The sequence below is a fragment of the Paenibacillus aurantius genome (assembly GCF_032268605.1).
GTDB lineage: Bacteria > Bacillota > Bacilli > Paenibacillales > NBRC-103111 > Paenibacillus_AO > Paenibacillus_AO aurantius.
The window spans coordinates 4,547,696-4,605,366 of sequence record NZ_CP130318.1 but is presented as its reverse complement, the minus strand read 5'-3'; the positions used below and the strand labels follow the sequence as shown (position 1 = coordinate 4,605,366).

Annotated in this window: 42 protein-coding genes (2 of these 42 running past the window's edge); 33 read left to right on the top strand and 9 right to left on the bottom strand. The window is 58.3% G+C overall.

Features of this window, described 5'->3' with window-relative positions:
• The 4 genes from MJA45_RS20905 to MJA45_RS20890 all read right to left on the bottom strand — a co-directional run.
• Positions 1 to 17 carry the start of a hypothetical protein gene (locus MJA45_RS20905; protein WP_315603835.1) on the bottom strand. 160 nt of this gene lie to the left of the window's left edge, so the window shows 17 of its 177 coding nt (coding positions 1-17); its start codon is at positions 15 to 17; its stop codon lies beyond the left edge, outside the window.
• Between the two features lie 268 nt (positions 18 to 285).
• A complete protein-coding gene (locus MJA45_RS20900; RefSeq protein WP_315603834.1) occupies positions 286 to 1,059 on the bottom strand; it encodes a Cof-type HAD-IIB family hydrolase in 774 nt (257 codons plus the stop codon).
• Positions 1,060 to 1,361: 302 nt separating this feature from the next.
• Positions 1,362 to 1,655, bottom strand: coding sequence for a hypothetical protein (locus MJA45_RS20895; protein ID WP_315603833.1), 294 nt, complete (start codon positions 1,653 to 1,655; stop codon positions 1,362 to 1,364).
• Between the two features lie 241 nt (positions 1,656 to 1,896).
• The gene (locus tag MJA45_RS20890) at positions 1,897 to 2,598 is read right to left on the bottom strand and encodes a FadR/GntR family transcriptional regulator (RefSeq protein WP_315603832.1); all 702 of its coding nucleotides are present in this window, start codon (positions 2,596 to 2,598) and stop codon (positions 1,897 to 1,899) included.
• Between the two features lie 102 nt (positions 2,599 to 2,700).
• On the opposite strand from MJA45_RS20890, the gene MJA45_RS20885 reads away from it, so the two are divergent.
• The 5 genes from MJA45_RS20885 (at position 2,701) to MJA45_RS20865 (ending at position 13,883) form a co-directional block, all read left to right on the top strand.
• The gene (locus tag MJA45_RS20885) at positions 2,701 to 4,116 is read left to right on the top strand and encodes an FAD-binding oxidoreductase (RefSeq protein ID WP_315603831.1); all 1,416 of its coding nucleotides are present in this window, start codon (positions 2,701 to 2,703) and stop codon (positions 4,114 to 4,116) included.
• Entirely contained in the window at positions 4,113 to 5,570 is a 1,458-nt protein-coding gene (locus MJA45_RS20880) for a (Fe-S)-binding protein (protein ID WP_407083063.1), read from the top strand. The genes MJA45_RS20885 and MJA45_RS20880 overlap by 4 nt, the downstream gene beginning before the upstream one ends.
• Before the next feature lie 279 nt (positions 5,571 to 5,849).
• On the top strand, positions 5,850 to 8,897 hold the full coding sequence (locus MJA45_RS20875; protein WP_315603830.1) for a hybrid sensor histidine kinase/response regulator: 3,048 nt from the start codon (positions 5,850 to 5,852) through the stop codon (positions 8,895 to 8,897).
• Positions 8,890 to 9,990 (top strand): response regulator, encoded by a 1,101-nt coding sequence (locus MJA45_RS20870; RefSeq protein ID WP_315603829.1) that lies wholly within the window; start codon positions 8,890 to 8,892, stop codon positions 9,988 to 9,990. The genes MJA45_RS20875 and MJA45_RS20870 overlap by 8 nt, the downstream gene beginning before the upstream one ends.
• 245 nt (positions 9,991 to 10,235) lie before the next feature.
• Entirely contained in the window at positions 10,236 to 13,883 is a 3,648-nt protein-coding gene (locus MJA45_RS20865) for an S-layer homology domain-containing protein (RefSeq protein WP_315603828.1), read from the top strand.
• A 319-nt stretch (positions 13,884 to 14,202) separates the two neighbouring features.
• Here MJA45_RS20865 and MJA45_RS20860 read toward each other — a convergent pair whose 3' ends face one another.
• Positions 14,203 to 14,841: a C40 family peptidase gene (locus MJA45_RS20860; RefSeq protein WP_315603827.1), complete on the bottom strand. Its 639-nt coding sequence runs from the start codon at positions 14,839 to 14,841 to the stop codon at positions 14,203 to 14,205.
• 510 nt (positions 14,842 to 15,351) lie between these two features.
• On the opposite strand from MJA45_RS20860, the gene MJA45_RS20855 reads away from it, so the two are divergent.
• Positions 15,352 to 22,905, top strand: coding sequence for a fibronectin type III domain-containing protein (locus MJA45_RS20855; RefSeq protein WP_315603826.1), 7,554 nt, complete (start codon positions 15,352 to 15,354; stop codon positions 22,903 to 22,905).
• Between the two features lie 184 nt (positions 22,906 to 23,089).
• A complete protein-coding gene (locus MJA45_RS20850) occupies positions 23,090 to 24,310 on the top strand; it encodes a DHH family phosphoesterase (RefSeq protein WP_315603825.1) in 1,221 nt (406 codons plus the stop codon).
• A gap of 55 nt (positions 24,311 to 24,365) precedes the next feature.
• Here the strand turns inward: MJA45_RS20850 and MJA45_RS20845 are convergent, their stop codons facing one another.
• Positions 24,366 to 25,838 carry a DHA2 family efflux MFS transporter permease subunit gene (locus MJA45_RS20845; RefSeq protein WP_315603824.1) on the bottom strand — a complete coding sequence of 491 codons (1,473 nt, stop codon included), beginning with the start codon at positions 25,836 to 25,838 and terminating at the stop codon, positions 24,366 to 24,368.
• Between the two features lie 225 nt (positions 25,839 to 26,063).
• On the opposite strand from MJA45_RS20845, the gene MJA45_RS20840 reads away from it, so the two are divergent.
• A complete protein-coding gene (locus MJA45_RS20840) occupies positions 26,064 to 26,711 on the top strand; it encodes a TetR/AcrR family transcriptional regulator (RefSeq protein ID WP_315603823.1) in 648 nt (215 codons plus the stop codon).
• A gap of 99 nt (positions 26,712 to 26,810) precedes the next feature.
• A complete protein-coding gene (gene trxB, locus MJA45_RS20835; protein WP_315603822.1) occupies positions 26,811 to 27,761 on the top strand; it encodes a thioredoxin-disulfide reductase in 951 nt (316 codons plus the stop codon).
• Here the strand turns inward: trxB and MJA45_RS20830 are convergent.
• The gene (locus MJA45_RS20830; RefSeq protein ID WP_315603821.1) at positions 27,758 to 28,342 is read right to left on the bottom strand and encodes an HD domain-containing protein; all 585 of its coding nucleotides are present in this window, start codon (positions 28,340 to 28,342) and stop codon (positions 27,758 to 27,760) included. The genes trxB and MJA45_RS20830 overlap by 4 nt on opposite strands.
• A gap of 169 nt (positions 28,343 to 28,511) precedes the next feature.
• On the opposite strand from MJA45_RS20830, the gene MJA45_RS20825 reads away from it, so the two are divergent.
• The 5 genes from MJA45_RS20825 to MJA45_RS20805 all read left to right on the top strand — a co-directional run bounded on the left by MJA45_RS20825 (position 28,512) and on the right by MJA45_RS20805 (position 31,940).
• Entirely contained in the window at positions 28,512 to 28,859 is a 348-nt protein-coding gene (locus MJA45_RS20825) for a helix-turn-helix domain-containing protein (protein WP_315603820.1), read from the top strand.
• 29 nt (positions 28,860 to 28,888) lie between these two features.
• The gene (locus MJA45_RS20820) at positions 28,889 to 29,503 is read left to right on the top strand and encodes an ImmA/IrrE family metallo-endopeptidase (protein ID WP_315603819.1); all 615 of its coding nucleotides are present in this window, start codon (positions 28,889 to 28,891) and stop codon (positions 29,501 to 29,503) included.
• An 89-nt stretch (positions 29,504 to 29,592) separates the two neighbouring features.
• On the top strand, positions 29,593 to 30,984 hold the full coding sequence (locus tag MJA45_RS20815) for a PolC-type DNA polymerase III family protein (protein ID WP_315603818.1): 1,392 nt from the start codon (positions 29,593 to 29,595) through the stop codon (positions 30,982 to 30,984).
• A 40-nt stretch (positions 30,985 to 31,024) separates the two neighbouring features.
• Positions 31,025 to 31,504 carry an NUDIX domain-containing protein gene (locus MJA45_RS20810; RefSeq protein WP_315603817.1) on the top strand — a complete coding sequence of 160 codons (480 nt, stop codon included), beginning with the start codon at positions 31,025 to 31,027 and terminating at the stop codon, positions 31,502 to 31,504.
• Between the two features lie 22 nt (positions 31,505 to 31,526).
• Positions 31,527 to 31,940, top strand: coding sequence for a VOC family protein (locus tag MJA45_RS20805; RefSeq protein WP_315603816.1), 414 nt, complete (start codon positions 31,527 to 31,529; stop codon positions 31,938 to 31,940).
• 109 nt (positions 31,941 to 32,049) lie between these two features.
• Here MJA45_RS20805 and MJA45_RS20800 read toward each other — a convergent pair whose 3' ends face one another.
• Positions 32,050 to 33,828, bottom strand: coding sequence for a glycoside hydrolase family 2 protein (locus tag MJA45_RS20800; RefSeq protein ID WP_315603815.1), 1,779 nt, complete (start codon positions 33,826 to 33,828; stop codon positions 32,050 to 32,052).
• Between the two features lie 136 nt (positions 33,829 to 33,964).
• Here MJA45_RS20800 and MJA45_RS20795 point away from each other — a divergent pair, with 136 nt between their 5' ends.
• The 11 genes from MJA45_RS20795 to MJA45_RS20745 all read left to right on the top strand — a co-directional run bounded on the left by MJA45_RS20795 (position 33,965) and on the right by MJA45_RS20745 (position 47,621).
• Positions 33,965 to 34,861, top strand: coding sequence for an ArsR/SmtB family transcription factor (locus MJA45_RS20795; RefSeq protein ID WP_315603814.1), 897 nt, complete (start codon positions 33,965 to 33,967; stop codon positions 34,859 to 34,861).
• Between the two features lie 327 nt (positions 34,862 to 35,188).
• Positions 35,189 to 38,272, top strand: coding sequence for a PAS domain S-box protein (locus MJA45_RS20790; RefSeq protein ID WP_315603813.1), 3,084 nt, complete (start codon positions 35,189 to 35,191; stop codon positions 38,270 to 38,272).
• A 174-nt stretch (positions 38,273 to 38,446) separates the two neighbouring features.
• Positions 38,447 to 39,559, top strand: a complete 1,113-nt coding sequence (locus MJA45_RS20785) for a GntR family transcriptional regulator (protein ID WP_315603812.1) — start codon at positions 38,447 to 38,449, stop codon at positions 39,557 to 39,559.
• A 101-nt stretch (positions 39,560 to 39,660) separates the two neighbouring features.
• Complete coding sequence (gene araD / locus MJA45_RS20780; protein WP_315603811.1) at positions 39,661 to 40,356, top strand: L-ribulose-5-phosphate 4-epimerase; 696 nt, start codon at positions 39,661 to 39,663, stop codon at positions 40,354 to 40,356.
• An 85-nt stretch (positions 40,357 to 40,441) separates the two neighbouring features.
• Positions 40,442 to 42,115, top strand: coding sequence for a ribulokinase (locus MJA45_RS20775; protein WP_315603810.1), 1,674 nt, complete (start codon positions 40,442 to 40,444; stop codon positions 42,113 to 42,115).
• A 29-nt stretch (positions 42,116 to 42,144) separates the two neighbouring features.
• Entirely contained in the window at positions 42,145 to 43,635 is a 1,491-nt protein-coding gene (gene araA, locus MJA45_RS20770; protein ID WP_315603809.1) for an L-arabinose isomerase, read from the top strand.
• A 214-nt stretch (positions 43,636 to 43,849) separates the two neighbouring features.
• Entirely contained in the window at positions 43,850 to 44,263 is a 414-nt protein-coding gene (locus MJA45_RS20765) for a BlaI/MecI/CopY family transcriptional regulator (protein WP_315603808.1), read from the top strand.
• Positions 44,264 to 44,265: 2 nt separating this feature from the next.
• Positions 44,266 to 45,111: a M56 family metallopeptidase gene (locus MJA45_RS20760; RefSeq protein WP_315603807.1), complete on the top strand. Its 846-nt coding sequence runs from the start codon at positions 44,266 to 44,268 to the stop codon at positions 45,109 to 45,111.
• Positions 45,112 to 45,219: 108 nt separating this feature from the next.
• Positions 45,220 to 45,624, top strand: coding sequence for a DoxX family protein (locus tag MJA45_RS20755; RefSeq protein ID WP_315603806.1), 405 nt, complete (start codon positions 45,220 to 45,222; stop codon positions 45,622 to 45,624).
• A 139-nt stretch (positions 45,625 to 45,763) separates the two neighbouring features.
• On the top strand, positions 45,764 to 47,251 hold the full coding sequence (locus tag MJA45_RS20750; RefSeq protein WP_315603805.1) for a potassium/proton antiporter: 1,488 nt from the start codon (positions 45,764 to 45,766) through the stop codon (positions 47,249 to 47,251).
• A 67-nt stretch (positions 47,252 to 47,318) separates the two neighbouring features.
• Complete coding sequence (locus MJA45_RS20745; RefSeq protein WP_315603804.1) at positions 47,319 to 47,621, top strand: Dabb family protein; 303 nt, start codon at positions 47,319 to 47,321, stop codon at positions 47,619 to 47,621.
• Between the two features lie 178 nt (positions 47,622 to 47,799).
• On the opposite strand, the gene MJA45_RS20740 is transcribed toward MJA45_RS20745, so the two are convergent.
• Positions 47,800 to 49,320, bottom strand: coding sequence for a phytoene desaturase family protein (locus MJA45_RS20740; protein ID WP_315603803.1), 1,521 nt, complete (start codon positions 49,318 to 49,320; stop codon positions 47,800 to 47,802).
• 116 nt (positions 49,321 to 49,436) lie between these two features.
• Here MJA45_RS20740 and MJA45_RS20735 point away from each other — a divergent pair, with 116 nt between their 5' ends.
• From MJA45_RS20735 to MJA45_RS20700, 8 genes are all read left to right on the top strand, one after another.
• Positions 49,437 to 50,906, top strand: coding sequence for an aldehyde dehydrogenase family protein (locus MJA45_RS20735; RefSeq protein ID WP_315603802.1), 1,470 nt, complete (start codon positions 49,437 to 49,439; stop codon positions 50,904 to 50,906).
• Between the two features lie 22 nt (positions 50,907 to 50,928).
• Positions 50,929 to 52,059: a glycosyltransferase family 2 protein gene (locus MJA45_RS20730; RefSeq protein WP_315603801.1), complete on the top strand. Its 1,131-nt coding sequence runs from the start codon at positions 50,929 to 50,931 to the stop codon at positions 52,057 to 52,059.
• Positions 52,056 to 52,601 carry a glycosyl-4,4'-diaponeurosporenoate acyltransferase CrtO family protein gene (locus MJA45_RS20725; protein ID WP_315603800.1) on the top strand — a complete coding sequence of 182 codons (546 nt, stop codon included), beginning with the start codon at positions 52,056 to 52,058 and terminating at the stop codon, positions 52,599 to 52,601. Before MJA45_RS20730 ends, MJA45_RS20725 begins: the two co-directional genes overlap by 4 nt.
• The gene (locus tag MJA45_RS20720; RefSeq protein ID WP_315603799.1) at positions 52,547 to 53,434 is read left to right on the top strand and encodes a MerR family transcriptional regulator; all 888 of its coding nucleotides are present in this window, start codon (positions 52,547 to 52,549) and stop codon (positions 53,432 to 53,434) included. Before MJA45_RS20725 ends, MJA45_RS20720 begins: the two co-directional genes overlap by 55 nt.
• Before the next feature lie 167 nt (positions 53,435 to 53,601).
• The gene (locus MJA45_RS20715; protein WP_315603798.1) at positions 53,602 to 55,158 is read left to right on the top strand and encodes a phytoene desaturase family protein; all 1,557 of its coding nucleotides are present in this window, start codon (positions 53,602 to 53,604) and stop codon (positions 55,156 to 55,158) included.
• Positions 55,149 to 56,639, top strand: coding sequence for a phytoene desaturase family protein (locus MJA45_RS20710; protein WP_315603797.1), 1,491 nt, complete (start codon positions 55,149 to 55,151; stop codon positions 56,637 to 56,639). The genes MJA45_RS20715 and MJA45_RS20710 overlap by 10 nt, the downstream gene beginning before the upstream one ends.
• Positions 56,600 to 57,472 carry a phytoene/squalene synthase family protein gene (locus tag MJA45_RS20705; RefSeq protein WP_315603796.1) on the top strand — a complete coding sequence of 291 codons (873 nt, stop codon included), beginning with the start codon at positions 56,600 to 56,602 and terminating at the stop codon, positions 57,470 to 57,472. Before MJA45_RS20710 ends, MJA45_RS20705 begins: the two co-directional genes overlap by 40 nt.
• Before the next feature lie 89 nt (positions 57,473 to 57,561).
• Positions 57,562 to 57,671 carry the beginning of a carotenoid biosynthesis protein gene (locus tag MJA45_RS20700; protein WP_315603795.1) on the top strand. Its footprint extends 736 nt past the window's final position, so 110 of the gene's 846 nt are visible here — the first part of the coding sequence; its start codon is at positions 57,562 to 57,564; the stop codon falls past the right edge of the window.

Here is a 57,671-nt window from a genome sequence, read left to right as displayed (position 1 = left end):
GGCAGTTCATTCTCCATCTTAAACATTCCTCCCCGGGCCGCTTTCACCCAATCTGTATTATTACAGGAAATCTTGATGCTTACATTGTATTACATTGCTATTATTTATACAACAGGACAAAAGTCATTGTTATTGTATTATTACAGAGAAAACGACAAAAAGACCTCCTTCCGAAGAAGGAGGACAAGATTCCGAATGAGGAGAGGATGCCTCCATCTCCAAGCGGCTGTATGGCTTCAGGCAGACAAATAAGAAGGCCAGCCTATTCCGGCCGGCCTTCTGCTGCTATAGTAATCCTACCTGCTTAAGTCCGTGCCATATCCCGTCATCGTCAACGGCGCGTGTGACCACCTTGGCGATTTTTTTGACGGAATCGAGGGCATTGCCCATGGCCACTCCCGTACCCGCAAATTGCAGCATTTCCAAATCATTCAGATGGTCTCCGAAGGCATAGACGTCGCTGCGGTCGATGCCAAGCTTCTCGATCATCTTCTCGATGCCCTTTGCCTTGGAGCCGCCGGCTGGGAGGATGTCCATCGAGAACTGATGCCAACGGATGAAATCCAGCTCTCCGAACGTATCCTTGTAAGCCTGCTCCTCCCCGATCGTACAGAACAGCAGGCACTGATAAATTTCCCGGCCGAGGTGATACTTCGGGTCGAAGGAAGGCTGGGCCACCTTCAAGGTGCCGATGCTTTCCTCCACATAGGCATGATATTCCGTGTTGGACCGCATCGTATCGTGGTCCATATATACGATGGGATGATTATGCCGGACGGCATACTCCGTTACCGAATCGAGAAGCTCGGGCCGGATGGGATTCGTGTAAAGGGGCTTTCCCTGCCAGACCACGTACTGTCCGTTATAGCTTACATAGGAGTCGATCCCGAGCTCTTCCCGGAGCTCCTTGTACATAAAGGGCCCCCGCCCGGTGGCGATGGCCACGGAGTGTCCCTTCTCCTTAAGCTCGCGCACCGCCTGCCGGGTGGAATCCGGAAGCCGTTTGTCATGATCGAGCAGCGTACCGTCAATGTCGAAAAAAATCATCTTGCCTTTCATCTGGATCACCTGGTTTCTCTATTTGTCATTAGCTTGCTTCAGTTTACCAAAAGTTTCGAAGTTCGCCAAAGCACAATTCATCTTCAACGCCCGCCATGATTATACTTGCGCCGCCGCATCCTTCCGTTTGGGGAAGGTCCCCGTGCATAATCCCCAAAAGAAAGAGCCGCGCAGGCTCTCCAGACGTCGGCCCCCGGGTCGGAACATGCCAAAAACGGGCGGCTCGCGCGAACCGTCCGTTCGTATGGGCCGGCCGGTGCCAGGCCCTTTCAGGCTGGCGCCGCACCGTTCAGCAGACAAGATTACGCTTGTCCGCTAGGATTTTTAAGGGCCGCGTTAAGCGCGGAGCGGTTCTCCCACATGAAGGAAACGACACTGCTGCGCTCCTCAAAAAACATCTCATCTTCGTCATGGTAGTCTTCCCCGAGGCCGTGTATGCTGAAGCGGTCCTCGCCGTCCTTCATCAAGGTCCACTGGCCCCCGCGCTTACGGTCGGCAAAAACAAAATAATGCTTTTCCCCATCGGAATCCCAATGGGCCACGGTGTTGAATCGGTCGATCACGAATTCGGCGTCGGCTTTCTTCTTGATTTGCATGGGTATTCATCCTTTCCGAGGAATTGAGGGACGAGCCGCCTTCGGCGGACACTCCCTTAAGCATTAACGCATGAACGAGACAAGACTATAGTAGGGGATAAGCTTTGAAAAAGGTGTCGAACCGTCTGGTCGAGTAAACGGAAAATTTGTCGAATGGCAAGTGTGTGCGGTCCGTCGGAGCCCTTCCCGCAGCAGGCTGAGAGGAGTTCCGCCGGGAACCCGTTTCGTTTCAGAACCCGCGTCACCGGTTCCATCGAAGCACGGAGTCGGCCTTACGGAGATGGCTGGCCATCCGGGCGGCCGCGGCTTCCCCGTCCCCGTCGCGAATCGCCTCATAGATCGTCCGGTGCTCCTCCAAAAGCCGCTCGGCCGATGAACGCTCCGCGAAAAACCAGAGCCGCCGGGATTCCTTCATGCTCTCATGAAGCCTTCCCGTCAGCGTCTCCATCAGCTGAATCAGGAGCTTGTTATGGCTAGCTGCGGCGATCTGGCGGTGAAAGCCGACGTCGGCCCGCTCACTCTCCTCCTCATCGCCCAGCACCCTCTCCATATGGGCGAGGATGTCCTCCAGCCGGGCGAGATCCTCTTCCGTTCTTCTCGAAGCGGCGAGGGTGACGCTGCCCGTTTCGACGAAGCGTCTGACCTCCAGAACCTCCTGCAGCGATTCCGCCGAATCGATAAGCTCCGGTTCCGGCGGTTCCTCCGCGGGAAGCTCCTTGCTGACGAATGTGCCGCCGCCGTGCCGGATCTCGATCCAGCCCATCGCCTTCAAGCCGCTTAACGCTTCCCGGATGGTGGAACGGCCGACCTCGAAGCTGTCCGCCAGGCTTACGACGGTTGGCAGCCGCGAGCCCGGCGGATAGTGGCCCGAGGAGATCTCCCGCTTGAGATGCTCGCGGACGATGTCCGAGCCTTTCTGGGGCTTTACTTGATTAGGGGACATGAGCTTCCTCCGAGAAAAAATCAATATACACTCATTCAAGCATACGCTATACTAAAAGAAAAGTCATCAGATCACCTGATCTTTAAACAACGGAGGGTTCCCATGCTGGACGACAACATACGCCGCGAGCTGCGCGGCATTGTGGGCGAGGCCCATTTCAAGGACGATATGGAGGCGCGCGTCACCCATTCCTATGACGCTACGCCGATGCTGCAGACACTGCCGGACGGCGTGGTTTATCCCGGCTCGAAGGAAGAAGTGGCGGCTGTTCTGAAGCTGGCCAACGCCAACCGGATTCCCATTGTGGGCCGAGGCGCCGGAAGCAACCTATGCGGAGGAACGGTTCCGCTCGAAGGCGGCCTCGTCATGGTCATGAACCGCATGAACCGGCTGCTGGAGATTGACACGGACAACCTGACTGCCACGTTCCAGCCCGGCTTGAACACGAAGGAGTTTCATCTCGCGGTGGAGCGGCTAGGCCTGTTCTATCCGCCGGATCCGAGCAGCATGGTCATCTCCACGCTCGGCGGCAACATCATGGAATGCGCCGGAGGCCTTCGCGGCCTGAAGTATGGAACGACCAAGGACTACGTGATCGGCCTAGAGTTCGTGCTGCCGAACGGCGATATCGTCCGAACGGGCGGGAAGCTGTACAAGGATGTGGCAGGGTACGACCTGACGAAGCTGCTCGTCGGCTCGGAAGGTACGCTGGCCATTATCACGGAGGCGACCGTCAAGCTGCTGCCCGCTCCGACGCATAAGAAGACGATGCTCGCGATGTACCGGGACATCGAAGCGGCCGCGCGCACCGTATCGAGCATCGTTGGCTCGCGAATCATTCCGGCTACGCTCGAGTTCATCGACAACCCGACGCTTCGGGTCGTGGAGGAATTCAACAAGATCGGCCTGCCGCTCGACATGGAGGCGGTGCTTCTGATCGAGCAGGACGGGTTCGACGAGGCTTCCATCGACGCGGACATCGAAGCGATCCGCCGCATCTGCCTCGAGGAGAACGCCGCCGAGGTGAAGCTCGCCGGAAGCGCCGAGGAGGCGGAGGGGCTCATGAAGGCAAGGCGGAGCGCCCTGTCGACGCTCGCGCGGATCAGCCCGACCACCATCCTCGAGGATGCGACCGTGCCGAGGTCGAAGATCGCCGAGATGGTGCAGGAAATCAACCGGATCGCGCTTAAGTACGGAGTGCACATCTGCACCTTCGGCCATGCGGGAGACGGCAACCTGCACCCGACGTGCACGACCGACGCCCGCAACCCGGAGGAGATTCACCGGGTGGAGCAGGCGTTCGAGGAGATTTTTGAGGCGGCGATCCGGCTCGGGGGCACCATTACCGGCGAGCACGGCGTGGGCTCCGTGAAATCTCCCTTCCTCGAGTGGAAGGTCGGGGCGGAGGGAATCGCCATTATGAAAGCCGTGAAGCAGGCTTTTGACCCGAACAACATCATGAACCCGGGCAAAATTTTTGCCAAGGAATCCCGCAAAAGGGTGGTGCTGCAGCGATGAGCGGAAATACGTCCATCAAGCCCCTGATCGTGAAGGAGAGCGGAAGCCCGCTCGCCGAGCGCATGAAGCTGACACTGAATTACGACGAGCTGACCAACTGCATGAGGTGCGGGTTCTGCCAGCCGTCCTGCCCGACCTTCAAGGAAACGGGGCTCGAGGCGGCTTCCCCGAGGGGGAGGATCGCGCTGATGAAAGCGGTCGTCGACGGGGTGATGGAGCCGGATGACTCGTTCAGCCGGCAAATGGACCTCTGCCTCGGCTGCCGGGCATGCGAACCGGTCTGTCCGGCCGATGTGAAGTACGGCCAGCTGCTTGAGCAGACAAGAGACGCCATCGAGGACCACGCCGAGCACTCCTGGTGGGTCAAGGGGCTGCGAAGCCTGACCTTCCGGCACATGTTCCCGCACCAGAAGCGGATGCGGCTCCTGGGTTCCGGACTCCGGCTGTACCAGAGGTCGGGAGCGGCGAAGCTCGTCCGTTCGGCGGGCGTGATGAAGCTCTTCCCGGAGACGATGCGCCAGATGGAGCGGATCCTCCCCGAAGCCTCCGGCGACGGAGTGGTGGACCGGCTAGGGACGTTCTACCCGGCCAAGGGCACAGCCGTGGCGAAGGTAGGGCTGTTCCGCGGCTGCATCATGGATGTGCTCTTCACGGAAACGAACGTCAACACCGCCAAGCTGCTTGCGGAAGCGGGCTTTGATGTGGTCATTCCCGACACGCAGAACTGCTGCGGCGCTCTTCATGCCCACAGCGGGGAGCTCGACCAGGCGAGAGACCTCGCCCGCCGCAACATACGCGCTTTCCGCGAGGCCGGTGTGGATTACATCATCTCGAATGCCGGAGGCTGCGGCGCCCTGCTCGTGGAATATCATCATCTGCTGCATGAAGATCCCGTAATGGCCGAGGAGGCCCGTTGGTTTGCCGAGCGGGTGAAGGACATAACCCAGGTCATTCTCGAGCGCGGCCATGTTCCCGCCTTGACGGAGAGGCTGCGCGAAGGCAGGCCTTCCGGAGACCAAACAGAGACGGTCATCACGTACCAGGACTCGTGCCACCTGCGCAATGTCATGAAAGCGGGCAATGCGCCCCGCAACCTGATGAGCCGCATCCCGGGCGTCCGTTTCCGCGAGCTCCAGGGGGCCGACCGCTGCTGCGGATCGGCGGGCATCTACAACCTCGTGCAGCCGGAGATGTCCATGCAGGTGCTCGATCATAAGATGGAGCACGTGAAAGAAACGGAAGCACAGTACTTGCTGACGAGCAATCCGGGCTGTCTGCTGCAGATGAAGCTCGGCATCGAGAGAGAGGGATTGGCGGGACGGATGGAAGCCGTCCATTTGGTCGATTTCCTCTATGAGCGGATGAAGCCGCAGCCGGTTGGAGAAACAGAAGCAGCGCTGCCCGGGCCCGGATCGACGAGCGCCGGACAGACGGCTCCCCGATCGGAAAAATAATTCAACAGACGCTCCTTATCCGCTGCCCGGCAGCCGATAAGGAGCTTTTTATTGGATTCCCGTGCCTTATCCGCCAATAAAGTTGGCTTCCCTTATGATCTTCGTGCGCATCCAGTGGGTTTTCTAAGCCAACAAAGTTACCGGATAAGGCACCCGAACCGAATCCTGCCGTCTTTTCGACAACCTTCGCAAAAAGAGGCCGAGCCTAACCGCCCTTGTGCTATAATGGGAAAAACTTCAAGGAACCAAGCCAAGGTTCCACTTTAAAGGCAGGGACCGATGAACAGACAGCGGGCGATCACGATAAGCGTGGTCAGTATTTTTGTTATTTTTTGGGGTTGGATTATGCTGCGCTGGCTGGACCCGGTCCAGCATTATCCGGAAGCGCACGACGGGCGGCTCGATGCGCGCGCGTGGGACTTCGCCCAGCAAGGGGTTCTCCCGCTTCGGGGAGAGTGGGAGTTCTACGAGGGGCGGCTTCTGCGGCCGGAGGATTTCCGGGATACGCCAAGTCTGGCGGCTGGACACCGAACGATTCAAGTCCCGGGAGCCTGGGACGGGCTGGTGTCGTCCGGAGGAGAGAAAGGATACGGGGCCGGCACGTACCGCCTGGTCATCGAGACCGGGAAGAAGGAGCTGTACAGCCTTCGGGCCAAAAAAGTACGGCTCTCGAGCCATTTTTTCCTGAATGGAACCGATCTCGGGGGCAACGGGCGTCCCTCTGCGGACCGGTTGGATTTCGTCCCGAGCAACCTGCCGTACTTCGGAACGGTCGAGGCGGGGACCGGCCGGGTCGAGATCCTCATCCAGGTGGCGAGCTTTGATTTCAAGAGCAGCGGTCTGGTGCAGGCTCCCGAATTCGGCCCTCATCTGATGATGCTGGAACGGAGGGATCACTCCCGGCTGGCCGATATGATTCTCATTACGGTTATGCTCGTTCTCGGACTGTATTTTATCGGAATGTTCCGGCGGTGGCGCAAGGAGCCGCATGCGATGTACCTGAGCTTTTTTTCTTTGTCGCTCGGCTTCTTCTTCAGCATCGACAATGAGATTCTCTTCTCCGAGCTCTTTCCGGACTTTCCTTTTCCGTGGCTCCAGAAGATGCTGCTGTTCTGGCCGTTTCTCGCCTTTCTGACTTTCGGGCTTTATATTTTCCGTTTTCTCGGTGAACGGGATTCCCGGCTGTTCCGCTGGCTGAAACTGGTGGCGTGGACGTATATCCTCGTTATGCTGCTCGTTCCAAATGCCGTTCTGTCCCAAATCTTTCTTACGAATATCGCGCTGCAGTCCCTAATGTTCGTGGCCATTCTACAGGTGCTTGTCCGCAGCAGGCGAAAGGGCGTTCCAGGGACCGCCTATCTGGCGCTCGGGGTCTTCTTTCTGCTCGTTTCCTGGCTGACCGCCCATTTCCGTTACGAGCTTGCGCTCGATAATCCTTACTATATGATCGTCACGCCTCTTCTTCTTGTGTTTTCTCAGGCTTTTCTCGCTTCTTCCCGGCAGCAGCAGGCTTACGAGCAGAACGAGAAGCTTTCGCGGAAGCTGCTGGAATATGACCGGAACAAGGACGAATTCCTTGCCAAAACGTCGCATGAGCTCCGCACGCCCCTTCACGGAATCATCAATTTGTCGCAGCTGCTGCTGGACGATCCGGAAGCGGCCCTACACCCCCGCCACCGGGAAAACGTACGCCTGCTCAATCAGGTGGGGCGTCGGCTTGCGAGCCTAGTACACGATATTCTCGACCTGTCCAAAATGAAGCAGGGCGTTCTGCGGATCGACAAGACCGCGGTGGATGTGGCGGTCAGCGTCGATGTCGTGCTGGACATGCTGTCCATCACCCCGAGGAAAGAACGGGTTTCGATCCAAAAGGAGCTGCCGGAGGAGCTTCCCCTGGTATGGGCCGATGAAAGCCGGCTCCGGCAAATTTTGTTCAATCTGCTGGAAAACGGCTTGAAATACACAAGCGAGGGGACGGTCCGCATTCTGGCGGAGGAGAAGAACGGGCGGCTGGCGGTTACCGTGGCCGACACCGGCTTCGGCATTCCGGATTCCGTGAAGGCCCGGATCTTTGAGCCCTACGAGCAGTATGCGGCGGAGACGGGGAATGTCCCCGTCAGGGGAGGCATCGGCCTCGGCCTAAGCATCACCAGGCAGCTGGTGGAGCTGCAGGGAGGCGCCCTGGAGGTGGAATCCGAGCTCGGGAAGGGCTCCCGGTTTACGTTCACCCTGCCGATCGCGGAAGAACCGGAAGGACAGACCCGTAAGCCGGCTCCGGATGAACCGGCTGCGGAGGAACCTTCGGTTTCCCTCAGCTGGGCGGGGGAAGGAACGGCTTCCGCCGTTCTATGGATGATTGACGACGAGCTGTCGAACATCAAAATTTTAACGGATACCGCGTCCTCCCTCGGCTGCCGTTACCAAGCGTTCCTCGGGGGAGAGGAGGCGCTCCGTCAGCTCGATATGTCGCCCCCGCCTGACCTCGTGCTCCTCGATCTCATGATGCCGGGCGTCTCCGGCCTCGAGGTATGCCGGCGGATCCGCGCCGTCTACAGCCTGGCGGAACTCCCCGTGCTGATGCTTACGGCGTCGGGGCAAATGGCGGATTCCGTGATGTCGCTTGAGGCCGGAGCGAACGACATCCTCCAGAAGCCGTTCGAGCTGGTGGAGCTGAAGGCACGCGTGCAGTCCCTGCTGGCGATGAAGAGATCAACGGAGCAGGCGGTCCGCCGGGAAATCGACTCCCTGCAGGCGCAGATTACGCCCCATTTTCTCTATAACAGCCTCAATGCCATGGTGGCTCTGAGCTACATGGATACGGGAAAGCTCCGGGAAACGATCTATGACCTCACGACCTATTTGCGGGCGAAATTTACGTTTCCTTCTAAGGGCGAGCTCGTTCCGTTCGAATGGGAGCTGGAGCTGGTGCGGGCGTATCTCGCTATCGAGCAGCTTCGATTCGGCGAACGGCTGCAGGTACATTACGAGGTGGAGGAGGGCTTCGCCTGCTTGCTCCCTCCGCTTACCCTTCAGCCGTTAGTGGAGAACGCGGTGCGTCACGGCATCGCTCCCCGGGATCAGGGAGGAACGGTCACCGTGAAGGCATTCCGCCGGGAGAAGGAAGCGGTGCTGGAAGTGGAGGACAACGGAACCGGGATGTCCGCCGACCAGCTGGATGCTCTGGCGTCGGACCGGACGCGGGGCGTCGGGGTGCCGAATGTGAACCGACGGCTCGAGATGATTTACGGAACGCGCCTGGAGATCGCAAGCGGCTTGGACCGGGGAACGAGGATACAGGTTACGATACCGGAGGAGGCCTATGATTAGAACCGTTTTGATCGATGATGAAGCCATGGCCCTGCAGCTGATGGATATCCTGCTGAAAGAACTGGGAGGGGTATCGGTGCTGGGCCGGTTCCAGCATGTCAAGGAGGGGCTGGACTTTATGGCCCGTCACAAGGCCGACCTGGTCTTCCTTGATATTGAAATGCCGGGAGAGAACGGCCTGACAGCCGCCGAGCGGATCCAAGCCCTATATCCGGAGGCCAAAATCGTATTTGTCACGGCCTATCAGGAATACGCCGTAAAGGCCTTCGAGGTCGAGGCGCTCGATTATTTGCTGAAGCCCGTTTCGAAAGAACGGCTCGCGAAAGCGCTGGACCGGTACCGGAGCCAGGTTCTCCAGCCCGGCTCATCCGGTACGGAGCGCACCGCCGATCCTCAAAACGAAGGGCTGTACCTGCGGACGCTGGGTGCCTTGGAGCTGTGTGCGGACGGCCGTCCGGTTGCGTGGAGGACCAAGAAGACGAAGGAGCTGTTCGCATACCTGTGGCATGCGGAGGGAACGCCGGTATCCCGGGACCGGATCCTGGACGAGCTGTGGCCGGATCTCACGGTCGACCGGGCCCAGGCGCTGCTCCACACCACGATGTATCACCTGAGGAGCGGGCTCCGGGCGGCGGGGCATCCCGAGGGAATCACTTTCCGCGAGGAACGCTACCGGATGGCGGAGGGGATCGTAAAGAGCGATATCGAGGCGCTGGAGGCAGGGTGGAGAGAAGAGCATGTGCCTGTACTTCCGGAGATGCTGTCGCTCTATCGAGGGGATTACTTCGAAGCCGAGTCGTATGAATGGGCGGAGCCGAAGCGGGTTTCTCTTCGTTCCCGATTCCTTCAGTGGCTGGAGGGCCGGCTGGATCACACTGAAGGGCAGGAGAGGGAAGCCGTCCTGCGTAAAATGATCGGGCTGGAGCCCTACTCCGAGACTCTGGTCTGCCGGCTGGCTTCCTATCTGGTCGAGAGGGGGAACAAGCCCGAAGCCCGGCAGCAGTACCGGGAGCTGGAGAACCGGCTGAAGAAAGAGCTGGGCGTGAAGCTCTCTCCGGAAACCCTTGCGGTGAAAAGCAAGCTGGGCTTGTAAGAATTCGACATTATTCTATATTTTTTAGAACCCAAGACCTACTGGTTTTGGGTTTTTCGACATTTTGTTCAGAAAATGTTTAGAGTCAGTTGGTACAATATGGAACATGGCAAGGGAAGTGATTTGCCGATGGGGGAGGTCCGGAAGGCGAGACAAAAGAAAACACCAAGAGAGACAAGCCGTTCTGAACAACCGCTGCACGCCGGAATGGGAAACGAAGAATTTTAATAAGAGGTGAATCATCGATGTTATTTTTTAGAAAACAGGCAGCTCAAGCAAGAAAGCTGACGGCCGCCGTATTGGTGGTCCTGCTGCTGCTCGGCAGTGTTCCGTCTATCTCGTTCGCCGAGCCCTATCAGCCGGATACGGGGTGGAAGCCGTTGGGTGGGGGGAGTGCTTTAAATGGGGATACCGGTCAAAATGCGGACACCCCCGAAACGACAGTCTGGAACGGCCAGCTCTATGCGATCTGGAAGGAAGATGTCCAACCGCCCAATTCGTTCGGCAGCAGCTACGGGCAGATAAGGGTCAAGGCTTGGAATGGACAAGTATGGACATCCGCTGACGGCGGGGCCGCACTAAATGATGAGAATACCTCGGCCTCGGCTCCTAACTTAGCCGTATATGATGGTGAACTCTATGCCATCTGGGCGGAAACGGTTCCTGATTTCAACGGCTCTAACACGGACTACATTCGGGTCAAGAAATACGATGGCCAAAACTGGTCATGGGCAGACGGGGGTACGTCCTTCGCTATAACCGGTCAAACCAGCATGATGCCCGTTCTTATGGCTTACCATGACGAGTTGTACGCCGCATGGCTAAACCAAGGCGGGGGAGCCCGAACCCTGATCGTTAAGAAATATAACGGGCAGACCTGGACGGATGAAGTCTCTGGACTGACCCTCACACCCGGTGGAAGTCCCTTTAGACCGGAATTTGAAATCTTCAATGACAAGCTTTACTTGACGTGGGATGAAAATGGAGCAACCAGTGGAAGCTACATGCCCGTTTTCGAAAAGAACGGAAATTCACCCTGGACGAATATTTCCGGAATTAACGGAATAACCGGTGGCAACGTTCCTTCGGCTGCCGCAACGATTAAAGCCTACAACGGCCACTTGTATGGCGTTTGGCGTGACTGGGGCACGAATAGCTTCAAAATCCGAAAATACGATGGGAATGGGTGGACGTTAGTAGGAGATGGAAATATCCCCACCACTCCCAACAGAAGCGCCCAGGACCCTAACTTCACAGTCCTTAACGATAAAATGTATTTTTCATGGGTAGAAAGCAGCTCTTCGGGTTTTGGTATGGAGTGTCGTGTTATGCAGTTTGACGGCACCAACTGGTCTCCTGCCGATAACGGGTTTCCTGTTGCGATGGGGCCGTACGAGAACACAATCCAAGCTACTGGGGACAAGCTTTATCTTCTTTGGTCCGATAGCGGCCAGCTCCACGCAGCCATCTACAGCCCCTCCCTTCCGGCTCCAGCCGGTCTGCAGGCGTCGCCTGAAGATGGGGCCGTAACGGTAAACTGGAACCCGGGCGGTTCCGCGGTCACGTCTTACGCCGTCTATATGGGAACCGTGAGCGGGGAGTACGGAGCGCAGCCCGTGGGTATTGTCGATGGCAGCATCTTCAGCTATAAGGTAGGGAATTTGACAAACGGGACGACGTATTATTTTGCCGTCAAAGCGATCGGGCCCGATGGGGAAAGTGACTATTCACAGGAGGTCTCGGCCGCGGCGGGGATAGTGACAGCTGTTTCGCCAATGGCAGGATGTGTCTACTCCTGGACGGATAATCCGGATGAGGCTCAGGTGATTTGCGGGATCGATACCCTGAATGTCGGAGTAAATGCAGGTGACCCGACTACAGGAGGGAGCCGCAACCTGACGTCCGTGCTTTCCTTTCTCCTTCCGCCGGATGCAGGCTCGGTTGCTTCCGCCAAGTTGAAGGTGTTCGTCACCCAGAAACATGTCACGAGCGGTGCGCCGGATCTCACGATGACCATTCATAAAGGAAGCGCGGCCTGGCAGCCACCTTCCCTGGAGAACGGACCCATCGCAGCCGTTCCTTCTACGACAAGTGTAACAACCGGGACCTATTCCATTGATGGAGCCCCTAAGTGGTATTCGTTCGATGTGACTTCCTTGGTCCGGGACAGCTGGGAGCGCAGCGAGCCCTTCTTGACCATGGTTCTTAAAGGACCGGCTGCGGCCCATTCTTCCGATGTCTCCTTCTTAAATTTTCTATACAGCATCCCCGGTTATGTTCCGGACCTGGAGCTGACCATGGGGCCACGGCCGCAGCCCGAGCCGCAGCCTGCTCCTGAGCTTACGGAGTTGAGCTGGTCACCGGGTCTGCTTCCGGGAACGACCCGGCTGACCGGGGCGTCCGGCGAGCCTGTTCTTAGGTATGCGGTCGGCGGGGCGAATGCTTTTCCCCGTCCTAATATAGGGGAACCCGCTTCTCTGTCGGGATATGTCCAACCGCTGGTCCTGAACCAGGACGTGCCCGTGTCGAGCGGCCAGCATCTCTATATAGCGGCGATCGATTCGGAAGGGCGGATCACCGCATGGACGGATGTGGCCGTATCGGATGCGAACATTGCTACCCTGCCGAACCCGATTCCAACACCGACTCCGACGCCAACTCCGGAGCCGACGCCGACGCCAGAACCGTCTGCAACACCAACGCCGGAACCAACACCGCCGGTTTGGACCGGACCTATTATCGATGCAACACCGACGCCAACGCCGACCCCGAGCGCGACGCCGGCCCCTACTCCGGCCCCTACTCCGGCCCCTACTCCTGTAATTGGCAAGGATGGGACAACAACATACACAACGGTGCAACAGCCATCTGACATTCCAGGACTTTTAAGCGATCTTAAAAAGAACGGAATGCACGCCGACAAGGTAGTTATAAAAGGCGGCATCAACAACGAATTCAAAGTTTCACCGGCTGTGCTTGCGGAACTGCGCGCTAGCCAAATGGCTTTGAGTCTCGCTACAAATTCGGGCGAGTTTACGGTGCCGCATGGAGAACTGGCGAAAATCACGGGCGACTTGGTTCTCGTTCCGCAGAATGTGCCGGCCGCGCCAAGTAACCTGCAGCCCTTAACTCCACTGCTTACGGTTAAAGCTGCAGGGAAAAACGACCTTACTCTCGTGGCTAAGCTGCCTGGAAAAACCGCGGACGAACTGCGGCGGGCTAATGCTTATGTCATCGGCATGGACGGTCAGCCCCACATCCTGCCAAGCCGGAACGTGGATGGGCAAAAGGTCTTGACGGTGCAAGAAGGCCAACAAGTTTATCTCGGATTCCGGACCCAGCGCTTCAGCGACATGCCTGGTTCCTGGTCCGAAAATGCCGTCAATTTCTTAGCGGACAAGGAGATTCTCGATGGCTATCCGGATTCCCGCTTCCAACCTACCGGGTTGGTAACTCGCGCGGAGTTCACCAAAATGATCACTGCAGCGGTATTTGCCCGCGGTCAGCGCGATGAACAGCTTCCTTTCGCGGATATTTCCACCGACAACTGGCATTATCAAGCCGTTGCGGCGGGCTGGGATGCTGGTTTCGTCACGGGGGATGATCAAGGGAATTTCCACCCGGAGCGGCAAATCACCCGGGAAGAGATGGTTGCTATTCTTACCCGGGTATTCACCAAATATGGCACCCCGGCTTCTGGAAGTTCTGCCGCTTTGAATTCTTATGCTGACGGCGCAACTGTGAGCAGTTGGTTCCAGGGTGAATTTACCACGGCCTTGGCTAACGGGCTGATTAGCGGCTATGGGGACCATTCCTTGCAACCGCAGCGCCAAGGAACACGGGCGGAAGCTGCGACAATGATCTACAACTTGTTAGATAAACTGCCATTCTAATTACCCGAAGCGGCCGTCCGGCTCGGCATAATGGAAGGCAGCCAGAACCAACTAAGACTGCAGGACTCGATTACCCGGGCGGAAACCGCCGTGATCCTGCAGCGTCTGCTTCGACAGGCGGGGCTCATTTACCCCCATTGATGCAAGACGTCCGGCCCTCCAGTCATCTCCTGGAGGGCCGGTTCTTGTTGGTCCGACTTTGGCACATTGGATGATTTGAATCTTGCGGTTCCCGTCAAAAGGCCTGCTAACCGGAATCCGGCAGCAGGCCTTTTGGTCGTTCCCTGTCCTTTTTTAGTGGGATAGGATTAGTTGGGCTTTAACGGATGACCCGGGTTCCTTTGACGAAACGGTCCTTCCAGTAGCCGGTGTTCAAGTCGCTGATGACGACATCATCCGTCGGATTCACGTTGTGGATGAACTTGCCGCCTCCAATGTAAATGCCGACATGACCGATCCTGGTGCTGTTCTTGCTGAAGCTCATCATGACAAGGTCGCCCATTTGCAGGGAGGACTTGTACTTGATCGTGGTGCCGTATTTCGTCTGGGCGTTGGCTCCCCACGGAATGTAGATGCCCTGCTTCTTGTAAACATATTGGGTGAAGGAGGAGCAGTCGAACAGCAGACGGGCCTCATCACGCGCGGCATACTTATAGTTAACGCGGCCTTGCAGGGATTTGGCGTAACTTACCACATTAGAACGCAGAGTGGATACGCTTGGCAGGCTGTAGGTGGAATATTTCGGGAGCGACGACATGTAGCCGGTGCGTCCCTCTTTCGTTTGAATTTTGATCCAGCCTGGCTTTTCCAGGTGAATGACGTGTACATATTCATTTACTTTTAGACTGCGGTATACCTTGGAGGACAAATTTGGCTGGGAACGAAAGTTAACGCCGCGTTCGATCTTGGTTTCGTATCGGGTGGCGGCGAAGACGGACGGACTAAAGGCAAACAGCATGACGACAGCGAGCAGCAGGGCAATTCGTTTCTTGATGGTTCTTCACTCCTTATGTATAGATAAGAGGACGGCACGGAAGCGCCATCCGCTTTGAGGTAAAGTTACCAAGAAAACGTTCTCTATGGTAGGCAAAAATGTTGGAAGCCGGGGAATAAGTTTCCATCGGGAGAGCCGCCAGCCCTACTTCCGTCCTTTGTCCATTCGATGCCTCGTATCTTTTAATCATCTAAAAACGACTGAGGATAGAAATGACTAAGAAGAAGATAATTCAATCTAATGGCGAACGAGCGCGGTCTATGTCAATCTGAGAGGGAAGCGAAAGGGCCCAGCAGATCAGACAGCGCACGTGAAAGCGCTTCATATTCGATAGACGCCAGTGGAAAGGAGGAAGGAGTTCAGGAACTGCGGATGACACAAGTTGCAAGCAGATGCAACGCCGGCACCTAATTAGGAGAGGAAGTGTCAAAATTGGTTTTGCCTCTTGTAAAAAAGTCGGGAATAACGATGCTCATGACCACCGTACTTTCCACGCAGCTTCTGTTTACGGCTGCTCCAGTGGCTTTCGCGGCCGCTGAGGCCAACGTAGCCTTGGGCCACGCGAAGGTAACCACCAACGGCATCGTGAACAACGCCGTATCGCTTGACCGGTTGATCGACGGCGACCGCCAGTCGAGCAGCTACGCCCTGATCAATGCCTCCACAGGACCTAAGTGGGTACAGTACGACTTAGGGGAATCGCATGCCATTACCCGCATTAATGTGCTGAATGATTATAACCCGCAGGCGACGAGAACCGGTCGAGATATCATTGTTCAGCTCTCCAACGATCCTGCCTTCTCCACTGGCGTAACGACTGTATTCAACAATGATTCCGACAATACGGCGGGACAGGGAGCGGGTTCTGATCCGACTTACCTGGAACCGGTCGACGGCAGCGGCCGAACGATCACCCTTAGCACACCGGTTGGCGCCCGTTATGTCCGCTCTTGGGCGAATGGCCACACCCGTACTTCCGACGGCTCGATTCAGACGGTGAACACCCCGGTCGAGCTGGAAGTCTACTCCGAAATTCCGACGGTCAATGCCTCACTGCCAAGCTCGGTCAGCCTATCGGCCGGCAGTCCTACCGTAAACAGCGCTGTCCTTACCTGGAACAGCCCGGGCAGCTCGATAGCCGGCTACGACATCCGGTATTCGACCACGCCGATCACCAGTGCCAACTGGGATAACGGAGCGGTCGTGAAACGGATCACAGGCGAGCCGCTCCCCGCTTCTTCGGGTTCGCAATCGTTTACGGTGAAGGGATTGCCGTCCGGGAAAACGGTATACTTTGCCATGAAAACGGTCGGATCGAACGGGGATGTCTCCAATCTCTCGAATGTTGCAACCGCTTCCATTTTTCCGGTGGCGAATGTGGCGCTCGGAAAATCGGTCACGACGAATGCGGGCAGTGTTACCAACCGGCCGATCTCCGAGCTGACGGACGGCGTCGTAACGCGCGATAGGTATGCCCTCTACAGCGTAGCGGACGGCCCGAAGTGGGCCCAGATCGATCTGGGCCAGGCTTATGACATCTCCCGGATCAATCTCCGCAACGATTGGGGCTCGGATAGCTCCGCATACCGGTATGCCAAGGATATCGTCGTGCAAGTATCGAACGACTCCACGTTCACAAGCGGCGTAACGACCGTGTTCAACAACGACAATGACAACAGCTCAGGACTCGGGGCTGGAACCGATGCGGAGTATATGGAGCTGGCAGACGGCAGCGGGAAGGATATCAACCTGACCGACACCGTGAATGCCCGTTATGTCCGATACTGGGCCAACGGTCATGTTAGGGTTAACGGTCAAACCAATACCGTGAACACGCCCGTCGAAGTGGAGGTCTATGCGGATCCGCAAGACTACTCGCCGCCGGCGGCGGTCACGAATCTTTCCAGCGTCTACACGAGTTGGAAAGCGGTTCAGCTGAGCTGGACGGCCCCTGGGGACAACGGGACAACCGGCACAGCCACTTCCTATGATATCCGCTACTCGACCTCGCCGATCACTTCTGCGAACTGGGCGAACGCGACAAGCGCCGTAGGCGAGCCGGCTCCTCAGTTGGCGGGAACAACCCAGACGTTTACGCTCGAAGGGCTTACGCCGAATACGACTTATTACATGGCGATGAAGACGAAGGATATCGTGAATGAATCGCCGCTGTCGAACGTCCTGACGGTCACGACGCCGATGTCCGATACCCAGGCGCCTGCGGCAATAGCCGATCTGCAGGTTACGCAGGCGATGTTCAAGTCGGCGAAGCTGACCTGGACGGCACCGGGCAACGACGGCAATACCGGCAATGCCGCATTTTATGACGTCCGTTACTCGACCTCCCCAATTACAGCGGCAAACTGGGCTTTGGCTGCGCAGGCGGTCGACGAGCTTCCTCAGCCTCCGGTCGGATCAACAGCCAATTTCAAGGTCAAAGAATTATCGCCGGGCACGACCTACTACTTTGCCGTCCGCACTTTAGACGAAGTAGGCAACTTGTCGGATTTGTCCAACGTGGTGAGCGCAACCATCGCTGCGCCGACGCCGGACTCCGTTACGGTCCATTCGATCGGCGCCCTCCAGACGGCCATTGACAGCGCACCTGCCAACGGACGTGTCATCACCTTGGCGGCCGGAACTTACACCCAATCGACCCCGATCAACATCACCGGCAAGAACAACATCACGATTCAGGGCGCGACGGCTAACTTTAATGACACGGTGGTCAAAGGGCAGGGCATCGACGTCAGCTCGATGGACATCAACTTCAAGGTTAACAATTCCGACTACGTCACGATCAAGAATATGACGATTCAGGACTCGTACTACCACGCCATCCAGGTCAATGAGGGCTCCAACTATTTCCACGCCGACCATGTGAAAACGTGGGATAACGGGGAAGGCGGCTTCAAGACGACTTTCAACCTGAACTCCGGCAACGGTTACAACGACTTCGGACTCATTGAGAATTCCCTGATCGGCTATACCGTAAGCGGTAAACGGGGCGTCGTGGAAGGGATCGACCTCATTGCCTCCCGTGGCTGGGTCATCCGCGGCAACACCGTGGAGAACGCCAAGAGGGCCGACGGCGGCACCGCTTATGGGATTTTTGCCAAGGCAAACTCGATCGACACGATTATGGAGAACAACGTTATTAAAAACAGCTTTATCGCCTTGTCGTTCGGCGGCGGCGGTTCGGGCGCTGCCTTCTTCCGCAACCAGGACCAAACCTACGAACACCGCGGCGGCATCATGCGCAACAATGTCATCTACGGCATGCAGGATGCCGGCATTTATTTGAACAAAGCAAACGGCTACAAAATCTACAACAACACGATTCTGAATATCGGCTCCGGCGTAGGCGCGATCGAACCGCGTTATTCGCAGACAAGCGGAGAGGTCCGCAACAACCTGCTAAGCGGGAGTGTGAAGCTGCGTGATGGCGGAACCGCTACCCAAAGCAACAACATTACGAATGCCGCCCCGACTTGGCTGGTGGATCCGGCAAACGGCGATTACCACTTGCATCCGTTCTACGGCGCTGCAGCCCGTGACGCGGGCATTACCCTTCCGGAAGTGCCGACCGACCGGGACGGCGAGGCGAGGACTTACGGCGGTGCGCCGGATGTCGGAGCCGACGAGTTTGTCCCGAACGAAACGATTGCGCCTGCGGCCGTATCCAATTTGGCGGCAAGCAGCGTGACCTCCCGCTCCTTACAGCTTACCTGGAATGCCCCGGGCGATGACGGCAGCACGGGGACGGCTTACGCTTACGACATTCGTTATTCCAACGCTGCGATGACCGAAGCGAACTGGGCCAGTGCGCAGAAGATCGAGACGTCGGTCCTTCCGCAAGCGGCCGGTACGCAGCAATCGATTAAGGTATACGGCCCGACGGCCGGTGCCACGGTGTATGCGGCCATGAAGACGATCGACGATCAAGGCAACGTGTCGGCGCTGTCGAACGTTCCTTCGATTACGATGCTGGCTTCTTCGGCCGGGGAGTATACACCGGCGGATGACGTTAATGTTGTGAATAACGGCTCTTTTTATGGTTCTTCCACAGGGCTGACCGTTCAAAACAACGGAAACAGCATCTATTACGGCTATATCAAGGCTAACTTCTCGGCTTACTCCGGTTCGTCGGCGGAGCGTGCGGTCCTCATGCTGTACGCGCCGAACAAACCGAACAAATCCTGGTCGCTAACGGTAACCGGTCTCCAGGATGATGCCTGGACGGAATCCACCATGACCACTACCACTTTCCCGAGCGAAACGGGCAGCGTGACGGTAGGTGCGATTCCGGTCAGCGCGGCCGGCTGGTATGCTTTTGACGTGACGGATTTCGTAAACAGCCAGATGAGTGACAAAACCGTGTCGTTTAAGCTGCACGACCCGCAAGCCGTTGGGGGAACGGTGACGTTCCATACCTCCGAGAATGCGTATAACCGCCCTATTCTGCTCGTGGACGGAACGGACGTGCTGGCTCCCGACGCCATTACGAATTTGACGGCGGGAACCCGGACGCTCAGCACGGTTGACCTGAACTGGACGGCACCGGGCGACGACGGCAACGACCGGACGGCAAGCGAGTACGACCTTCGTTATTCCACGTCGCCGATCACCAATGCGAACTGGGCCTCCGCCACGCCTGTCGTAGGAGAACCCGCACCACAAGCGGCCGGAACCAAGCAGCAATTTACGGTGCTTGGCCTGACGGCAGGGACGACGTACTATTTTGCCATGAAAACCCGTGACAATGCCAACAACGAATCGGCGCTGTCCAACGTGCTGCAGGTCGTGATGGAAACGTCCATCAACGTGGCTCCGGGCAAAGCGGTGACGTCGAACGGCACGGTTTCGAACGGAGTTCCGCTTTCCATCCTGACCGATAGGGCGACGGACTCCTATGCCTTAATCAGCATCGCCGACGGACCGAAGTGGGTTCAAGTCGATCTGACGCAGGCTTATCCGATCAGCAAAATCAACATCCGCAACGACTGGGGAGCAAGCTCGGGCACCGCGCGGACCGGCCGCGACATCATCGTGCAGCTGTCGAACAGCCCGACTTTCTCCAGCGGCGTAACGACGGTGTTTAACAACGACGACGACAATACGGCAGGTCAAGGTGCGGGTACGGATGCCCCTTACCTGGAGCCCGTGGACGGATCCGGTAAAGATATCGTGCTCTCGACCCCGATCAGCGCCCGTTATGTTCGCTACTGGGCTAACGGCCATATCCGGGTCAACCAGGACGTTCACCTCGTGAATACGCCGATCGAGATCGAGGTATATGCGAATCCGGGGGACAGCACCGCTCCAGCGGCTGTAAGCAACCTGGCTGCCGGATTGACGACTTGGAAGTCGACCAGCTTGTCCTGGAGCGCTCCGGGTGACGACGGAACAACGGGGACCGCACAATCCTACGATATTCGTTACCATACGGCACCGATTACGGAAAATAATTGGAATGACGCCGTCCAGCTGACGAACGAACCGCAGCCGCAAGCCGCCAATACGACACAGTCGGTTGACATAAGCGGATTGACGCCGGGAACAACGTATTATTTTGCCCTGCGTTCTTTCGACGAAGCGGTTAACGCATCCGCGCTTTCCAACATAGTCTCGGTGACGACGCCGGCTTCGGATCCTACGCCTCCGGCGGCCATTGCGAATCTGCAGGCCGTAAGCCCGAACCTCCGCAGTGTGCAGCTGACCTGGACGGCGCCGGGCAACGACGGCACTACCGGCAAAGCGGCCGGTTACGACGTTCGTTATTCGACCTCTCCGATTACGGAAGCGAACTGGGCCTCCGCCGCACAAGCGCAAGATGAACTGGCCCAGCGCGATCCGGGACTTGCGATGAAGTTCCAGGTGAACCAGCTGGCGACGGGGCAGATCTACTATTTTGCCGTCAAAACCTATGACGATGCGGGCAACTATTCCGCCCTGTCGAACGTGGTGAACGCCGCTACTTTCACGCCGGTTCCGGACAGTGTCACGGTCAGCTCTCTGGCGCAGCTGCAGCAGGCCATCGACGGGGCTCCGGCAAACGGCCGGACGATTACGCTCGCGGCCGGCACTTACAGCCAGGCGTCTACGATTACCATCAACGGCAAAAACAACATCACGATTCAGGGCGCGACCTCGAATTACAACGATACGGTCATTGCCGGACCGGGCATCAACAGCACAACGCTCGATATCAACTTCAAAGTAAATGACTCGGATTACGTTACCTTCCGGAATCTGACGATCCGCGATTCGTACTACCACTCGATTCAAGTCAACAGCGGGTCGGATTATTTCCATGCCGATCATGTAAAAACTTGGGATAACGGCGAAGGCGGGTTCAAGTCGACATCCGGCGGCGATGTGGAGCTTCCTTATGCCGATTACGGCATTATCGAGAACTCGTTGATCGGTTACACCACTGCAGGTATGAGGGGAAGCGTGGAAGGCATCGATCTGATCGCCTCCAAAGGCTGGATCATCCGCGGCAACACGATTGAGAATACGAAAAAAGCGGATGGCAGCCCGGCCTACGGCTTCTTCGCCAAAGGCAACTCGATGGATACGGTGGTCGAGAACAACGTATTCAAGAACAGCTCCATCGCCATGTCGTTCGGCGGCGGCGGCACGGCGGTTCAATATTTCCGCAACGGAGATACGGCCTATGAGCACCGCGGCGGCATTATGCGCAACAACGTGGTCATGGGCACGCAGGATACGGCCGTGTACATGAACAAGGCGAACGGATTCAAAGTTTATAACAACACGATGCTCGACATTGCGCCAAGCGCCAGCGTCGGCGGAATCGAATCCCGTTTTGCGGGCAGCAGCGGCGAGATCCGCAACAATCTGATGGATAAGGCGGTTAAGCTTCGCGACGGCGGAACGGCCGCCTCCAGCAACAACATTACGAACGCCACCACAGGCTGGCTCGTGAATGCTGCCGCAGGCGACTACCATCTTAATCCGTCAACCGCTCAAGCGGCGATCGATACCGGTTATGCGCTGCCGATCGACGTTCCGGCGGATAGGGATGGACAGCTTCGTCCTACGGGTACAGCTTACGACATCGGAGCGGACGAATTAAGCAGCGCGCCTCAAGCTCCGACCGGCGTAACGGCCAGCCTGAGCAATGGAGTGGCACAGCTTAGCTGGACCGCATCGTCGGGCGCAACGAGCTATCAAGTGAAACGTGCGACCACAAGCGGCGGGCCGTACTCGGTTTTGGCGTCGAACGTGACGACCACCACGTATACGGATAATACCCTTGCTGCCGGGACGACCTACTATTATGTCGTCACGGCTTCGAACAATGACGGTTCCAGCCCGAATTCGGCTGAAGCTTCCGTAACGGCTCCGCTTCCGGCTCCGACAGGCCTTGCGGCTGCCGCCGGCAATGCATCGGTCAGCCTAAGCTGGACGGGGGTCACCGGAGCGGCCAGCTACAACGTGAAACGCAGTACGACTAACGGAGGACCTTATACGACGGTCGCTACCGTCACGTCGGCGGCTTACGCCGACTCCGGCTTAGCGAACGGAACTCCGTACTATTACGTCGTCAGTGCGCTCGCGGGCAGCAAGGAAAGTGCAGACTCCGCCTCTGCGTCCGCAACGCCCACCAGCGGCGCAGCCCTGAGCCGCACCGGCTGGACGGCGACGGCGTCGAATACGACCGGAACCGCCAATGCACTGGACGGCGTCCTGTCGACGCGCTGGACAACAAGCCGTACCCAAATAGCGGGACTGTACTATCAACTGAATATGGGCTCGGCAAAGACATTCAACAAGATTACGCTGGACGCCAACAGCACAAACGACTATCCGAGAGGCTACGAAGTGTACGTTTCCTCGAACGGCACGACGTGGGGAACGGCTGTAGCGACAGGCACCGGCACCAGCTCGATCACGACCATCACCTTCCCGGTCCAGACCGCCCAGTATATTAAGGTGGTGCTTACGGCGACGGCTTCGCCTTGGTGGAGTATCCACGAATTCAACGTATATGAGCCGTAATAAGGAAGGTAAGCAAGTAAGAGCATAAGAAAAGGAAGCGTTACATGCCGGTGCGGCCGGCGGTAACGCTTCCTTTTTCTAGTTAGTTGAGCAAAGGCGTTTAATGTTATAGACCGGGAATAAGTTTCCATCATCCATGGGAAAGTAGTAAAGTTGAACGACTGTACCGAAGGGGGCGGATGGGTTGAAATATCACTTGTATTCCCATAACGATTTGGATGGGGTGGGCTGCGGAATCGTCGCCAAATGCGCGTTTGGAACGGGGGTGGAGATCCGTTATTTGTCCGTTTCCGGCTTGAACGCCCAGGTGGAGCGTTATCTGGAGCGGGCCGGAAATAAAGGCTTCAAGGACGCGTTTCTGTTTATTACCGACTTGTCCGTTCATGAGCAGAATGAGAAAGCGATTGAGGAGCTCGTAAGAGGGGGAGGACGCGTGAGGCTGATCGACCATCACAAATCCGCGCTTTCCCTTAACCGCTACGAATGGGCCTCCGTGAAGGTGGAAGAAGAGGACGGGAGGCTAGCCTCCGCCACCTCTTTGTTCTACGACTATCTGGTGCGAAACGGGCTCCTCGCTCCGACCCAGGCGCTGGATGAATTCGTCGAACTGGTAAGGCTTTACGACACCTGGGAGTGGGACCGGCTGGGCAAGCTGGAGGCGAAGCGGCTGAACGACCTGTTCTACATGATCTCGATTGACGAGTTCGAAGAGAAAATGGTGGAACGTCTCGGTTCCGGCAGCGGGTTTACGTTTGACGAGTTTGAGGAAAAGATTCTGGACATGGAAGATGAAAAGATTGAACGCTATGTACGCCGGAAGAGGAGGGAAACCGTTCAGCTGTTCCTGAATGGGGAGTATGCCGGGGTTGTCCACGCGGAGAATTATCATTCGGAGCTCGGCAATGAGCTTGGCAAAGAATACCCTCATCTCGACTATATCGCCATTCTCAACATGGGCGGACGCCGCATGAGCCTGCGCACCATTCATGACGACGTGGATGTGTCCGAGGTGGCGGGACGTTACGGGGGCGGAGGTCATGCCAAAGCGGCCGGCTGTTCCATGACGGAAGATGCGTACCGGCAGTTCGTTGCCGGCACATTTCCGCTGGAGCCGATCCGGCCGGATGCGTTCCGGAATATCTATAACCTGAAGGAGTCCCCGTCCGGATGCGTGTATGAGAGCAGGGAGGGCGAGCTGCTGTATTTGTTCCCCTTGGAGAAGGAATGGAGGGTGGAGATCAACGGCGCCGTAAGGGAAGAGGCTTTTGGAACCTTTGCCCAGGCGGAGCGGTACGTGAAGCGCCATCACGGAGCGTGGCTGGCGAAGGATGACGCTTTCGTTAAGCATCTGATGGAGTTCCGCCGGGAAGCGGCGGCCCCCAGCCCCGTCGAGAGAGTCCTATAAAAAACGACGCAGCCTTCGGTTAAAGAACCGGGGCTGCGTCGTTTTTAGTTTCTCTTTAGTGGCCCATCATCATGGCCGGATCCGGCATTTCGGCGGGTGGGGCTTCGGCTTTCTTAGGCCGGCGCAGAACCAATCCGACGACGGCGCCGATGACGGCGATCCCCGCTACGAAGAGGAACGTGTCCCCGAAGGATTGGCTGAAGGCCTGGAGGGGATTCGCGTTGCCCGCTTCCGTGTAGTGGGTCATCCGGCTCGTCAGGATGGTCGACAGACCGGCGACGGCGAAGGAGGTCATCACCTGCTGGGCAGCGCCGGTCAGTGAGGTTACCCGGTTGACGAGATGCAGAGGAGCCGACTGGATGATGTGGGTATTGAGCGGCATCATCGAGAAGCCCATGCCCGCGCCGATCATCGCCAGCGGGATCATGATGGCGACGGTGCTGGAATCGGCGTTGATCCCGGAAAGCAGGAAGGCGGCGACGGTGACGAGTCCCATGCCGGTCATGACGAGCGGGCGCGCCCCGACCTTATCGAACAGGCGTCCGCCAAGCGGCATGAAGATCCCGGAAGCCAGCGCCTGCGGCAGCATGATCAGTCCCGAGTCAAAGGCGGAGTAGCCCTTCGCCTGCTGGAGGAACATCGGCACTAGGAAGAACGAGCCGAAGAGCGCAATCTGGGAAATCCACTGCACAACGATGCCGCGGGTGAAGTCCGGGGAGCGGAAGACGCGCAGCTCAAGCAGCGGCTGTTCGCGGCGGAGCTCCACGATTATGAAAAGGATCAGGGCGATTCCGCCTACCGCAAGACCGGTCAAGGTCTTCGTGGACGTCCAGCTGACGCCCCCTTCGCTTACCCCGTACGCGAGTGAGGCAAAAGCGATCGGCGCGAGCACCATGCCAAGGGTATCCAGCCCGGGTACGCGCGAGCGGTCCAGCTTCGGCAGGGTGCGCAGGCCGAGAAGAACGCCGATTACGCCGATCGGCAGATTGATCAGGAAGATCCACTTCCAGCTGGCATAATCGACGAGCCAGCCGGCTACGATAGGCCCGAGCGCCGGGGCGAGCAGCATGGGGATGCCGATCATGCCCATGATCGTGCCTACCTTGCCCGGAGGGCTAAGCCGATAGGTGAAAGCCATGGCGATCGGAGCAACCATTCCGCCGCCGAGTCCTTGAAGGACGCGGAAGGCGATAAGCTGCTCGGCCGTTCCGGCCAAAGCGCAGAGGCCCGAGCCGATGGTGAACATAATGATCGAGAACAGGAAAACCTGTTTGGCGCCGAAACGCTCGGACAGCCAGCCGGCGAGCGGGATGACGGCGGCTTGGGCAAGGGCATACCCGGTAACACTCCAGCTTAAGGTGGACAGCGGACTGTTCAAGTCCTTGACCAAGCCGGGCAGGGCGACGTTCATGGCGGTTCCGTCCAGGATAACCATGAACATGCCGACGATAATAGATACGAGCGGAGCGATGATCGTTTTGACGGAAAAAGCCTCTTCCGGAACGGCTCCTTGGGGTGATGCTGACATACGGTTCTTCCTCCTCCTAAGGGCGTCGGCTCTGCCGGGACCGCTGTCGTTGACGCGCAAGGACGCTAGCGGATAGAATAAAGACAAACCTGCGGCCGGCAGGCCGAATCGTCTCTCTTAAGGACAATTGTCCTTTTGCTCTAAGGTAAGGGACAATTGTCCCTTTGTCAATAACCGAACTTGTAAATTTTCGTAAAATCTTTTGCGCAAAGCGGGGAATCAGCCATGCACGACAACGGCAAACGCAAAAATACGAGAGAAATCTCCGAAAACATTATCGAGAACGCCAAATGTCTTTTTCGGGAGCATGGGGTGGATCAGGTCAGCATGCATCAAATCGCCCAGTCGGCCGGGATCGGTCAAGCCTCTCTCTACCGGAGATACGCGAACAAGGGCGACCTGTGCTTCGAGCTCATCAAAGAGAATTTCTCCTGCTTCACTGTCGACATCAGGGCGTATTTGGCGGAATCCCAGGAGAAGCCGATTCGTGACCGGCTGGAGAATGTTATCCGCTGCGCCATTCCTTTTCTGGAGAAGCAGGGGCCTTTTATAGAAGAGATCAAGAAGTCCCATGTTGAGACGGGCCGCAAATCGTTCTACCAGTCGCCGGCCTATATGTTTCTGCACGAAACGATCCGGGGTTTGCTGGTGAAAGGAATCGAAAGCGGCGAGCTTGCTCCGCTGGATCCTGTGCTTGCGGCCCATATGGTGCTCGGGGTGCTGGCGCCGGAGCTGTATTTGCATCTGCGGGACAGCGGGCATTCGCCGGAGGATATTTTCCGCGAGGGGCCGGTCCGGTTCATTCATTCGCTTCCGGGTCCGGTTTCAAAAGAGGGATCGAAAGGGAAAGAAGCGGAGAAGGCTGACGACTAGGCACGGGTTCTTCATCAAACCTTCATGAAAGCGGTAGGGGGAGGGAGTATACTTTCCTTATCAACGAGAAATCGGTAAGCATTCAAGGAGGAATGAAGGATGTACAAATCCATTATTATCGGAACCGGCCCTGCCGGTCTTACCGCCGCCATTTACATGGCCCGGGCCAACCTGTCGCCACTTGTCATCGAGGGACCGGAGCCGGGCGGACAGCTGACCACGACGACAGAAGTCGAGAACTTCCCCGGCTTCCCGCAGGGCATCCTGGGACCGGAGCTTATGGATAACATGCGCAAGCAGGCCGAGCGGTTCGGTGCGGAATTCAAGACGGGCTGGGTAAACCGCGTAGACCTGTCGAAGCGGCCGTTCCGCCTAACGGTGGAAGGGATAGGCGAGCTGGAGGCGGAGACGCTCATTATCTCCACCGGGGCGTCCGCTAAGTATTTGGGCATCCCCGGCGAGCGGGAGAACGTGGGCCGTGGAGTAAGCACTTGCGCCACATGCGACGGCTTCTTCTTCCGAGGCAAAAAAATCATCGTCATCGGCGGTGGAGACTCGGCGATGGAGGAAGCGAACTTCCTGACGCGCTTCGCTTCCGAGGTAGTGCTCGTGAACCGGCGCACCGAGCTTCGCGCCTCGAAGATCATGCAGGACCGCGCCAGGGCCAACGGGAAAATTTCGTGGAGCCTGAACCGGACTCCGCTTGAGGTGCTGGCCGGCGAACGGGGCGTGACCGGACTCAAGGTCCGCAACAACGAAACCGGCGCCGAGGAGGTTATGGAGACCGACGGTGTGTTCGTAGCGATCGGCCACACCCCTAACACGAAGTTCCTCGAAGGCCAGCTGGCGGCGGATGAGCACGGCTATCTGCTAGTCACTCCCGGAACGACGGAGACGGCCATACCGGGCGTGTTCGCCTGCGGAGACGTGCAGGACAACCGCTACCGCCAGGCCATCAGCGCCGCCGGAACCGGCTGCATGGCCGCGATCGACGCCGAACGGTTCCTCGAAAAGAACCAACTCCCAGCCGAGGAGGCCGCGGTGAACTAACGGCTGCGGGAATCCTCCTGCCGCTGCAGCCGTTCCCGCGTTTCCTCATCCACCGCTTCGCGCAGCCGGGCCAGAACGGGATGAGCGGATGCGTACTCCCGGCCGTACGCGAGATTAAAGCGGTAATCGAAATCCCCCGGATTGCGGCCCTGGTTATGGGTGACGATGGTTTCCATCTTGTCCAGCGCCTTTACCCACCTGGCTTCGGCCGTTACCCCTTCGTTATATTCCCGCCACAGAGAGTACAGCTCCCGGCGGACTCCATCCGGAAGAGGCGAGAGAAGCTGCGCCATGGCGCGCTCCTCCGCCTCTTCTTTGGCGTCCGGGTCCGGATTGGCTTTGGCGGAGATGTCCCCTTCGTAGGCTTCTCCCAAGTCGTGCACGAGACACATTTTCAGGATCTTGGCACCGTCAAGCTCCGGTGCCTGCTCTTGAAGCACCATGGCGAGCAGAGCAAGCCTCCAGGAATGCTCGGCCGTGCTTTCCCTTCTTCCGCCCGGGGTCCAGGCGGTGCGTTCGGTATCCTTCAGACGTCCCGCTTCCCGCAGGAAGGCAAGGACGGCGGCTGTATCGTCGTTCATCGGCAAATCCTCCGTTTCGAATGGCTTCTAAGTTCCTCTTCATCATACCCCTGAATCCGTGATCTTGGCTTCTTGAAAATACAAGATAACGGTCTGAACTATTTATAAATTTTGTTGACAAATCACTCAACATATATAGAATAAGAGTTACTGGAAGGCGGTGGCATCTTTGAGCGAATTTGGCGAGCTTCTGCGCAATCTGCGAAAGCAGCGTAAGGTTACGCAGCGCCAGCTGGCAGATCGGGTGGGCATTGATTTTACCTATATCAGCAAGATTGAAAGTGGAACGATGGATCCTCCTGCGGAAGATAAAATCATAAGAATCGCGGAAGAACTTCAAGTGGACCCGGAAGGGCTTATTTTGGCTGCGAATAAAGTACCCAAAAGTTTTCAAAGATTGATTACGGAAAACAAAGAAATTCCGGTCTTTCTTAGAAAAGCATCCGAGCTTTCTCCTGCACAGTGGAAGAAGATTAAGGAAATTATTGGCGAAGAAGGCGAGGGCGACCCGCTATGATAGCTACCCGGTTTATTACGCGTGAACGTATGGACAAGCTCACCGAAAAAATATTACTCGATTATGGCTATAATCCCGGAGGGAAAATCATTCAGCCTGTCCCCATAGAAGAGCTTGTGGAATTTCATTTCGAGTTGCAGATCTGCTGGGAGAGAATTGATCACTTGGATGCGGAAGGTCTCGTTATGGCAGCGCTTTTCCCGAATGAAAGGCAAATCGTGTTGAATGAAACCCACCGCGATTTATTCGACAGAAAGCTTGGTACGTACCATTTCACACTGGCTCATGAGCTCGGACATTGGGTGCTGCATACCGGCGAATCTCCTTACATCCTTCGCCTTCAGGATCTGGAACAGAAAAGTCGGACGAAACCGGTGGAAGAGGTGCAGGCGGATTTGTTTGCGGGTTGTCTTTTGCTCCCGCATCCGATGGTGGATCTTGCTGTCGGTCAGCTCAAAAAAATGGGACGCATTCATCTTTCCAAGCTTTATAAGTTGGCGGATTGTTTTCGGGTATCCATCTCGGCTTTATCGGTCCGCCTGACCCAGCTTCAGCTTCTGCATATCGATCCAGATGGCGAAGTAAGAGATCCCAGCTCGGCAGGAAATAAGCCCAAGTACGAGCAGATGATGCTGGACTTGTAATTTTTTTTACCTTGCATGTTGAGTTGAGTGTCAACGCAACTATAAGCCGATTTGGTTTATGGATATAAAAAAACCGGAGGTAGATGAAAATGACAAACCCATTGGAAAGCGAAAATCACCCTATTCGTTCGCTTTGTAACGCCGCCATTCGAACTCTTTACGGGGATACCGCTCCGGAATTGGCCGTTTCACGAGTAGAGGAGGAGCTCGGACACATCTTAAGAAAGGGGTTCGCTGAGCCTTATTTGGCTGCCGCCAGGATTGCCGATCGGGCGAAGTCTGCAGGATATTTGACGGCCCCCCGAGGTTCGGTCGGCTCGAGCTTCGTGGCCTATTTGCTCGGAATAACCGACTCCAATCCGCTGCCACCTCATTATCTTTGCCGGAAATGCAGACATTTCGAATGGGCTGCAAATGGTACAGGCAGCGGCTTCGATTTGCCGAACAAGCAATGCGCGGAGTGCGGGAGCGAATGGGTGGGGGACGGGCACAGGATCCCGTATGAAATGTTTCTTGGAATCGATGGCAACACTCCACCGAATATCGATATCTATGTTCCCAAAGAATTTGAGGAAGAGGAACAAAAAGAATTAAGGCTTTATACTGATAATCTTGGATCGGACAGCAGCCAGCCTTTGGTCGATCTCTTTGCTCATGAAGAGCTTTCCATTATGAAACGGCTGCATGCTCTTACGGGCGTTCATCCACGGGATATCCCCATGAACGATCCCGAAGTATTGAGCTTATTTCGGTCAACCGGGGCGCTTGGCGTAACTTCGGGTCAAATCAAGTCCGGTGTTGCTACCTATGGTGTACCGGAAATGGGTATTCAGTGGGTGCGGGAAATGCTTGGAATTATGCAGCCTTCGACCTTTACTGAATTGGTTCAGATCAGCGGGCTTTCGCATGGAAACGGAACATGGGAAGGTAACGCCAAAGAACGGATGCAGGCGGGAAGAAGTTCGCTTACGGAATCGATTGGAAGCAGAGATCAGCTGATGCTGGACCTCATGGAGTACGGGATAGAGCAGGACAAAGCTTACGCGATTGCGAACGACGTGCGTAAAGGGAAAGGGATTTCGGATTCGTTCCGCGAAGTCATGTTGAAATCCAAGGTTCCGGATTGGTACATGGAATCTTGCCAGAAAATCCAGTACCTTTTCCCCAAATCCTTTGCCGTCTCCTATGTCATCATGGCCGTGCGAAGTGCATTCTATAAGTTGTATTATCCTTTAGAGTTCTACGCATCCTATTTTTCCGTTCGAGGCCGCGATCTGGATATGGAGCTATGCACTCAGGGAAGGGAGGCCATACTAAAGAGCTTAGAAGAAAAGAAAGAAGATGCGATGGATCGTTTTCCGCTGGAGCTGGCTCTTGAAATGACGGCAAGGGGTTTACGGCTCAAGAAGAATATTCGAGGCTCCGATTCCGAGTATGTGATCGAGAGTGATAGAGGTATTTTAGAGATTCCGCTAAAATAAGAGGAGTATAAATCATACCGATGATTAAGGGAGAGATAGAGTGGAAGCTCAATTTTATTACCGCAATCCGGCGGCCCCGGCGCCCAATAATCCTCCGAGCATAGGAGTAACGGCTCTCATCCGGGACGGCAGCGGCAGCCTCCTGCTGGAGAAGCGGGCGGACAGCGAAAGGTGGGCCTTTATCGGGGGAGCGCTCCATGGGGACGAAAGCTTGACCGATGCGCTGATCCGGGAGGTAAAGGAAGAAACGGGCTTGACGGTCCGGAGCATCCGGCTGTTCGGCACTTTCTCGGATCCCACGAGAATCATCGCTTTTCCCGACGGGAAGGTGAAGCGGATTCTGACCATCGCTTACGAGGTGGAGGTCGAACCGTTTGAACGGCTTGTGATCAGCGAAGAATCGAGAGAGCTTGCCTTTGTTCCCGAGGACCGGCTCGGGGAGCTTCCGGTGGCCGAGACCCACCTTCCCATTCTGAACGCATACCGGAACCGGGAGAAGGACCGCGTGGTTTTGGAATAAACGAAAAGCAGGGAGAGGAACTATGAACCAATCCATTGTCCACGTCGCCTTGGTCGTCAAAGATTACGACGAGGCCATCGCCTTTTACACGCAAAAGCTTAATTTCCGCTTGGTCGAGGACCTGTACCAGCCGGAGCAGGACAAACGCTGGGTGGTGGTGGCTCCTCCCGGCCCGGCGGGCGGAACAAACCTCCTGCTCGCCAAAGCCTCCAAGCCGGAGCAGGAGCCGTTCATCGGCAACCAGGCGGGCGGCCGCGTGTTCCTGTTCCTGCGGACCGACGATTTTTGGAGGGATTACCGGGCCATGCTGGCCAACGGAATCGAGTTTGTCCGCGAGCCCCAGGAGCAGCCCTACGGGACCGTTGCCGTCTTCAAGGATTTGTACGGAACCCTTTGGGACCTGCTGGAATTTAAGCCGGATCATCCCTTAGCGTAAGGCTAAGGGAAAGGCCTCCCGCCCTCTCGGCTTACGGGGATCCAACAAGAAGAAGGCCGGGGCTTTGGCGCCCCGGCCTTCTTTCCGTTCCGATCCATACCTTCCCCGCTTAATACCCTTCCGGCTGCTTGCCCTCGTTGATCTGCCGGATGATCTCAAGCGGCACCTTCGGCTTGCGGTCGTAGGTCAACAGCCCGTTGATTTCCTGCTCGACGTCCGTCAGCTGGGTGTAGCAGAAGCCCTGCACGATGGGGGACTGCAGCAGGGGCTGGGTGACGGCCATGTACCGCTCGATGAAATCCTTATCGTCCTTGGCGGCGGAATAGCCCCAGCCTTCCCAGTCGCTTTTCTTGAAGGAGATGCCTCCATATTCGGAAATGTGGATGGGCTCGCCTCCGTAGGCGAAGCCGGGCACATGAATCCATCGGCTTGCCGGCTTGCCGGTGACCGCCTTCTCGGCTGTGCTGTAACGCTCGGTGAGCACCTCCCGGCGGCTTTCGTAGTCATGGATAGTGCAGATGTCCGACTTCACATGCTCCCAGCCGTCGTTCGAGATGACAAGACGCGTATCGTCGAGCGACTTGGTCAAATGGTACATGGTTAAGGCATGCTGCTGCTGCTTCCGGTTGACGAGAATCTGGTTCACACCCCAGCTTTCGTTCAGCGGAACCCAGGCGACGATGCAGGGATGATTGTAATCCCGCTCGATGGCCTCCTGCCATTCCCGGGTCATCCGGCTTACATATTCCTCCGAATAGGCTTGCGAGTTGGCCATTTCTCCCCAGACGAGCAGGCCGAGCTTGTCGCACCAATACAGGTAGCGGGGGTCCTCGATCTTCTGGTGCTTGCGGGCCCCGTTGAAGCCCATCGCTTTGGTGAGCTCGACATCCTGCCGGATGGCTTCATCGGAAGGGGGCGTAAGCAGGCCTTCCGGAAAATAACCCTGATCCAGGACGAGCTTCATCTTGTACGGATAATTGTTCAGGCAGATTTTGCCGTCCTCTATCGAGATTTTGCGCATGCCGAAATAGCTTTCCGCCAAGTCTGTTTCCACTCCGTCCACGAGAAGCCGGTAGCGGACATCATAGAGGCGGGGATTGCGCGGCGACCACCACCGGCCCATGCTGTGGTCGTTGAAATCATGCAGGCCGATCCGGAAGGAGGTTTCGGGACGCAGGAGGCGGGCGGTGTGCTCGGCCACCGGTTCCCCTTGGAAGGTGACGGTCGTCTTAAGCACAACCTCGCGGCCGTTCAAGTCACCGTCGACCATAGCCCGGATCCGGATTTCGTTCGTGTCGATATCCGGAGTGTATTTAATCTTCTGCAGGTAAACCTCGGGAACCGCTTCCAGCCAAACGGTCTGCCAGATGCCGGTCGTGCGCGTATACCAGATCGATTCGGATTTCTCCTTCCAGTACTGCTTACCTCTCGGCAGGGTAACGTCCTCGTCGAAATCCCTGGCTTTCACGACGATCTCGTTCGATCCTTCCCGGATCAGATCGGTGATCTCTACGGCAAAAGGCGTATGCCCTCCTTCATGAAAGGCGGCCATCTGGCCGTTCACCCATACCCAGGCTTGGTAATCCACCGCGCCAAAACGCAGAATGAGCCGCTTGCCGGCCATCCCTTCCGGCAGGGTGACCTGCCTGCGGTACCAGACCTGCTCATGAAAGCCCGTATCCTCTATTCCGCTCAGCTTGCTCTGAAAGCAGTACGGAACTTGAATGCGGCGGGAAAAAGCATGCTCCCGGTACCACTGCTCCCGGTCGCCGAGGCGGGCGTCGTCGAATTCGAATTCCCATTCTCCGTTCAGATTAAGCCAGGTGTCGTTCTCACGTTGAAGCTGCGGCCGCGGATATTCGGGCCGGGGAAGACTTGCCTTGGACATGTCGGAACACGCTCCCATTTTATAATTGTGTTTATGCAATGTATATTGTAATTTTACAATGTGTGAGAAGGCCTGTAAACTAAAAATATCTGAAATGGAAGAAAGGAAGGCCTCCATGAGTCAACTCTCGGATCGAGTGAAACGAATTCCGCCGGCCCGTTTGCAGGAAACGGCCAAAGCCCTGTCAGGTGATCTTCGGCTGCGCATTCTGGAGACGCTTGGCGATCAGACGATGAGCGTGACCGAGCTGATGGCGGCGCTCGGGGCCGCCCAGCCTACCGTTTCCATCAATGTTCAAATCCTGGAGCAGGCAGGGCTAGTGACAACCACTCCCGGCTCCAACCGGGAGAAGCGGTGCACCCGCACCTACGACAGCCTGCTGCTTGAGCTGCCTCGTTCTCCGGGAGAAGCGCTGCATGAACGGGAAGAGATCTCCATGCCGGTAGGGCTGTATACGGATTGCTCCGTTCTTCCGCCGTGCGGTCTGGCGGGAAAAGAAGGCCTGCTCGGCTGTCCCGACGATCCCCGCTCCTTCTTCCTTCCGGAGCGTTCCGAAGCGGAGCTGCTCTGGTTCAGCGAGTCGGGCTATGTGGAATACCGTTTCCCTAATCCCGTTCCTCCGGAAGTAGAGTTGAAAGGGCTGAGGGTCAGCGCGGAGCTGTGCTCGGAAGCGATGGGCTTTCACGAGGATTGGCCCTCCGATATCACCCTTTTTGTGAATGGCTGCCGGATCGGCACCGTGACGCCTTCGGGGGATTACGGCGAAGAAAAGGGCAAGCTCACCCCGTCCTGGTGGCTGTACGGCACCCAGTATGGAAATCTGTATGAATGGGACATCGGCCCGGATACGGTTCGGATTAACGGGGAAGAGGCGGATGGGCCCGTTCTGTCCTCTCTTGGGCTTCATTATCATAAGCCGATCTTGATCCGGTTTGAAGTGGAGAGCGACGCGGCTAACCGCAGAGGGCTCAACCTTTTCGGACAGGGCTTCGGCAACCACGCCCAGGGAATCAAGCTAACCTTTGTGAAGTAGCTTCCGCCTGCCGCACCCAATCCGGCAGCTTCGCAGGCGGGCAAGAACGCGGGTTGAGTGAATGGGAATAACAGGGTAAGCCAAGGTAAATCGTCCCTCCCGCACCTGCGGTCGCGGATGGAGCACCGGCTGCCCGCTTCGTGAGGCCGTTTTCGTCCGCTTTTCGGACGAAGGCGGCTTTTTTGGCTATGGCGAATTTCAGGCTGCCCGTCTAAGGGGACTCTTCATGAATAGGGTTTTGCCCAATTTCCTTGGCCGGGTGATCAAGAACGTCAGATTAGGTTAATAATTGTAAGACAGTCGTAAAACTGCAAGGAGGAGTGGCTTGTGAAAGGTCGGTCGGATTGGGACCTGGTAATTTATGATCATCTATTTGCCCGTTCGCCCATCGGAATCGCCGTTTACTCGGCAGAGAGCGGGAAATGGCTGAGGATTAGCCCCTCCTTTTGCCGCATGCTGGGTTATACCGAACAAGAGTTGATAAATACCACGTTTCAGAGCTTGAGCGCTCCCGTTCAGCCGGCGGGGGAGGATCAGGGCTCTGCTTATAAATCGCTTGAACCCGGGGAAAGCCTGGAAACCCAAAGACTATTCGTCCACAGGGAAGGAAGAGCCGTTAGGGTTACCTTGCATCTGACTTTGATCGAAGGGCCGGAAGGAGTCCCATGCATTCTTCTTCAGGCTGTGGAAAGAGGAGCCGGGTCATACGAGGAGAACCTGGCGGAAGCCCAGCGGGTGGCCCAGATCGGTTCCTGGACCTTGAGCCTGGAGGATGACCGTATGGTGTGTACGGACGAGCTCTTCCGAATCTTCGGCATGCCGCCCGAAAGACCGGATGTCCGGCTGGACATGTTCCTGAAGGCCATCCATCCGGAGGATGTAGAGAGAGTGAAGCAGGAGCTGAAGGAGGCCATTCAGGGAAACAAGCCCTATAATTCCGAGCACCGCATTTTTCCGGAGGACGGGGGCATGCGAATCATTCACGCCCAGGCCCGGGTTCGCACCGACGAAGCAGGCCGGGCGGTGAAGATGGTGGGGACCGCGCAGGATATTACGGAGCGCAAGCTGATGGAGGAGAGGCTGCGGGAAAGCGAGAAGCAGTACCGGCTCATCTCCGAGAATTCCTTGGACTTCATCTCCCGCCATTCCGCCGACGAGCTGGCAACTTATCTCTATGCCTCCCCGGCTTGCCGATCTCTTCTCGGCTACGAGCCGGAGGAGCTGCTCGGGACCCGGGCTTACGACTATTTTCATCCGGACGATGTGGACAAGGTGAACGATTACCTGCAGGCGAGCCTCGAAGCCCGCGGAAGGTATACGGTAACCTACCGGATCCGCCGGAAAGACGGGCACTACATTTGGTTCGAAAGCACGGGACGCTACCGCTATGACGAGAGGACAGGCAGCATCAAGGAAATCATTGCCATTTCACGTGACATTACAAGCCGCAAGGAAGCCGAGCAGCTGCTGCAGGAGAGCGAACAGCGATACAAATCGTTATTCGAATACAATCCTTCGAGCGTCTACTCCTTCGACCTGGACGGCCGGTACCTGTCGGTGAATTCTCATTTGGAAGAGCTGAGCGGGTACACCCGTGAAGAGCTTCTCGGGATGTCTTATGAGAAGCTTGTGGCGGAGAAGGATCTGGAGAAGGTGAGGTATTACTTTGAGAAAGCGGCCCAAGGGGAGCCGCAAAATTATGAATGCAGCCTGATCCGCCCGACAGGCGAAAGCCGTATCATCAGTGTAACGAATGTGCCGATCGTCGTCGGCGAGCAGGTGGTCGGGGTATATGGGATAGCTGTGGACATCACCGAGCGCAGGCGCTATGTGGAGCAGATCGAGAAGCTGAGCTATGAGCATTCCCTCATCCTGGATTCGGTATCGGAGGGGATTTACGGGATCGACCGAAACGGCACCGCTATGTTCATTAACCCGGCCGGGGCGGAAATGCTCGGGTATACTCCGGGGGAATTCATCGGACAGAGCAGCCGCGGGACTATTCAGCATTCGAGGGCCGATGGAACCAGCTACCCTCCGGAGGAATCCCCCGTCTTCCGTACCATGCAGGATGGATTTCCCCGTTCGGTCCAGGAGGAAATCTTCTGGCGCAAGGATGGATCCAGCTTCCTTGTCGAATACCGGGTGACTCCTTTATACGACAAAGGGGAAATCAAAGGCGCCGTCGTGGTGTTCAACGACATCACCTCCGAGCGGGAGATCATCAAGGCGAAGGAATCGGCGGAGCGCGCCGACCATGCCAAGTCCGAATTTTTGGCCATCATGAGCCATGAGCTCCGAACGCCGATGAACGGGATTATGGGGATGACCAGCCTTCTTTTGGATACGGATCTGGATGACCAGCAGAGAGAGTTCGCGGAAATTATTCAGGACAGCAGCAATGCTCTGCTGACCATTCTCAACGATATTCTCGACTTGAGCAAAATCGAGGCGGGGAAGTTGTCCATCACCCAGGAGCCTGTCAAAGTGGGTCAGATGCTGACAAGCGTGGTAGAGCTTTTCGCCCAGAAGGCCAAGGATAAAGGGCTGACTTTGGCATACGTTCTGGATCCGTCCCTACCTGAGGAAATCCTCACGGATGGAATGCGCATGCGTCAAGTGCTGGTCAACCTGATCGGCAATTCGCTCAAATTCACGGAAAAGGGAGAGATTCTGGTTACCGTAGAGTGCCGGGAGCCTGAGGAGAAGGGCTCCGTCCTGCTGGAATTTACCGTTAAGGATACCGGAATCGGCATTCCGGAGGACAAGCTCGACCATCTCTTCCAAACCTTCTCCCAGCTTCATCCGGCCATCAACCGGAAATACGGGGGAACGGGGCTTGGCCTCGCCATCTGCAAAAGGTTAGTGGAGCTCATGGGAGGCACGATCTCCGTAGAAAGCACCGAGCACGTGGGCTCGACCTTCCGGTTCTCGATACCCGCCGGCTCTCCTCCGGATGATTCTCCTGCGGGTAACCCGAATGAGGCTGTCACGGGCATGGGGAACGAGGCCTTCTCCAGCGGTAAGGAGCTGGCCATTCTTATTGCCGAGGACCACCCGGTCAACCGGCAGCTGCTCCTCCGCATGCTCGAAAGGATGGGGTATCCCGCCGATGCGGTCGGAGACGGGCAGGAGGCGCTGGAGGCCGTCCTGCGGAAGCGCTACGACCTGATCTTGATGGATGTTCAAATGCCCCGGATGACCGGGCTTCAGGCAGCGGAGGCCATAAGGGAGCAGGTAAGAAGAGGCGGAGGACCTTTCCCGGTAATCGTCGGGGTGACGGCCTTTGCCCGTGAGGAAGACAAAGAAGCGTGTCTGGCGGCGGGCATGAAGGACTTCATCAGCAAGCCCATCGTTCCGGGGGAAATGGAACGGGTCCTGACCCGCTGGGGCCGGCATGTGCCCGGCTGATCCCGGCTCCCGCCAGCAGACGTCGTCCGGTTGTCCGAGCAGCCCCCGTTCCCGCGGTAGCGGGACGGGGGTATTTGCTGTGAATCCGCTATAGATTAAGTTGTACAGACAACCGGACGGGATGGTATACTACCTCTACAATCGGATCGACAGGAACGGACGGGAGGCGCCCGAATGAACGACAAACCGCTACCTAAATATTTGCAGCTGAAGGGCGAAATTCTGTCCTGGCTGGCCGCCGGCCGGATGAAGCCCCACGAGCGGATGCCGTCGGAGAACGAGATTTCGGCCATGTTCGGCATGAGCCGGCAAACCGTCCGGCAGGCGCTCGGGGAGCTCGAGCAGGAGGGGAAGCTGTACCGCAAGCAGGGGAGAGGAACGTTCGTCTCCGAGCCGGCGGCAGCCGGCGGACGCGGAGCTTTTACGGTCGGGATTCTGACCACTTATATTTCGGACTATATCTTCCCCCATATCGTGCGGGGAGCGGAAGCTTCCCTCCGGGGGCGGGGCTACCGTCTCCTGCTCGCGAGCACGGACAACGACAAAGCACGGGAAAGAGAACGCCTCGACGAGATGATGAGGGAACCGCTCAGCGGGCTGATCATCGAGCCGACGAAAAGCGCCGAGGGCAACCCTAACCTCGACCGGTACCTGTCGCTCGATTACCGGAACATTCCCTATCTCATGATCAATGAGCGGTATCCGGAAATGACCTGTCCGTGCCTGAAGTCCGACGACGAGGGCGGAGGATTTGCCGCCGCGTCGCATCTGATCGGGCTCGGCCACACGCGCATCGCTGGCTTCTTCAAGACGGACGATCTGCAAGGGGTGAACCGGCTGAAGGGCTTCGTCCGCGGGCACCGGGAGAACGGCCTTCCCCTGCAGCCCGACCTGGTGGCCGCCTACTCGACCGAGGAGAAGAACGGCAAGCCGTTCGAGCTGGCCCTGGCCCTGCTGCGCCGGGAAGAAGAGAGAAGGCCGACCGCCTTCGTCTGCTACAACGACGAGCTGGCCGTTCACCTCCTGGAGGCCGTCCGGCAAACCGGTCTCCGCGTTCCCGAGGATCTGTCGATCGTCGGCTTTGACGATTCCCCTCTAGCCACGGCGACCGAGGTGAAGCTGACGACTCTCGCTCATCCGAAATACCGGCTGGGAGAGGAGGCGGCCGCCATGCTGATGGCCATGATCGAGAACGGCCTCCCGGATGGAGACACCGCCGGAAACGCCGGGATCCGGCTTTACCCGCCGGAGCTCATCATCCGGGAGTCGACGCGCCGCATCCCCTGAGGAAGGGTCCAAAAAAACAATGGCCGACTTGTACGTACAAGTGTATAATGGCGGTAGACGAACCTAGCATTCTGAAGCCATGCCGGAGAGGAGCTTGTACGATGTCTTTGGAACAGTTGAAGCAGGAAGTGCTGGAGGCCAACCTGGACCTCCCGAAATATGGACTGGTTACGTTTACATGGGGAAATGTAAGCGGAATCGACCGCGAGCGCGGCCTTGTCGTGATCAAGCCGAGCGGCGTAGCCTATGACAAGCTGAAGAAGGAAGATCTGGTCGTGCTTGATCTGGAGGGCCGCATAGTGGAGGGCTCGTTACGGCCTTCCTCCGATACGCCTACCCACCTGGTGCTGTACCGGGCATTCCCGCATATTGGAGGAATCGTCCATACCCATTCTTCCTGGGCGACGAGCTGGGCGCAGGCGGGCAGGGGCATTCCGGCTCTTGGAACGACGCATGCGGACTATTTCTACGGCACCATTCCCTGCACCCGTCCCATGACCGCGGAGGAAATCAGCGGAGCCTACGAGAAAGAGACGGGGAATGTGATCGCCGAAACGTTCGCCACCCTAGATCCGATGCAGATTCCGGGCGTCCTCGTTCACAACCATGCTCCTTTCAACTGGGGAAAGACACCCCATGATGCTGTTCACAATGCAGTAGTGCTGGAGGAAGTGGCCAAAATCGCCGCCCGTTCCTTCCGCTTGAACCCGGACCTGGAATCGATGGACCAGACGCTGCTCGACAAGCATTTTCTCCGTAAGCACGGAGCGAACGCTTATTACGGGCAGAGCAAGTAACCGCTTTCTTAACGAAGGCTTTAAACCATTACTTTGAAATAAACCATTACTTTTAAAAGACCCGATCAACAAGGAGGACTTATACGTGAATCACAAATATGCCATCGGCTTAGACTATGGGACCGAGTCCGGCCGCGCCGTTCTCGTGAACCTCGCGGACGGTACCGAGGTGGCCGAGCATGTCACCCCGTATCCCCACAGCGTCATCGATGAGGAGCTGCCCGAGTCGGGAATCCGCCTCGGCTACGAATGGGCGCTCCAGCATCCCTCGGATTACCTGGAAGTGCTGAAGCGTTCCGTGCCGGAGGTGATGAGGGCGTCCGGCGTTAATCCGGCTGACGTTATCGGCATCGGGATCGATTTTACGGCGTGTACCATTCTGCCAATCGATGGCGAAGGCAAGCCGCTCTGCTGGCACCCGGAGCTGAAGGACAACCCCCACAGCTGGGTGAAGCTGTGGAAGCATCACGCCGCCCAGGAAGAAGCGAACCGGCTGAATGAAATCGCGGAGGAAAGAGGAGAAACGTTCCTTCCCCGCTACGGAGGCAAAATTTCCTCGGAGTGGATGATCGCGAAGGTCTGGCAGGTTCTTAACGAGGCGCCCGAGATTTACGAGCGGACGGACCGGTTTGTGGAAGCGACCGATTGGGTCGTTTCCCAGCTGACGGGGAGCATCCGGCGCAACTCCTGCACGGCCGGGTACAAGTCCATCTGGCACAAGCAGGAAGGCTACCCGAGCCGGGACTTCTTCCGGTCGCTCGACCCGCGGCTGGAGGATCTGACGGAGACGAAGCTGCGCGGAGAGGTTGTCCCCCTCGGCTCCAGAGCAGGCGGGCTGACGGAGGAAATGGCCGAGGCGCTTGGCCTGCAGGCGGGGACGGCCGTGGCGGTCGGCAATGTCGATGCGCACGCAGCCGTGGCCGGCGTAGGCGTCGTTACCCCCGGCAAGCTCGTCATGGCGATGGGCACGTCCATCTGCCACATGCTGCTTGCCTCCCAGGAGAAGAGTGTCGAGGGCATGTGCGGAGTGGTCGAGGACGGCATCATTCCGGGCTACTTCGGATACGAGGCGGGCCAGTCGGCGGTGGGGGATATTTTTGCCTGGTTTGTGGAGCAGGGGGTTCCGGCTTATGTGCTGGAGGCGGCCGCCAAGGAGAACATCAGCGTCCATGAATGGCTGGAGAAACGTGCTTCCGCGTACCGGCCGGGGGAAACCGGACTTCTCGCGCTCGATTGGTGGAACGGGAACCGGTCCGTCCTTGTCGATACGGAGCTGAGCGGGCTGATTGTCGGCTACTCCCTTCTGACCAAGCCCGAGGAGGTTTACCGGACGCTGCTCGAAGCGACGGCGTTCGGCACCCGCAAAATCGTGGAAGCCTTCCACGACAACGGGCTGGAAGTGCAAGAGCTGTATGCATGCGGCGGGCTTCCGCAAAGGAACCGGCTTCTTATGCAGATCTACGCCGATGTGACGAACCGCGAGATCAAGATTGCGGATTCGAAGCAGACGCCGGCCCTCGGCGCCGCGATGTTCGGGGCGGTGGCCGCTGGAGTGGAGAACGGCGGATACGACAGCCTGGTCGAGGCGGCGCAGAACATGGCCCGGGTCCGCGAGGAGAGGTTCAAGCCCATTCCCGAGAATGTGGCGGTTTACAACCGGCTGTACGAGGAATATAACCGGCTGCACGATTATTTCGGCCGCGGGGCGAACGATGTGATGAAACGGCTGAAAGCCATCCGCGAAGAGGCAAGGCACTAATCATTCCTACAAGAGGAGGAACAGGGAGCATGCTGAAAATAAAAAACTATCGGTTCTGGTTTGTGACCGGAAGCCAGCATTTGTACGGACCGGAGACGATCGAGGAAGTCGAACGCCATTCCCGGGAAATGACGCAAGGACTGGACGGGGATCAGGCGCTTACGTTTCCTCTCGAATTCCGAACGGTTCTGACCACCCCCGAAGCCATCCGCAGCCTCTGTCTGGAAGCCAACGCCGATGAGTCCTGTGCCGGGATTATTACCTGGATGCATACCTTCTCCCCGGCCAAAATGTGGATTGCCGGCCTCTCCGAGCTGCGCAAGCCCCTTCTGCATCTTCATACGCAGTATAACCGGGACATTCCTTGGGACAGCATCGACATGGATTTCATGAATACGAACCAGGCGGCTCACGGTGACCGGGAATACGGGTTTATAGGGGCGCGCATGGGAATCAGCCGCAAGGTTGTGGTCGGCTACTGGGAGGACCCGGAGGTCCGCTCCCGGATCGGAGGCTGGATGAAGACCGCCGTCGCCTATTCGGAAGGGCGTCAGCTTAAGGTGGCCCGCTTCGGGGACAACATGAGGCAAGTAGCCGTCACCGAAGGAGACAAGGTGGAGGCGCAAATCCAGTTTGGCTGGTCCGTCAACGGATACGGCGTAGGGGACCTGGCGGAACGCGTCGATGCCGTGACCGATGCCCAGCTGAAGGAGCTCTATGAGGAATACTCGGAGCTCTACGAGCTTGCTCCCGAGGCCAGGGAGGAAGGGGCGGTTCGCGACGCCATTCTCTACCAGGGCCGACTGGAGCTCGGGCTTAGGAGCTTTCTGGAAGAGGGAGGCTTCGGCGCCTTCACGACCACCTTCGAGGACCTGCACGGGCTCCAGCAGCTTCCGGGCCTCGCCGTTCAGCGCCTGATGGCGGAAGGCTATGGCTTCGGCGGCGAAGGCGACTGGAAGACGGCGGCTCTCGTCCGCATCATGAAGATCATGGCGGGTGGCATCGGCACCTCGTTCATGGAGGACTATACGTATCACATGGAGCCGGGCAACGAGCTTGTGCTCGGGGCCCATATGCTCGAGGTCTGCCCGACGATCGCCGCGGACAAGCCGCGGATCGAGGTTCATCCGCTCGGCATCGGCGGGAAGGCCGATCCGGCCCGCATGATCTTCAACGGCCGGTCCGGCGCGGCGCTCAATGCTTCCGTGATAGACCTGGGCAAGCGGTTCCGCCTGCTAGTGAACACGGTGGAGGCCGTTCCTCCGCAGCAGGAGATGCCGAAACTGCCCGTTGCCCGCGTGCTGTGGAAGCCCGAGCCGTCGCTCCGAGATTCCGCCGAGGCGTGGATTCTGGCGGGCGGAGCGCACCACACCGGCTTCTCCTACGAGGTAACGGCCGAGCAGCTGGCCGACTGGGCGGAGATGACGGGAATCGAGTTCGCGCTCATCGGCAAGAACACGACCCCGGCTACGTTCCGCCAGGAGCTGCGCTGGAGCGATATCGCCTGGCGTCTGCGCTAAGGCTGGGCAAGACCGGGCTTCCGGCAGGCGATTTTTTACCCGCTTCGCCGACCGCTCCCATGGAACTTATCCTTAAGCCGTGCCGCCACAGGCACGGCTTTTTTCATTCGCATTCCGGCAGAACTCTTCCGTCAAGCTTCCACCATTTTCACCGAATGGAGCGGGTTGACGCCTGCCTGTCGTAACACTACAATGGGTAGTGTGAGGTGGGGACATGAAGATCAACAGCTTCAAGACGAACGAGAGGGGGCTGAACCGGTTTTTCGGCCCGCTGGAGGCGCGCATCATGAGCATTCTGTGGAACGGGCCCGAGATGTCGATCAAGGATGTCCAGAGAGGCCTGGAGCATGACAAGAGCGCCAATTTCAATACGGTCATGACCGTCATGAACCGCCTGGTGGACAAGGGAATCCTCTCCAAGCGGACGGCGGGCCGGGGAGCCTTGTACCGTCCGGTCCAGACCATGGACGAATTCATTGAGAACCAGTCCAAGGAATTGACACAGGACCTGCTGGAGGAATTCGGGCTTCGTGCGGTCAACCACATGCTCGATGCTTTGGAGGAAGCCGACCGCGATCTCCTGGACAAGCTGGAGCGCAAAATCAAAGAACTCAAGAAGGAAGGCTGATCATGTGGAGCAAACGATCCCGTAACCTGTTTCTGCTGGGTACGCTGACGGCCGGAATGATCTTACTGGAAATGGCTCTCTACCTGACGGGAGATCTGCTTAACCGGGAGTGGAAATTCAATCTTTTTCAGTTCTGCCAGAGTGTGTTCCAGAAGCTCGGCTGGACGGTGGTCGGCTATGTTCTGGACGGCCTTGTGGTGCTTACGTTAGCGGCGGTCGCCGGCATGCTTGCAAGCGAGGCGATCCGGTCCTTCCGGTTTCGCCGGCGGCTCAAGGAAATCGAGCTGGAACCGCTGACTTCTGAGATCAACCATCGGTACGGAAAGATCGGGGCTGCGGTACACGTGGTGGAAAGCGGGGAGCCGCTCGCCTGTACGGTCGGGCTGTGGAAGCCGCAGATCGTTCTTTCCACGGGCCTGATCCGCCTGCTGGACAGCCGGGAGCTGGAGGCGGTCCTGCATCATGAGCACTACCATCAGAAGCACGGGGATCCGTTTAAAACCTTCCTGCTTTCGCTGTTCGCCTCGGTGTTCCGCTACATTCCGCTTCTCCGGTGGCTCGAGCTCCCTTACCGGACGGCCAGGGAAATTTTGGCCGACCGGTACGCGATGGAACGAATGGGTTCTCCCGAAGCTTTAGGCAGTGCTCTCTTGAAGCTGCTCAAGCGGGACAAGCCATCCCGTCTCCCGCTGTCCTATGTGTCCTTCGCCGAAACCTCGGTCAACGACCGGATCCGGCATATTCTCGATCCGGCGAAACAGCTGCCGCTAAACCTTCCCGTTCGCGCGGTGCTCGTATCGGCATCCACGTTTCTGCTGATCGGTTCCGCCCTGTTGTTCATGCTTTAACTGCTTAGCCGTTCGAAGCCGGCCCGCCTTACCCTAAGAAGGGCCGGCTGCCTGACAGCCATTAACACTACATAGTGTAGTGCTCATTCAAGAGGAGGAGATTTTATAATGAACAGAAAAATGGAGATAGGGATTTTGCTATCCCGCATCATACTGGGCCTTGTTTTTGCCGTGCACGGGTATTTGAAATTTCAGGGGGGCCTGGATAAGACGGCCGGGTTCTTCAGCTCGCTCGGTCTTCCCGGCTTTATGGCTTATGGGGTTGCGGTCGTCGAATTGGCAGGAGGCCTCTGCCTGATTCTGGGACTCGGAACCCGCGTGATCGGCGCCCTGTTTGCCGTCATTATGCTGGGAGCCATCTTCAAGGTTAAGCTGGCCAAAGGGTTCTCCGGCTATGAGCTGGAGCTGGCTCTCTTCGGCATGGCCGTTTCGCTCGTGCTGACGGGCAGCCGTTACCTGGCTCTCGACAGTCTTCTTCTTCCGGAGCGCGAAGCCGCCCCCAAAGCGGCGTAACAGCCTCAACCCGTAAGCGAAGGGCCCGTTTGTTATAACGGGTTCTTTTCTTTTTGCCGTTCCTGCCCGCCGGGGGCTTTTTAAAAGAAAGGAAAGCGGGTAAGGATAAGTAAGGAAGATGGCTTGTTCCGGCAAAGGAGTGGCGGTCATAACAAACGATTTTATTATTGTGCTGTTTGCCTCATTGTTGTTGTTCGGGGTTCTGGCGACGAAATTTACCGCACGGTTCAACCTGCCTTCCCTTGTCTTCTACATAGCGGTCGGGATGCTCATCGGGCATTACTTCTTCTACGACAACGCCAGCCTGACCCAGATATTCGGGATCTTTGCGCTTATCGTCATCCTGTTTGACGGCGGATTGCAGACGAAATGGAAGGATATCCGGCCGGTGGCCGGGCCCGCTCTTTCCCTCGCCACGGTAGGGGTTCTCCTGACCGCGGGCATTATCGGCGTGGCGGCGAAATTCCTGCTCGGGGTCGGGTGGCTGGAGGCGCTTCTCTTCGGCTCCATAGTCGGGTCGACGGACGCCGCGGCCGTGTTCGCCGTTCTGGGAAACAAGAATGTCAAAAGAAGCGTCTCTAGCACGCTGGAAGCGGAATCGGGGACCAACGATCCCATGGCGGTGTTTCTAACGGTTTCGCTGATCGAGCTTATTCACGCTCCCGATACGAGCCTTCTCGTTCTGGCGCTGCTTTTTCTGTGGGAGATGGGAGCCGGGCTGTTGCTCGGGCTTTTGTTCGGCAAGCTGGCCGTGTGGGTTATCAACCGCATCAACCTGGAATCGTCAGGCCTCTACCCGATCCTCGCTCTTTCCTTCGCGATTCTCTGCTACGGATGCTCGGCCTTGCTTCATGCAAGCGGCCTGCTGGCCGTTTACGTCGCGGCGGTGGCCATCGGCAATTCCGAGTTTGTTTACCGGCACGCCATTGTCCGCTTTAACGAGGGCTTCGTCTGGCTGATGCAGATTCTCATGTTTACGCTGCTCGGGATGCTGGTGTTTCCCGAACAGCTGAGAGGAATCATCATGGAAGGAGTAGCCTTGTCCCTCATTCTGATGTTCGTCGCCCGTCCCGTCGGGGTCTACATAAGCACCCTCTTCACCCGGTTCACGGGAAAGGAGAAGCTTCTTCTCTCGTGGGCGGGGCTTAGAGGGGCCGTCCCCATCGTGCTCGCTACTTATCCGGTTATGGCGCAGCTTAACATCGGGGTCAAGTTCTTCAATGTCGTCTTCTTCGTCGTCTTTACCTCCGCCCTGATTCAAGGCTCCACCATTTCCTGGCTGGCGGAAAGGCTAGGCCTGTCGAGCGGGAAGAAACCGTCGGCCCCTCACAGCTTAGAGCTGGTCTCCACGGAGGAGACCGATATGGAGATGCGGGAGGTGACCGTGAATGCCGGTTCCGAAGCAGCCGAGCATCCCCTTCACCGGCTGGAGCTTCCTTCCGGCACGGTGATATCGGCGATCGTCCGGAACGGGGAAATGGTCGCTCCGACGGGCAGCTCCGAGCTGATGCCGGGGGACATGGTCTACGTTCTCGGTCCCAAAGAGAACAAGGAACAGGTTAAAGGGATGTTCGGGCATAAAGAGAAGGAGGCGGTGTTGACCGGGGGGCGGGAAGAGCTAGAATGAGGAAGAGGCCTTCCCCCGACGGAAGCGCCTAGACTTCAAGAACCAAGCAAGCGGAAGGATGGGGAACATGTACGAGCATTTGGTGGTTTTCCGGTTTAATGATTTGCTCACGGTAGAGAAGGAGGACGAGCTGCTCGGAATGCTTCTCGGTCTAAAAGGCGAGATTCCCGGAATCGCGGAACTGACGGCGGGGCGAAATGTGACCGAGGAGACCGATAATCGTCGCGGTTATGCCATCGGGCTTCGGGTTACGTTCGAAAGCAAGGTGGCGCTGCAGGCGTACGGGCCCCACCCGGCTCACCAGCGTTTCGTCCGGGCGCTGGACGGCCTGCTCGATAATGTCGTCGTGGTGGACTACCCGATCGCTTAGGGCAGGGGCACAAGCAATTGGCGGGCAGAAAGCATGATGACCTGTTTCAAGAAAAATCGTTACAATTAGGAAGAAACCCGGTTCAGCTAAACAGCTGGACCGGGTTTCTTGCGGTTGTGCCCGACAATCGGAAAATAACGGCTTAAGAGCCTATCCGACCAAGCGGCCGGTTCAACCGTCAACCGCCCTTGCGGACGGCGGCGGAGCCGGATTCCGCTTCCCACTGTTCGCGGATCAGATCGGCCGTCAGCTGCCCGGAGAGGGTCACCATCGGAACCCCTCCGCCCGGATGGGTGGAGCCGCCGACGAAGTACAGGTTGTCGAGCAGCTCGCTCTTGCTCGGCACCTTGAAGCCGCCGTTCAGCTTGCGGTCCGTGACCACGCCATAAATGGAGCCGCCGTTAGCCCCATACAGCTCCCGGAGGTCGTCGGGAGTGAAGACGTATTCGAACTCAATTCGGCTGCGCAGGCCGGCCAGTCCGTTGCGCTCCAGCTTGTCCAGCACCAGCTCGCGGTACCGTTCTCGGTGGCCTTCCCACGTCTCCCCATCCTTCAGGGGAGGAACATGAGTCAGGACGAACAGATTGTCCTTGCCCTCGGGAGCCTGGGTAGGGTCCGACTTCGAAGAAACCCCGACGTACACCGTCGGATCCTCCGTCGGGATGCCTTTGTCGAACATGTCTCCGAATTCTCTTTCCGGGCTGTGGGAGAAGAAAAAGTTATGATGGGCCAGCTGGTCGTACTTGCCGTCCAGGCCGAGCAGCAGGACGAGCCCCGATACCGCAGGGGCGTATTTGCTCAGCTTGTCCGCCGCCTCAGCCGCTCCCTGCTGCTGCTTAAGAATAGACTTGTGCGCAGGGATCGCCTCGAGGTTGCACACAACGAGATCCGCTTCCACGGTCTCCCCCGACGCAAGCCGGACGCCGGTCGCCCGCCTCCCGTCCGCAAGGACCTGTTCAACGGGAGAGGAGGTCTTCACGGTCACGCCAAGCTCCCCGAGAAGCTTCAGCATGGCTTCCGCAATGCGGTACATGCCGCCTTCCACGTAGTAAATGCCTAGGCCGAGCTGCACGTAGGCCAGCTGGGACAGAATGGCCGGAGCGGCGTAAGGGGAGGAGCCGATATACATGATGAAGAAGTCGAAAAGCTGCCGCAGGTGGGGGTCCTTGATGTATTTGGCCGTGCTCTGGTGCATCGATTTCAGCGGATCCATCGAGATAAGCTCCGGCATCGTATGGCGGCTTCTCAAATCGGTCAGGCCGGACAAGCTGCGCCGGTAGAACCCTTTCATCGTCAGATCATACATCTTCTGGGCGTACTGCAAATAGGAAAGGAAGCCGGAAGCATCAGCGGGCGAAACCCGTTTGATCTCCTCCAGCATGGAAGGGAAATCCCCCACCAGATCAAGCTTAACCCCATCCTCGAAAAACGTTCTCCATTGAGGCTCGACCCGGACGACGGTCAGGTAGTCCTCGAGCCTTCTTCCGGCGCTTTCGAACAGCTGCTCCAGCACCCACGGCATCGTCAGAATCGAAGGCCCCGTGTCAAACGTAAATCCCTTTCCGGACCGGACGTTAAGCTTTCCTCCCGCTCTTTCGTTCTTCTCCAGCACCGTTACCCGGTGGCCATCCGCTGCTAACCGGATGGCGGCGGACAAGCCGCCCAGACCTCCTCCAACCACAACTGCCTCATAGCCCATCACTGACTCTCCTTTCCGTAGATGACAAATGATCCTCTTCATTGTATAATCACTGTACATATTGTGTCAAATGTTTGAATAATGATTGTCGAGGCTTTGCCAAAGGAGGCTGCCGCATGACCTTCCCCGCTTTTTATCAACCTGAACAGCCGGAAAGTAACCCTGCCGGGCCGGATCATCCGGAAAAAGCGCCGTACGTGCGGATGATGGAAGCGGCCCGAAACGCCCAGCCGGACTGGAGGAGGCTGTCCTTCCCGGAACGGGCGGCCTACGTGCGCCGGCTCCGCAAGCTCCTCATCCGTGATAAGGAGGAGTGGATCGGCCTGCTGGGCGAGGAGGGGGCCAAGACTCCGATGGACGCCCTCTTCACCGATCTGGTTACGGCGGCTCAAGGGTTGAAGCATTACGAGAAGAAAGCCGCCCGGATGCTGCGGCCCCGCCGTTACCGCAGGCTTGGCTTTCTGTCCGAGCGGGCCCGGGTGCTCCAGGAGCCGGTCGGCACCGTGCTCCTGGTGGCGCCGTGGAATTTCCCGCTTCAGCTGGCGCTTGTCCCGGCCGCGGCCGCCTTAATGGCGGGCTGCACGGTTCTGCTGAAGCCGTCGGAACGGCTTCCCCGGCTGAACGCCAAGCTCCGGGAACTGCTGGCTGAGACAGGATTCCCAGCCGGGGTCGTTCAGCTTGCAGAGGGCGCGAGGGAGGCCGTGGAAGGACTGATCGACGCCGGCCCGGACAAGGTGCTCTTCACCGGAGGGACCGAGGCGGGAAGAAGCGTCTATCGGCGGGCGGCGGGCCGGCTGATCCCCTGCGAGCTGGAGCTCGGCGGCAAGGACGCCATGATCGTCTGCGGGGATGCCCATGTGAAGCGGGCGGCACAGGCCGCGGTATGGGGAGCTTTCCTGCACGCGGGCCAAGCTTGCCTGAGCGTCGAACGGGTGCTCGTCCACGAGAGCGTCTTCGCCGAATTCACGGAGGAAGCCGTCCGGCTGACGAATTCGCTCCGTTATGGAGACCGGGGGTGGCGGGACGTCGGCCCCTTGGCCACCCGGGACGGTTGGGAGAAGGCGATGGCCCAGCTGGACGAAGCCGTCCGCCTCGGGGCGGTGGTTCAGACGAAAGGCTGGGAGGAAGGAGTCGATTCGCCCTTGTTCCCGCCGACGGTCCTGACAGGCGTGACTCCCGGAATGAAGATCATGCAGGAGGAGACGTTTGCTCCCGTGCTTCCGGTTATGACCTTCCGGGAGGAGAGGGAGGCGGTGCGTCTTGCCAATGCCGTCCCCTACGGCCTCTCGGCCAGCGTCTTCACGAAGGACCGGAAGAGGGCCCTCCGGCTGGCCCGGGAGCTGGAGACGGGAAGCTGCAGCATCAACAACGTCATTGTGCCGGTCAGCGACGTCCGGCTTCCCTTCGGGGGGATGAAAGGAAGCGGATTCGGTCGCATCCGCGGGCGGGAAGGGCTGCTTGCCTTCTGCCGGACGAAAACGATTACCCGGGAGCGCGGCTTGGCCAAGAGTGCCGTCAATTGGTTTCCTTACCGGGAAACCGCATTCCCCTATATGAAAGCCTGGTTGAGCCGATGGTACGGATAACTCGCCGAAAGGAGGGCGTCTAATGGAGTGGTCATGGGGAGTGGCAGCAGCCGGCTGGCTGTGCGGCTGGGTTCTTCTTGCCCGGCAGCCGGTGATGGAGGAGGCCCGGTCGGCGGAGGGACCGGCTGGCGAGCGGGAAGGGGCCGCTGCGGCCCGCGTGACGGTTATCATTCCGGCGCGCAATGAAGAAGGCAGGATCGGGGAGCTGCTCGCTTCCCTTGCTTCTCAAACCGATCCTCCGTATGAGGTTCTCGTTGCGGATGATGATTCGGAAGACCGGACGGCGGACATTTCCACGGCGGCGGGCGCCCGGGTGATTCGCAGCGGTCCGCTTCCGGACGGATGGCTCGGCAAAAGCTGGGGCTGCTGGAACGGAGCGCGGGCGGCGAAGGGAGACTTGCTTCTCTTCCTGGACGCGGACACGACCCTAGCCTCCGGCGGGCTGGCGAAGCTTACGGCCCGGCACCGGCGGCTCGGCGGAGTGTTGACCGTGCAGCCGTACCACTGCATGAAGAGGCCGGACGAGCGGTTGTCCGCCTTCTTCAATCTGGTGGTGGCGGCTTCGGTTCTCGCCCCGTTCGGCTGCGGTAAGGCAGGGGGCTTCGGCCCGGTTCTCTTCTGCCGCCGGGACGATTATTTCCGCGCAGGCGGCCATTCCTCCGTTATCGGCCGGGTGCTGGAGAATTACGCTCTGGCGGGTGTGTTCCGGCGGATGGGGATCCCGGTCGCCTCTATTCTGGGGGAAGGCGCGGTATCCTTCCGCATGTATCCGGAGGGCTGGAGGGAGCTGACCGCCGGATGGGGCAAGAGCTTCGCCACGGGTGCAGCTTCGGCCCGGCCTGTTGTGCTGGCCGCCGTCGTGCTGTGGCTGTCGGGAGCGGCAACGGCGGCAGCGGCGCTGCCGGCGGCTGCAGGACAACCGGCCGGCCTTCGGGCAGCGGCGCTGGCGGTCTACCTGCTATATGCCATCCAGGTGCAGCCGGCGCTCAAACGGGCCGGTCAATTCGGCTGGGGGACAGCCCTCTTCTATCCCGTTTCCCTTTTTGTCTTCTTCGCCGTGTTTGCCCGCTCCGCCGTCCAGACCTTTCTTGGCGGCCGGGTGAGCTGGAAGGGCCGCTCCGTCAGCACGCGGAGGAAGGGGGCGGGCTCATGAGAGTGCTGGAGCTCCCCGCCCTGGGGACCCTCCTGCTGGATATCGCGGCATGGCTCGCCATCCAGCTGGCAGCGGCCTACGGCTGCTTGAAGGCCCCTGACCGCTGGTTCCGGGAAACGCGGTGGCTCCGGCCCTGGGGGCTGGAGCGCGGCGGCCGCCTGTATGAGCGCGGCCTGGCCATCAAGCGGTGGAAAGGCTGGCTGCCGGACGGAGGTTCCTGGTTCAAAGGAGGGTTCTCCAAGAAGAAGCTTCGCTCGGCCGACAGCGCCTACCTGAGCCGTTTTCTTCTCGAAACGCGGAGGGCCGAGGTGACGCATTGGCTTGCGATGGCGCCGGCTCCTCTTTTTTTTCTATGGAACGACCGGGCTTCGGGGTGGATCCTGATGGGCTATGCGCTCGCCGCCAATCTTCCCTGCATCTGGGTTCAGCGGTACAACCGGATCCGCCTAGGCAGAATCAGCAGCAAAACGGAAAGAGAGGGAAGCAGGTGTATACGATCCGACAAGCATCATCCCTTACCGGCATCACGCCGGTCACGATAAGAGCGTGGGAGCAGCGGTACGGGGTGGTTCAGCCGGTCCGGAGTCCGGCGGGCTACCGGCTTTTTACGAATAAGGACATAGAGGATCTGCTCTGGCTCAAGCGCTGTCTGGAGGAGGAAGGAATCTCCATCTCCCAGGCCGCCCGCCTTCTCCAGCAGCAGCGCAAACAACAACGGCTCGCCGAGCCCCCGGCGGAAGCCGGGAAGGACGAGGCCTTGGACGACCTATCCGAACGTCTCTATTCGGCCCTGCTGGAGTTCCAGACGGAAAGAGCCCGTTCCCTTACCGAGCTCGCTTTTACCATGCTGGGGTTTGAGAAGACGCTGTACCGGCTGCTCGTTCCTCTTCTGATCCGGGTAGGGGACGATTGGGAGGTAGGAAAAGCGACTGTGGCCCAGGAGCATTTCATCACCCAGTTCATTACCCAGAAATGCCTGAGCTTCTTCCCGGTCTTCCCGGTCGATCCGGCCATGCCTTCCGTGCTCGCCCTGTGTCCGTCCGGAGAGCAGCATCAGGTGGGACTGCTTCTGTTCGCACTCTATTTGCGGCAGAAGGGCTGCGAGGTCATCTACCTCGGTCCCGATACGCCGGCGGACGGATTGGAGGCCATGCTCGTGGAGAGAAAGGCGGATTACGTCTGCCTGTCCCTCACCAATCCCCAGTTTCTCCCGGGAGCCCTAAGGCTTGTCAACTCTCTTGTGGACCTTTTTCCCCATCTGAAAATCATTTTGGGCGGCGAGGGATTCGCCGGGGCTCCCGACAGGTACCGGAAGTGGATTCTGCCGGGGGATGCCGAGGGCTGGAACCGATGGGCTGCCGAGGAACTCGGGTAGCCCGTCCGTTCAGGCGAAAGGACCGCCCCCCTCGAAAGGGCTATTCTTCGCAAAAGCCTTTACAACTTTGTATAATGTGTGTAGACTTATTTGTATAATGTTTGTTGAACTTAGGGATGCAGGAAGGTCCGGACTTACCGGAATACGATCTCAAGGAGGGAACGAGAATGACCGAACAGCGCGCAGCTGTCGTCGGTGCGGGGCCCGGAGGCTTGGCGGCAGGGATGCTTCTTGCCTCCCAAGGCTACGAAGTGACCGTCTATGAGAAGCAGCCCTTTGTGGGAGGCCGCACCTCCCGCGTTCAGCTGGGGGACTACCGGTTCGACTGCGGCCCCACTTTTCTGATGATGCCTTACCTGCTGGAGGAACTGTTTGCCTCCGCCGGCCGTTCGGTTCACGATTATGTCAAGCTGGTGGAGCTCGACACCCTGTACCGGCTTCGCTTTGGGGAAATGGATTTCGAGCCGGTTCGGGAGCCGGACCGGATGGTAGAACGGATCGAAGCGCTGTTCCCGGGGAACGGGAAAGGCTATCTCCGCTTCATGAAAGAAGAGGAGGAAAAGTTCAGGCGGGTGGGTCCCCTGCTTCAGCGGCCTTTTGCCCGGCTGACGGATTATTTGACCTCTCCCGTGTTTGCCGCACTTTCCCGTCTGCACGCCCTGGATACGGTGCATGGAAGGCTGTCGCGCTATTTTACGGACGAGAGGCTGAAGCTGGCCTTCACCTTCCAGGCCAAATATTTGGGGATGTCCCCTTGGGCCTGCCCGGGAACGTTTACCATCCTCTCCTATCTAGAGCACGCCTACGGTCTTTATCATCCGATCGGGGGGGTTAACCGGATCTGCGAGGCGATGGCCGAAGTCATTAAGGAATATGGGGGCCGTGTCCTGACTTCGTCACCCGTCGAACGGGTGCTGCTGGAGAAGGGCAGAGCCGTCGGCCTGCGGCTTGCCGGGGGAGAAGAGGTTCAGGCTTCCCACGTGATCCTGAATGCCGATTTCGGTACGGCCATGACGTCGCTTTTTGAGCCCGGGCAACTGAAACGATACACCCCCCGGAAGCTTGAGGCCAAAAAATACTCCTGCTCCACCTACATGCTCTACCTGGGCGTAAACCGGCGAGTCGAGCTTCCCCATCACACCATTATGTTCGCGGAGGACTACCGGGCTAACGTCCGGGACATTACGGAAACGCTGGTCCTCTCGGAGGACGCCTCCGTGTACGTCTGCAACCCGGGGGTTACCGATCCGACGCTGGCACCGGAAGGCAAGTCCGCTCTTTACGTGCTCATGCCCGTTCCGAATCTGTCCGGAGGCATCGATTGGGAGAAGGAGAAGACGCTTGTGAGGGACGCCATCATCCGCCGCCTGGAAAGGGAGCCGGAGCTCGCCGGCTTGTCCGCCTGTATCGAGGAGGAGAGGATCACGACCCCGCTCGATTGGCAGGACGATTACGGGGTCTACCGGGGCGCCACCTTCAATCTGGCGCATTCGCTAGACCAGATGATGCACCTTCGTCCGCACAACCGGTTTCAGGAGGCGGCCAACTGCTGGCTGGTCGGCGGGGGAACCCACCCGGGAAGCGGGCTGCCGACGATTATCGAATCGGCTCGGATCAGCACCCGGCTGCTTATGGAGCAGGATGCCCGAGCGGGAGTCTCCCCGTTCGCTCCGAAGAGCAACGTCCGTCAGGTCCCGGCGAAGGAGGCTGTGTTATGGAAGTAGGGATCATTGGGGGCGGGGTAGGCGGCATGCTGACGGCTCTCCTGCTTGCCCGCCGCGGGGCCCGGGTTACGCTCTATGAAGGAGCCGGTCAGCTTGGCGGCCGGCTGGCGTTCCAGGAAGGAAACGGGTTCCGGATTGACCGCGGTCCTACCATTGTGCTGCTGCCGGAAATGCTTGCCGGGCTTCTGGAGGAAGCCGGGATCGACCGGTCCCGTATGCCGCTGCTCGAGTGCGACCCGCTCTACGATATTCATTATGCGGATGGCCGGGTGTTCACCAAATGGCGGGGAACGGACCGCCAGGCAGCCGAGATCGAGAGGCTGTTTCCCGGAGAAAGCGCAGGGTTCCGCCGGTATATGGAGGACATGGCCCCGGCTTTCTCCGAGGGAAGGGAGGCGGTGCTGGAGCGTCCCTTCCTCCGCCGGTCCGAATTCTTTACGCCGCGCATCCTGCGCCTTCTTCTCCGGCTGAAGGCGTACCGGAGCGTGAAGGGGCTCGCATCCCGTTATTTCCGCAGCGAAGAGCTGCAGGACGCTTTCTCGCTGCAGTCGCTGTACATAGGAGGGGCGCCTTTCCAATCTCCGTCGCTTTACACGCTCCTGCCTTACGCCGAGCATGCCTTCGGGGTGTGGTATTGGAAAGGAGGCTATGCGGCCCTCTCCGCCCTTCTCGCCGATGAGCTGGAGAAGCAGGGCGTCACGGTGCGCTTAACTACACGAATCCGGGAAATCCTCCGCGAAGGGAAACGCTGCACGGGGGTTAAGCTCCACGACGGCCGGACAGCGGAGCATGAGGCGATCGTTTATAACGGTGATTTTCCTCATCTCCCTACGCTTCTTCCCGGCTTCGAGGCTCCTCGCCGCAAGTTCACCCCTTCCGGCGGGAACGTTCTCGTTTATCTCGGGGTCAACAAGCGTTGGCCGCAGGCCAAGGCCCACCAGTTCTTCCTTCCGAAGTCCCTCACGGCCGGCCTGAAGCAAAGCTTCCTGGAACGCCTTCTGCCCGATGATCCGTCCTTCTATGTATTCAATCCGGTGGCGGTGGACAGCGGGGCGGCTGCCGAAACGGACAGCGTGCTATATCTTCTGTCGCCGGTGCCGTCCACAGGCACCGTGAACTGGGAGAAGGAGAAAGAAGCTTATGTCGACCGCCTGCTGACCGAGGCGGAACGGAGGGGCTTTCCCGGGTTAAAAGAGGCGATCCGCTGGATTGACGTCCGGACGCCGGACGACGCCGAACGGGACGGCCTGTTTCAGGGAGGAAGCTTCGGGATTGCCCCCACGCTGCTCCAATCCGGCGCCTTCCGTCCGCAGTTCGTGCCTTATCCCTCGCTCGCCAATCTGTACGCAGTCGGAGCCTCCATTCATCCGGGGGGAGGAGTTCCCATCGTGATGCAGGGGGCCCGCCTGCTGGCCCACCATATGACAAAGGAGATGGCGTTATGGAAATCGGAACCTGCCTGGCAGCCTGCGAAGCCATGATCCGCAAAGGATCGGCAACCTTTTACAACGCTTTTCGTTCCCTCCCGAGTCCCCGCCGGGAAGCGGTGTACGTCATCTATGCCTTCTGCCGGCTGATCGACGACGCGGTGGATGAGCCGGAAAGCTCTCCCTTTACCCTGGAGGAGCTGGAGGGCAAGTTTATCCGGCTGGATACGGCCGAAGGGCACTTCATTTGGCCGTCGCTTCGTTGGCTGTTTGCCAGGTTTCCTTTGACCCCAACCCCTTTCCTCCGGCAAATGGAAGGACAGCGGAGGGATCTCGTTCTGACCCGGTACGACACGATGGAGCAGCTGGAGGAATACTGCTACCTTGTGGCCGGAACGGTCGGGGAGATGCTTCTTCCCGTCCTGCACGGGCATCCGGACGAGCGCATTGTGGAATCGGGCATCTCGCTTGGCAAAGCAATGCAGATCGTCAATATCGTCCGGGACGTAGGCGAGGACCGGGGTCGGGGCAGGAGGTATCTTCCCCTCGACCTGCTTGCGCGTCATGGCTGCCCGCCGGAAGATATCGAGAATGGTGTGGTTACGCCGGCCTTCATCTCCGCGGTTCGCGAGCTCGATGGCTTGGCCCGCCGCTGGTTTGCAGCCGGGCTTCGGGACTTGGAGGCTTATCCGCCGGAGAGCGCTTTCTCGGTTGAGCTTGCGGCACTCTTCTACCAGGCGATCCTGGATGAGGTCGAAGGAAACGGGTATGAGGTGTTTCGCAAGCGGGCCTACGTCGGCAGCCTCCGCAAGCTCGCCATCTACCGGGAGGTGAGCAGCCGCCGGAGCGAAAGGGCGTCCGCCGAAGCAGCGGCGGTGCCCGGATGAGGCGGGAGGCAGGGCCGTGGGGACCGGCCGGCCGGAGCCTGCGGACACAAGAGACTAGGCTCGGCGTTGAAGATACGCGGCGGAGCGCGGTGGCAGCCGTGTCCAGGGCCCCTGGCCCTGCGGCCGGAAGGCCGGAGTCTGGCGGGCAGCGGGGCGGTGGGGAACCGGCCGGCAAAGCGTCCTTTCCCCCGGGCTTTAC

Excerpts from the sequence above, each read along its gene's own strand:
- MJA45_RS20900 (WP_315603834.1), bottom strand. The coding sequence starts at position 1,059 with ATGAAAGGCAAGATGATTTTTTTCGACATTGACGGTACGCTGCTCGAT.
- MJA45_RS20895 (WP_315603833.1), bottom strand. The coding sequence starts at position 1,655 with ATGCAAATCAAGAAGAAAGCCGACGCCGAATTCGTGATCGACCGATTC.
- MJA45_RS20890 (WP_315603832.1), bottom strand. The coding sequence starts at position 2,598 with ATGTCCCCTAATCAAGTAAAGCCCCAGAAAGGCTCGGACATCGTCCGC.
- MJA45_RS20885 (WP_315603831.1), top strand. The coding sequence starts at position 2,701 with ATGCTGGACGACAACATACGCCGCGAGCTGCGCGGCATTGTGGGCGAG.
- MJA45_RS20880 (WP_407083063.1), top strand. The coding sequence starts at position 4,113 with ATGAGCGGAAATACGTCCATCAAGCCCCTGATCGTGAAGGAGAGCGGA.
- MJA45_RS20875 (WP_315603830.1), top strand. The coding sequence starts at position 5,850 with ATGAACAGACAGCGGGCGATCACGATAAGCGTGGTCAGTATTTTTGTT.
- MJA45_RS20870 (WP_315603829.1), top strand. The coding sequence starts at position 8,890 with ATGATTAGAACCGTTTTGATCGATGATGAAGCCATGGCCCTGCAGCTG.
- MJA45_RS20865 (WP_315603828.1), top strand. The coding sequence starts at position 10,236 with ATGTTATTTTTTAGAAAACAGGCAGCTCAAGCAAGAAAGCTGACGGCC.
- MJA45_RS20860 (WP_315603827.1), bottom strand. The coding sequence starts at position 14,841 with ATGCTGTTTGCCTTTAGTCCGTCCGTCTTCGCCGCCACCCGATACGAA.
- MJA45_RS20855 (WP_315603826.1), top strand. The coding sequence starts at position 15,352 with ATGACCACCGTACTTTCCACGCAGCTTCTGTTTACGGCTGCTCCAGTG.
- MJA45_RS20845 (WP_315603824.1), bottom strand. The coding sequence starts at position 25,838 with ATGTCAGCATCACCCCAAGGAGCCGTTCCGGAAGAGGCTTTTTCCGTC.
- MJA45_RS20840 (WP_315603823.1), top strand. The coding sequence starts at position 26,064 with ATGCACGACAACGGCAAACGCAAAAATACGAGAGAAATCTCCGAAAAC.
- trxB (WP_315603822.1), top strand. The coding sequence starts at position 26,811 with ATGTACAAATCCATTATTATCGGAACCGGCCCTGCCGGTCTTACCGCC.
- MJA45_RS20830 (WP_315603821.1), bottom strand. The coding sequence starts at position 28,342 with ATGAACGACGATACAGCCGCCGTCCTTGCCTTCCTGCGGGAAGCGGGA.
- MJA45_RS20820 (WP_315603819.1), top strand. The coding sequence starts at position 28,889 with ATGGACAAGCTCACCGAAAAAATATTACTCGATTATGGCTATAATCCC.
- MJA45_RS20815 (WP_315603818.1), top strand. The coding sequence starts at position 29,593 with ATGACAAACCCATTGGAAAGCGAAAATCACCCTATTCGTTCGCTTTGT.
- MJA45_RS20805 (WP_315603816.1), top strand. The coding sequence starts at position 31,527 with ATGAACCAATCCATTGTCCACGTCGCCTTGGTCGTCAAAGATTACGAC.
- MJA45_RS20800 (WP_315603815.1), bottom strand. The coding sequence starts at position 33,828 with ATGTCCAAGGCAAGTCTTCCCCGGCCCGAATATCCGCGGCCGCAGCTT.
- MJA45_RS20785 (WP_315603812.1), top strand. The coding sequence starts at position 38,447 with ATGAACGACAAACCGCTACCTAAATATTTGCAGCTGAAGGGCGAAATT.
- araD (WP_315603811.1), top strand. The coding sequence starts at position 39,661 with ATGTCTTTGGAACAGTTGAAGCAGGAAGTGCTGGAGGCCAACCTGGAC.
- araA (WP_315603809.1), top strand. The coding sequence starts at position 42,145 with ATGCTGAAAATAAAAAACTATCGGTTCTGGTTTGTGACCGGAAGCCAG.
- MJA45_RS20765 (WP_315603808.1), top strand. The coding sequence starts at position 43,850 with ATGAAGATCAACAGCTTCAAGACGAACGAGAGGGGGCTGAACCGGTTT.
- MJA45_RS20760 (WP_315603807.1), top strand. The coding sequence starts at position 44,266 with ATGTGGAGCAAACGATCCCGTAACCTGTTTCTGCTGGGTACGCTGACG.
- MJA45_RS20755 (WP_315603806.1), top strand. The coding sequence starts at position 45,220 with ATGAACAGAAAAATGGAGATAGGGATTTTGCTATCCCGCATCATACTG.
- MJA45_RS20745 (WP_315603804.1), top strand. The coding sequence starts at position 47,319 with ATGTACGAGCATTTGGTGGTTTTCCGGTTTAATGATTTGCTCACGGTA.
- MJA45_RS20740 (WP_315603803.1), bottom strand. The coding sequence starts at position 49,320 with ATGGGCTATGAGGCAGTTGTGGTTGGAGGAGGTCTGGGCGGCTTGTCC.
- MJA45_RS20735 (WP_315603802.1), top strand. The coding sequence starts at position 49,437 with ATGACCTTCCCCGCTTTTTATCAACCTGAACAGCCGGAAAGTAACCCT.
- MJA45_RS20730 (WP_315603801.1), top strand. The coding sequence starts at position 50,929 with ATGGAGTGGTCATGGGGAGTGGCAGCAGCCGGCTGGCTGTGCGGCTGG.
- MJA45_RS20725 (WP_315603800.1), top strand. The coding sequence starts at position 52,056 with ATGAGAGTGCTGGAGCTCCCCGCCCTGGGGACCCTCCTGCTGGATATC.
- MJA45_RS20715 (WP_315603798.1), top strand. The coding sequence starts at position 53,602 with ATGACCGAACAGCGCGCAGCTGTCGTCGGTGCGGGGCCCGGAGGCTTG.
- MJA45_RS20710 (WP_315603797.1), top strand. The coding sequence starts at position 55,149 with ATGGAAGTAGGGATCATTGGGGGCGGGGTAGGCGGCATGCTGACGGCT.
- MJA45_RS20705 (WP_315603796.1), top strand. The coding sequence starts at position 56,600 with ATGGAAATCGGAACCTGCCTGGCAGCCTGCGAAGCCATGATCCGCAAA.